Genomic DNA, 57,671 nt, shown 5'->3' on the forward strand with positions numbered 1-57,671 from the left:
TGGCGCAGTCAGATCCTGCTGGATGGTGGTGCTGGTCGTAGCCGTACAGCCGTTAGGACTTGTTACCGTTACCGAATACAGGCCCGGCACCGTAGTAGCGAAGCTGGCGGCCGTGCTGGTAAAGCCATTCGGACCGACCCAACTATAGGTCACCCCGGCAGTACTTGTGCTGGCACTGACGGTGGCGGTGGTTAGGGCACAGGTCAACGGGCCGGTGTTCGTAGCCGTTACGGTTGGTACGGTCAGATCCTGCAGCACCGTTGTGCTGGCCGTAGCCGTACAGCCGTTAGGACTTGTTACCGTTACCGAATACAGACCCGCCAGAGTAGCGCCGAAGCTGGCCGTCGTGCTGACGAAGCCATTCGGACCGGTCCAGCGATAGGTTACGCCCGGCGTGGTTGTGGTCACGCTGACGGTCGTGGTCGTGAGGATACAGGTGAGGGGTCCCGTGTTGCTGGCCACGACACCCGCCGGCGTGGTTGCATCCTGACCAACTGTTGTCGTCGCTGTCGTCGTACAACCATTGGCGGGGTTCGTAACGATCACCGAATAGGTACCGGGTACACTCGTAGCGAAGCTGGCGGCCGTTGAAGCAAAGCCATTCGGACCCGACCAGCTATACACTACGCCCGGCGTGGTGCTGGTTGCACTCACCGTTACGGTTGTTAGCGTACAGGTGAGCGGACCAGTATTGCTGGCTACGACACCCGCCGAAGCCGCGATGTCCTGGCCAACGGTGGTGCTGGCCGTAGCCGTACAGCCGTTCGCTCCGGTTATCGTTACAGTATATAGACCAGCAACAGTCGTGGTGAAACTGGCCGTCGTCGACGTGAAGCCCCCCGGCCCTACCCAATTGTACGTCACGCCCGGTGTGGTTGTGGTCACACTCACGGTAGCGGTGGTGAGGGTACAGGTGAGGGGCCCTGTGTTGCTGGCTACGACACCCGCCGGAGCCGCGATGTCCTGAATAACCGTCGTTGAGGTCACTGCTGAACATCCGTTAGGCGCGGTCAAGGTCAATGAATACAGACCCGGCACGCTCGTTGTAAAGCTCGGAATGGCGCTGGTAAATCCATTCGGGCCCGACCAGCTATACACTACGCCCGGCGTGGAACTGCTGGCGGTTACCGTTACGGTCGTCAGCGTACAGTTTAACGGACCCGTATTGCTAATGGTGATGTTCTGAATGCCGGTATTGTCCTGGCCAACGGTGGTCGTTGCGACAGCGGTGCAGCCATTGGCACTTGTCACCGTTACCGAATACAGACCCGCAGCGGCCGTTGCAAAGCTCTGGGCTGTGCTGGTGAACCCACCGGGTCCGATCCAGCGGTAGGTCACGCCGGGCGTAGTGCTGGTCGCACTCACCGTTACGTTGCTGAGGGTACAGCTAAGCGGACCGGTATTGCTGGCCGTTACACCCGCCGGAACCGCAACATCCTGATTAACAATAGTACTGATTACCGTTGGGACGCAGCCGTTCGGGCCAGCTATCGTAACGACATAGGTACCTGGCACACTGGTCGTAAAGCTTTGAGCGCTGCTCGTAAAGCCGCCCGGACCAGTCCAGCTATAGGTTACACCGGGCGTGGTGCTGGTTGCACTCACCGTTACGGTTGTTAGCGTACAGGTCAGTGGCCCTGTGTTGCTGATGGACACATCCGCCAGCGGGGTTGTGTTCTGAATAAGGTTCGTACTGGCCGTGGTTGCGCAGCCGTTGGCCGAAGTCACCGTTACTGAATACAGACCGGCAACATTCGTGGTAAAGCTCGACGCAATTGACGTAAAGCCGCCGGGGCCTACCCACTGGTACGTAACCCCCGGTGTGGTCGTCGCTACGCTGACGGTAGCCGTGGCCACCGAACAGGTGAGGGGCCCTGTGTTGCTGGCTACGACACCCGCCGGAGCCGTGATGTCCTGACCAACGGTGGTGCTGGCCGTAGCCGTACAGCCGTTGGGCGACGTAACCGTTACGGAGTAGACACCAGCCGCATTTGCCGAGATAGTCGGCGTTATCGCGCCGGTATTCCAGCGATAGCTAACCCCCGGGCTACCAACAGCACTGACTGTAACGCTGGTCAGCGTGCAGTTGAGCGGGCCGGTATTGCTGGCCGTTACGGTCGGTACCGTTGCATCTTGCTGAACGGTCGTGGTAGCGACGGCGGAACAGCCGTTGACGCTTGTCACCGTTACCGAGTACAAACCGGCTACGCTCGTCGTGAAGCTTGGCGTATTTACACCGATATTCCAGCGGTAAGTAACCGGCTCATTTGCCGTCGCACTGATAGTAACACTGGTCAACGTACAGGTCAACGGGCCAGAATTCGTAGCCGTTACGGTCGGCACGGTCAAATCCTGCTGGACAGTCGTGCTGGCCGTAGCCGTACAGCCATTGGCTGAAGTCACCGTTACTGAGTACAGGCCCGGTACGGTAGCAGCGAAGCTGGCGGCCGTGCTGGTGAAGCCGGCCGGACCGACCCACCGATACGTAACCCCTGGGCTGCCAGCAGCACTGACTGTCACGCTGGTCAACGTACAGGTGAGCGGACCGGTATTGCTGGCCGTTACGGCTGGGGCCGTAATGTCCTGGCCAACGGTGGTCGTCGCTACGGCTGAACAGCCATTGGCTGAAGTCACCGTTACTGAGTAAGTACCGGCTACGGTAGCGCCAAAGCTGGCGGCCGTGCTGGTGAAGCCGCCGGGGCCGACCCACCGATACGTAACCCCCGTTGTGGTGGTCGTTACACTCACGGTAGCCGTAGTTAAGGTACAGGTGAGGGGCCCCGTGTTGCTGGCCGCTACGCCCGCTGGAGCGGTGGCATCCTGGCCGACGGTAGTCGTCGCTACGGCCGTACAGCCATTGACTGAAGTCACTGTTACTGAGTAAGTACCGGCTACGGTAGCGCCAAAGCTGGCGGCCGTGCTGGTGAAGCCGCCGGGACCGACCCACCGATACGTAACCCCCGTTGTGGTGGTCGTTACACTCACGGTAGCCGTAGTTAAGGTACAGGTGAGGGGCCCCGTGTTGCTGGCCGCTACGCCCGCTGGGGCCGTGATGTCCTGACTAACCGTCGTGCTGGCCGTGGCCGTACAGCCATTGGCTGAAGTCACTGTTACTGAGTAAGTACCGGCTACGGTAGCGCCAAAGCTGGCGGCCGTGCTGGTGAAGCCGCCGGGGCCGACCCACCGATACGTAACCCCCGTTGTGGTGGTCGTTACACTCACGGTAGCCGTAGTTAAGGTACAGGTGAGGGGCCCCGTGTTGCTGGCCGCTACGCCCGCTGGAGCGGTGGCATCCTGGCCGACGGTAGTCGTCGCTACGGCCGTACAGCCATTGGCTGAAGTCACCGTTACTGAGTAAGTACCGGCTACGGTAGCGCCAAAGCTGGCGGCCGTGCTGGTGAAGCCGGCCGGACCGACCCACCGATACGTAACCCCTGGGCTGCCAGCAGCACTGACCGTCGCGCTGGCCGATGTACAGTTGAGCGGGCCGGTATTGCTGGCCGTTACGGTCGGTACCGTTGCATCTTGCTGAACGGTCGTGGTGGCAACGGCTGTACAGCCGTTGGCTGAAGTTGCCGTTACCGAATACAGACCCGCTACGCTGGTAACGAAGCTGGCACTCGTACCAACGAAGCCTCCCGGTCCTGCGAAGCGATAGCTGACGGCTTCGCTCGCGGTAGCGCTAATGGTGGCCGTAGTGAGCGTACAGGTCAGCGGTCCCGTATTAGCGAGGGATACCGTTGGTGCGAGCAGGTTCTGCTGGAGCGTCGTACTGGCCGTATTGGTACAGCCGTTTGGAGCAGTTATTACAACAACATACACACCCGGCACGGATGTAGTAAAGGTTTGACTCGCGCTGGTAAAGTTGTTGGGGCCGGTCCAGCGATACGTTACTCCACCCGTTGTTGACGTAGCGCTGATGGTAGCGGTGGTGAGGGTACAGGTGAGGGGCCCCGTGTTGCTGGCTACGACGCCCGTCGGTGGTGTTATGTTCTGCGTAACAATAGCGGTGGCTACGGCGGTTGACGAACAGCCGGCATTGCTCGTTACCACTACGGTGTACGTACCGGCAACACTTACCGTTGGATTTTGCAACGTGCTGGTAAAGCCACCGGGGCCCGTCCAGGCGTATGTCGACGGCGTAATGCTGGACGTAGCCTGCAACTGGATAGAGGGCGTGGTACAGCTAACCGTACCGCCCGTAGCCGTCACGACTGGTGGAATGCAGGAGAATCCGGCGTCGACGTTCAGGTTGCTGCCATTAGATGCCAGCGTATAGCTGCCCGTACGGCCGGTGGTTGGGTCAGCGTCGCTATCGAGCGCGTCGTTTCCGCCCTGCCCTGCCGCAACGGAGGTATACCCCGTTGGGCGACTGAAGACAACACTGTAGGAAGTGCCCGGGGTCAGGCCCGTGAAGCTATAGATACCGCTGGCGCTGGTGGTAGTACTGGACACGACCGTATTGGTACCCGTCAGCAGTTGCACCGTTACGCCTGGAATACCTGGTTCACCCGCATCCTGAATTCCGTTGTTGTTATTATCAGCAAACACCCGATCCCCGATAGTGGCGGGCCGGTAAAATCCGGCATCAACCGTCGTATTGTTCTCGTTGGATGTTAATACGTAGCTGCCTGTTCGGCCAGTAACTGGATCGGCATCACTATCAACGGCGTCATTACCACCGGCATTCGCCACCGTCGAGGAGTATCCCGCCGGGCGGCTGAAGACAACACTGTAAGAAACGCCCGGGGTCAGGCCCGTGAAGCTATAGATACCGCTGGCGTTGGTGGTAGTACTGGACACGACCGTATTTGCGCCCATCAGCAACTGCACTGTTACGCCCGCGATGCCGATGTCGCCCGCATCCTGAACGCCATTGGCATTCAGGTCTTCAAACACCAGATTACCGAGTGACGCGAACCCTAATGGACTGACAATCGCGATGTCATGATCATCCTGATCGCCGTTCTGATTGTTGATCGCATCGTCCGTTACGGGCCCGTCGTTGTTGGCAATGTTATCCGGGGCCGAGTCAATATCATCCCCGTTATCAGTGCTGATTTCAGCCGCGTTAGTTAAACTTTGTCCACCCGACGTGGCGGCTACCTGCAGCACAATGCTTATGGTTGTGCTGCTGCCGGGTGTAATGGTACCGGCGAGGGGGAATGTCGGATTGGGGCCAGCCGTCCAGCCGGGGTTAGCGGCCTGGGCAAACACAAATCCGGTGGGAACATAGTCTGTTACGACAATACCGCTGGCGGGTAGTTCGCCCTGGTTGAACACCTCGATCCGGAATGTTACGTTCGAGAGAGGGAGCAACGGTGAGGGCAGCGTCTGTACCGTTTTGCGTAGCGCCAGATCATAAGTAAGCAGGAAGAATCCTGCATCAACCGAAGTCAGACTCTGGCCCGACGTTAAGGTATACGCACCCGTGCGGCCCGTTACCGCATTAGCATCGCTGTCGAGCGCGTCGTTTCCGCCCTGCTTGGCGGGTGACGCCGAGTAATTGGTCGGAAGACTAAAGACGACACTGTAGGAAACACCCGGCGTCAGCCCCGTAAAGCTGTAAATACCGCTGGCGTTGGTGGTGGTGCTGGCAACAACCGTATTGGTGCCCGTCAGCAACTGCACCGTTACGCCCGCCAGCCCTGTTTCACCGGCATCCTGAAGTCCGTTGCGGTTAGCATCGACGAATACCCGATCACCGATAGTGGCGGACCGGTAAAAACCCGCATCAACGGTGGTTAAGCTTGCTCCGGACGCGATGGTATAACTACCCGTGCGGCCCGTCGCCGGATTAACGTCGGAGTCAATGGCATCGTTGCCACCCTGATCAACCAACGTAGCGGTGTATCCATTGGGCGCTGTAAACGCAACAATGTACGGGGTTGTTGGTGTCAGACCCGTAAAGCTGTAGAAGCCGCTGGCGTTGGTGGTCGTTGGTGCTACACCGGCTACTGCATTGCCCGACCCATCGAGGAGTTGTACAGTTACGCCCTGAATACCCGGCTCACCCGCATCCTGGATACCGTTTCGGTTGAGGTCTTCGAACACAAAATCGCCGATGCTGGCGGGCTGGCGAATGAAGCCAATATCGTAGCTGTGGTTGTTCTCGCCGTAGTCGCCGGTTGTTAGTGACACAACGGCCGTTGGCACGCCCCCAATGGTTTGCAGGAACGCATCACTATCGGCCAGATCATCTGAACCGGCATTAGGTACTGTAATGGTTGTTGGCGTAGCAAACTGATTGAGGGCTACCCGAATCTGGTATTCAGCATTCGGCACCAGGCCCGTTACGGTGGTGCTCCTGAAATAGTATTCGCCCGAAGCGTTGGTAGTTGTTGAGGCAACCAGGGTGGCCACGCCCGACACGATGCGGTACAGCTGCACCACCGCTCCGCTCACGTTCGACCCGGCATTACCGTTATCCTGGATGCCGTTGGCAGTCAGAAAATCGCCGTCGCTGAACAGGCGGTTCCCGATCTCGATTGGCGCAACGCTACAATTTAGTTCAAGGTCGCCCAGACCGTTCGCTTTACCAAACGTAGCCACATTTTCGGCCGAATAGATTTGAACACCATCGGCTAAAGTACCGGCTCCTGTTGAGTTGGTTAATCGCTTGATCCCGCCAGTATCAAACACATCTGTGGGATCAAGCGCTATCGTGGCTATCTCATCCCGGCCGGGTAGTAAGGCTAAGCCACCTTCGCTCTGTTCCAAGTGGTTTGCTCCAACCGCCACCCGATCACCCCAGTAGTACTCACCACCGCCGGGTCCCTGTCCGTTGTTAGCCCCGGCCGTAGCTGGCCGTGCGCAAACACTGGCATTGCTTTCGATAGTCCATTGGTTTACGGCCGGATTGCACTTACCCGCCCGCAGAATATCACCGGGTGCAATGGGTCTGTATAATGTGTTATCGTCCGCGATTGGCCCAAGGTTCCGGTTACCATACTGATCACCAAACCGGTCGCGGATGCTGACAATCATATCCCCATTGACATCGAATTCAATACCCGCCAAAATGGGTTGCGGATAGCTATACGACCCGTCGGAGCGGACGAACGTTGTTGGCTGAGACGACACCCAGGGCAGCCAGAAATCAGCCCGATCAACGCCTGACTTATCAGCGTTGGAAGCCCCCTTCCGGTATGTAAGCGGGAACGAAAGGACCTGGGTAAAGGTGCTGCCACTTGGGTTAAACTCAAACACTACCGCCTGCATACCGTTGTTGCTGGGTAAGGTTAAGCTGCTGGTTCCGGCGGTATTACTGTATACTTTCGTGGTGGTAACGTTCTCATTCGTGCAAACGCCACCTACGTAGACCCGGTCCCGGTAATACTTCAACCCAAAGGGCCGGAATACGCTGTTGGTTGGGCAACCATTGGTAGGGTTCGGAATGGCAAAGCTGGTGGTCGTACCGGCCGTGGGCGTTGGGGTTGTCGGATTATTGATGTTGATCTGATATAATCGCCGATCCGACAGATTCACCACGAACAGGCGCGTTCCGTCACTCGAAATCTCTATATCGCCCAGACCCGCTTTACCGACCTGATCGAAGGTGGAAGGATCCCGGTTTACGTCGGCTGCGTTCGCGGATAAGCCACGGGCGGTATTTGACAATACGGTTCCGGCAGCAATCGTCGTAAACGTTGACGTTGTAACGATACCCGTAGTAGACGTAAATCGGCTCAGGTAGATAGCGCCTGCTCCTGAGGGTCCCAGGCCTGAGTGCCGTTTTACCAAGGCCGACGAAAACAGATTACCCGTCTGCCGCTGATAGGCCAGGCCGTATACCGTTCCGACCTGATTGTTGAAGGCAACGTCAAAGATGGCAGGTGATGTTCCGGTACTGCTGTATGGCAGCGCAACCAGTACATCGCGCGTACTGGCCGTACCAGAACCGGTTGAGTTCCCATTTACGTAACAGGGAACCACGAAATAAGGGCTGGCCTGGCAATAATCGTCGGGATGGTTGATTCCTAAACTTGCGGTTGCGGTTGCTGCGTTTGCCACAAATTGAACAGACGTACCGCTATTGGCTCCCTGCGGACCTTCGAAGAACCCATCGGGCAAATTCGTGAACTGAACCCGGAACGGACCAGCAGTCGATATACTGAAATTATAACTGCCTGCATTTACGCCGGTGGAACTGGTGATGGCAGTAGCGACGACCGCGGTGCCGCTATAAACCGAGACCGTTACGCCCCCAACGCCGATTTCTCCTTCATTGGGTGTTGCGGTACTATATTCACGCGTACCATTAGCGTTGAAATCGCGATAGACAGCGCCCGTTATTGTCGTCTGAGCAAAGGCCGTATAGCTGATTACAAGTAAACTCAGCAGTAAGCCCCCTACTTTGACAAGTTGGTGTACGTTACGTCTGCTGAAGAAGGCAGAAAAGCCAGAGGATTTAGCGTAAATATTTCCCATATGTAACCATGATTTCGTGCCCAGAAGGTGTCACTCTCAGACAGCGTTGTTTGCTGTACCGAACGTAACTCCTCCTGCCCAACCGAATTAGATGATCACACTATAGGCAAATGAAATGCCAACCGCTGTGTTGACTAACGGGTGTACTCCCCGACTAACGAGTAAAGCTGAGAACAAACCTGGGGGTAAGCCAGCAATTGGAACCGCCTTAAGCCTTTAGAGAGAAGCGGAAACCGGCGGAATCAACAGACCTAAAATAGTTGATTATCAAACACTTGCCTATATATACCATACTATATAATACCACTCCTGGCCACTAATAACCAATTGATAAACACTTAAAATTTTATGGTTAACTTATTTTATATTATTCGTTACAAAATCAGTAAAAGTTTGACAAAATCAGACGTAAGCTCAACGCAATATAAATGACACATAAGCCATTTGACCTCTTCTGATCCGTTAGAGCCTGCTTTGGCGAAATCTATGCCAAGGTGTATTTCGTCCCAAAAAATAGTACGCAGCAGCTACTGAAGTAAGGACTTGCCCATCCGGGTTTAGACCTGCTTTTTCGGGCGTCCGAAACCGTTAGATAAGGTTGCTTAGTATCGGACAAAGGTTTTTCTCATTTACGTTGCCGCCTACTTGGGATTCTTATTTCAGTTCGTATATTTGAGACCAGTAGCTATACTAAATTGATACCAATTTATTGGTTTACAGTCAGTTATAAAGCGCTCATTTCAACCCGCTCATCAACACCCTATTTCAACAGATTTTTAGCCGTCTCGGTTAGCTCGCTAGCTAATCGGGTAAATTGTTACAGCCGCATCATGAAAGTTTCGCCGTCCGAACCCTTCCAGATTGTCTACTCACTATTGGAGCATGAGTTTTTGGGATACCTTATTGAAGCCTTCGTGGTGCAGCGGAATAGTCGTGGCGAACTCACTCTATTGAATCAGACGCTGTCGTCGCAGAACGTACGGGAGTTTGCTCAGGAACTCGACGAGCGGGATTTTGAACTGGTGAAGCTGATTGATACCATTCAGCAGGATACCATCGTCAAAAAATTCAACACCAAGAAGCTGCCCGCTGTCGACTTCTTCCTGAAGATCTACGACCCGCAAAAAGGCGATAAGCTCGTGCAGGAGGCCATCTGCGGCTACCTCGACAACATGAAAGCGCAGATTATGGCGCTGATGCCGGATAAGCCGTTTTACATCATGGGTAGCGACGGCAATCCGGCCTGGGAATACATCACCTGGATGCCCGAGCCAGCACGGGTGCATTTTCACTTTATCCGCAACCCTGATTCCACGCATTATTTTCCGATCATCCGTTACCCCGTGCGCGACGAAGCGACGGGGCAGACGACCGAAACCGAGCGGGTTGAATTTCAGTTCAAAGACGCATTTCTGATCTGCGATGAACCCGCCTATATGATGGTCGGCCGACGCCTGTATCATTTCAGTAAACAGGTAGACGGCAAAAAGCTCCGGCCGTTTTTCAACAAAAACCATATTATCATTCCCCGCAATATCGAACAGCAGTACTACGAACGCTTTGTCACTCAGCTCATTGCCGCCTACGACGTATACGCCAAGGGCTTTGAAATCAAAGCCGAAGTGCTCGAACCCGTGCCATTGCTAACCGTTTCGGAAATGGTCGTTCCCAGCCGAACCGTATCGGCTTCGTTGTTAAAAGCAGGAACCGATGCCTTCGACGGTATCGACGAAGAAGAGTCCAGCCAACGTATCGCCTTCGACCTATCGTTCAAATACGGGGATTTTACGTTTCGTTTCGACAGTTTCGGGCCTTCGGCAAATGTGAGTCTGGAAAAGAAGAACGACGAGTATATCTTCCATAAAATCCGGCGCGACCAGCGGTTAGAGCGCCAGAAGCTAACATTCCTGCGCGAATCGGGCCTCGATTTGCGTCATGGCCGACTGGCCTTGCCAAAAGCAGAAGCCTTTGCCTGGCTGTCGGACAACAACCAGAAACTAGGGGAAGCCGGTTTTCTGCTGCTGCAACACGCCGATGATACGAAACGGTATTTTCTGGGGTACTCCAGTATCGATGTATCCATTCAGGAAGGTCGCGACTGGTTCGATATCTACGCGAACGTGCGGTTTGGTGAGTTTGAAATTCCCTTTCTGAAGCTGCGGTCGCTTATTCTGAACAGGAAACACGAGTTTACGCTGCCCAATGGTGAAGTCGCTGTTATTCCCGAGGCCTGGTTCGTGAAGTATTCTGAACTATTCGGCTTTGTTGAGCAGCCGGAAGGAACGGATCAGTTGGTTCTTCAGAAACATCACCTGGCGCTCGTACAGGAGCTGGAACGCGACAACCTGGCGACGACGATCATGAGCCGGAAGCTGGAGCGGCTGCGCGACTTCGAGGAGATCGAGCCGTTTCCCATGCCCCAGCGGTTCAATGGTACGCTTCGCCCCTACCAGCAGGCTGGCTACGACTGGATGAATTTCCTGCGCCAGTACCGGTTTGGGGGCTGTCTGGCCGACGATATGGGGCTCGGCAAAACCGTCATGACGCTGGCTATGCTCCAGGGGCAGAAAGAAGCGGGGGCCACTGATCCAAGCCTGCTGGTTATGCCGACCTCGCTGCTGTATAACTGGGAACTGGAGGCCCGAAAATTCACTCCCGACCTCCGCGTTATGGTTTATACGGGTACGTATCGGGAGAAAAACACGGCCCAGTTCGACGGGTTTGATCTGATTCTGACCTCGTATGGCATTGTTCGGATCGATATTGATATTCTCAGCGATTACCGGTTTAACTACGTCATTCTGGATGAGTCGCAGGCCATCAAAAACCCCTCGTCGCACATTACCAAGGCGGTGATGCAGCTGAACACCGCGCACCGGCTCATTCTGACGGGTACCCCGCTGGAAAACAGTACGATGGACCTGTGGACACAGATGTCGTTCATCAATCCCGGCCTGCTGGGCAGCCAGTCTTTTTTTCGCAATGAGTTTTTGATTCCGATCGAGAAAAAGCACGATGAAGTAAAAACCAGCCGACTGTACACACTGATCAAGCCGTTCATGCTCCGGCGAAATAAATCGCAGGTTGCCACCGATCTTCCCGAAAAAGTAGAGAGTGTCCTGTACTGCGAGATGACGCCCGATCAGGAAAAACAGTACGAAGAAGCGAAGTCCTATTACCGCAACCTGATCCTGGAGCGCATCGAAGAAGAAGGCATGGCCAAATCGCAGATGGTGGTATTGCAGGGTCTGACCAAGCTCCGTCAGATTGCCAATCACCCGCGTATGGTGAATGAAGACTACGAAGGCGATTCGGGTAAGCTCGACGACGTTCTGATGCGGCTTGAAAGCGCCATGACCGACCACCATAAGGTTCTGGTGTTTAGTCAGTTCATCAAACACCTTAGCGTTGTTCGTCAGTATCTGAAAGAAAAAAATATCAAGTATGCGTATCTGGATGGCTCAACCACCGATCGGCAGAGCCAGGTCGAGTTGTTTCAGACCGACGAGTCGGTAAAGCTGTTTCTGATTTCGCTGAAAGCCGGCGGATTAGGCCATAACCTGACGGCCGCTGATTACGTGTTTATTCTTGACCCCTGGTGGAACCCCGCAATTGAAGCCCAGGCCGTTGACCGGGCGCACCGGATTGGCCAGCAAAAGACCGTATTCACGTACAAATTCATCGCCAAAAACACGGTTGAAGAAAAAATCCTTTCCTTACAACGCGCCAAACAACAACTGGCAGGCAGCCTGATCACGACCGAAGAAAACTTCATGAAGTCGTTGACCAAAGAAGATATTATGGTCCTGCTGGAATAAAGCGTATCCCAATCAATAGCTTTTTCAGCGCTATTAACGTATCGGTAGTTGTGCTTTCATTGATCTCACTAATCTCGACGTAACAATGAATGCAAAGAGCACACTAGGCATGATTTTAACCCTGGTCGGGTTAATCGGGCTAATTTATGGCGGCATGGATTTTGCCAAAGGGGGCGTAGCGCAGGCTTCGTTCGTGTATCTGATTTTAGGCGGTATATTTTTCTTCGCCGGGGTAGGCCTTATCCGCAGTACAAAAGCGTAGCGAGCAAGCCGGAACGTCCGGTGGCTTCACTACGCAGCTACTGCAAATACACGCCGGTTCGCTGTTGGTCACTCAGCACTACCTCCACATGTTCAGTAAGGGTAGTGCTGAGTTCATAGCCTTTATAGTCAGCCGCAACGGGGTAGCGCGGGTGATTCCGATCGACCAGTACCGCCACCTGCAACTTTTTGACGGGCACCTGCAGGAACGGTTGCAAGCTGAAAACCAGCGTTCTACCCGTATACAGTACGTCATCGACCACAATAACTACTTTGTCGACAAGCGTTACCTCCGCCGGAATGGTCTGGACGGGGGGCTGGGCCGTTTGGGTTTTGTCCAGTTCGAGTTGCAGCAGGTCGATGGTAAACGGAGCAATGGATTCCAGTTCCGAGGCTAAGGCCTGCGCAAGTACGTAGCCTTCGCCCGATATACCGGCCAGCAGAATAGCGGGTTCTTCAAAATTATTCTCGTAAATCTGAAAAGCAATCCGTCGAATCTTCTGGCGAATCTGCTCGGCATTCAGTACAAGCGTTGGCTGGGCAGTGTTCATGCAGCGGTTTAAAAACGATTAATGGCGTAAAGATGAGAAAAGTAGCGGAGCGGACGAAATCCAGGGACAACGATTTACCCGGTCCGGGTTGGCATAGTTTTCGCCTTCGGTAGGTCAATGTCGCAATACGTCCTGTCAATTATGAACATCCTTGCTGGTTTTATCTTTATGCTGTTTATCTGGCTATCGCCCACTAAACCAGTTACAGACGCTGATATTACGCAGACGGTAAAACTATCGCTACAAACGGGTGATGCCGCCCAGTTATCGACCCGGTTTGCCAAAACAATTGAGTTAGTGATCGATGCCGAAAAGGTCGAATTCCAGTCGGTGCAGGCTACGCACGCCGAGCTGATTCTGCGTTCGTTCTTCCGCAAATACCCCCCTCACAGCTTCCAGTTTGTGTACCGTGGAGCCTCCGACCGCCTGCGTTACAACACCGGCACCTACGAATCGAACGGACAGACCTTTGCCGTCTACGTCCTGATGCGACAAATCAGCGACCAGCAGTTCGCGATCAAAGCGTTACACTTCCGAAAAGAATAGTCGCTGCGTGTTCCTCAAACACGTATTCACTGACAAGTTTTACGTCTATCTTTGCACCTTAATTTAGACGGTTGGCCAATGCCAGTGTTATGATTGTTAAAACTAAAAAATACGCGTTAGACCAAAAGACGTACATCAACATCGCCCTCCGGCAGTGGGTGAAAGAAAATTGGAAGTGGGCGTTTGTCCCGCTGGGGCTTATTATCCTGAACGTGATTCTGAACGTAACGGGCGCTTATCAAAACTATTGGATTTACATTGTCATTGTCGTGCTCACGATTCTGTACGTGCTGTTCTGGGCCATCCAGATCACCGGAATTGCCCAGATGGAGCAAAGCAAACCCCTCTTTCAGAAGTACGTATATGAAATTGACAGCCGCCAGATTCTGATGCGCATCAACGCGAAAGAAGGAGGCATTCTGAAATGGACGCAGATCGACAGCGTAATTAAAGAGAAGGACGCCTATATTCTGTTTCTGAACAACGACGACGCCATGAGGAACGTGAAGGCGAACTGGATTGCCCGTACGGTCACGAAAGGGCTTAGCAAAGCGCAGTTCCTCTACCTTCCGTTTACCATCTTCACGAGTGATAACGACCTGCGCTTCACAGATGCGCTGCTGCGACGTAAAGGACTACTGCCCGATGGTGCGGTGGCTGAACCCGTCAAATAAGTCGTCTTTATTCTAGATCGTTTTATGAGCGGGCGACTTAGGTCGCCCGCTTCTGTGTTAACCTAATCATACTTTATGAACCAGACGATCAGGAGCTGGACAGCGCTGCTCCTATTTATCGCCACTTCGGCCCTCGGCCAAACTCAGAAAGCCGTTACGCTCGACGATGTGTGGGGACGTAACCAGGGTACGTTCAGCCCGCGTACTGTCAGTGGTGTAAACTGGATGAAAACCGGTGGCTTCTACACGACGCTGGATGGCGGTAAGATCACCAAGTTTAACATTACAACCGGGCAACCCGTCGAAACACTTTTTGATGAGCGTCAGGCGACTTTATCGGGGACGGGAAAATCGATCACCATCGACGACTACCAACTTTCGGCCGATGAGCGTAAACTTCTGATTACTACGCAGGAAGAGCCCATTTACCGTCGGTCGAGCAAAGCCGAGTTCTACGTATACGATCTGGCTACGAAGCAGCTTAAGCCGCTGAGCACGAAAGGTAAACAGCAATACGCTACGTTCTCGCCCGACGGAAAGCGGGTGGCTTTTGTGCGCGACAACAATCTGTTTGCCATGGATGTAGCGACGGGCAAAGAAACGCAGCTCACTACTGATGGCAAACGTAACGCCATTATCAACGGCGGGGCCGACTGGGTGTACGAAGAAGAATTCAGCATGGCCCGCGCTTTCGAGTGGTCACCCGACAGCCGTCGGCTGGCCTGGATTCGGTTCGACGAAAGCCGCGTTCCCGAGTATGATATGCAGCTCTGGGGCGGTTTGTATCCGGTTGAGTACCGCTTCAAATACCCAAAAGCGGGTGAAGCGAATTCGATCGTAACGGTTTGGGTAGCCGATGTAGCAACCGGCAAAAAGGTACAGGCGCAAACGGGTCGAAGCGTCGAACCGTCGGAAACCGATATGTACCTGCCCCGTATTCAGTGGACAAAGAATCCGAATCTGCTCTCAATACGTCGGCTGAACCGGCTTCAGAATAAACTTGATCTCCTGCACGTCAACGCATCTACCGGACAGGCAACCACCGTGTTGACCGAAACCAGCCCTACCTACGTTGATCTAGAATTTACCGACGATCTGACGTACCTGCAGGATGGTAAATCGTTTATCTGGAGCAGCGAACGTAGTGGTTTCAAACATCTGTATCTGTACGACCTGACGGGCAAGCTTATCCGGCCGATCACCACTGGAAATTTCGAGGTGGCGACTGTTTCGGGCGTTGATGAGAAAACCGGCACGATCTTTTTTACATCGACCGAAGTGTCTCCACTTGAGCGGCACCTATACCGCATCGGCCTCGATGGTCAGAACAAGCAGCGGCTCACCACCCAGTCCGGTACGTACACGGCCAACTTTAGCCCTGATTTTACGTATTACTTACTGTATCACACCTCCGCCAGCTCACCCACGCGCGTAAGCCTGCGCGAAGCCAAGTCGCCGACAGATGTACGGGTGCTGGAGTCGAACGATGCCTTGAAGTCCAGACTGGCGGGCTACGGCATTGCGCAAAAGCAGTTCATACAAACCAAAGCTGCCGACGGGACGCCCCTGAATGGCTGGATGATCAAACCCCTGAACTTCGATAGCACGAAGAAATATCCGGTGTTGATGTTCGTGTACGGTGGCCCTGGTTCGCAGACGGTGAAAAACGACTGGGATGCCCGCGATTTCTTCTGGTATCAGACGTTGGCGCAGAAGGGCTATCTCATTGTATCGGTCGACGGACGGGGCACGGGCGCACGAGGCACCGCGTTCCGCACGGCTACGTATGCCCAGCTGGGCAAACTCGAAACCGAAGATCAGATTGCAGCCGCCCGGGACCTGAAAACGTTACCCTACGTCGACCCCAATCGGGTGGGCATCTGGGGATGGAGCTACGGGGGGTACATGACCGCCCTCTGCATGACGCTGGGTGCCGACGTATTCAAAGCGGGTATTTCGGTAGCACCCGTCACCAACTGGCGGTTCTATGATACCATTTACACGGAACGCTACCTCAAACGTCCGCAGGAAAATGCAGCCGGTTACGACGATAACTCGCCCGTTACGCACGCGGCTAAGCTGCGTGGTCCATTTCTGCTCATCCACGGAACGGGTGACGACAATGTGCATTTCCAGAATTCGGTAGCCTTCGAGAATGCGCTGATTGCAGCGAACAAGCAGTTCCAGTCTTTCTATTACCCCAACCGGAACCATGGTATTTACGGAGGCAACACCCGGCTTCACCTCTACACGATGCTATCCGAGTTTATTGAGAAGAATTTATAGGAAAGGAGTAACGGGAAGAGGGGGACGAGTGGGAGTAAAGGGAAGCTACAACTGCAAGCCCTTTACTCCCACTCGTCCCCCTCTTCCCGTTACTCCCTTTTATTTCGCCTGATTCGTAAAATCAACAACGGTTACTTCACCGAGCCAGGGACCGACAACCTTGCCGAATTCTTTGTGGGCCGGGTGCGGCAAATACGCATCGCGGTCTTTCTCACTGTCAAAGGTCAGGATAAAGGCGTGGGTGAGGCCTTTGTTCAGGTTTTCGGGGCTGTTGTTGGTTCCCCACTGAAACCCTTTGATTTCCTTGATCTTCGACGGTAGCGCTTCAAAAGCGGCTACGATCTCTTTTACCTTCTCCGGAGTTGTTTCGGGCTTGAACTTAAAAAGAACAATATGCTGAAGCGCATTCGATTTCATAGGCTTACGGGGTGGTTTGGCAACTGCGCTAACCGACAACAGAAAAGCAACGGCCAGCAAGGTTAGGGTTTGTTTCATAGCTCTATAGTTTTTGGCAAAGAAACTAAAAAAGACCTGTAAGGCGCTCAAACCCGACAGGTCTTTTTCTGTGATCAAGGCTGTTTGCAGCCCGTAACTAAAGCACTAGGCCAGCTTTGCTTTCAGATTTTCGTCCAGTGCTTCGAGGAAATCCTCGGTGTTGAGGTAATGCTCACCCGCTACCAGCTTGGTCCCTGCCGGATAAGCCGACAAGGCCAGGTCTTTGGTCATTTTACCGCTCTCAACCGTTTCAACGCAAACCGCTTCGAGTGCATTGGCGAAATCGATCAGGGGCTGGTTGTCATCGAGTTTACCTCGGAAGGCCAGACCGCGGGTCCAGGCGTAGATCGACGCGATTGGGTTCGTTGAGGTTTTGTTACCTTTCTGATATTCGCGGTAGTGACGCGTTACGGTTCCGTGAGCCGCTTCAGCTTCCATTGTTTTGCCATCGGGCGTAACCAGTACCGAGGTCATCAGACCCAGCGAGCCAAAGCCCTGCGCTACGGTATCCGACTGTACATCGCCATCGTAGTTTTTGCAGGCCCATACGAAGTTACCTTCCCATTTCAGCGCTGACGCCACCATGTCATCGATCAGACGGTGCTCGTAATGCACTTTACCGGCGTATTCGGCATCGTAGATTTCCTGGAAGATGTCTTTGAACCGACCGTCGTATTTTTTCAGGATGGTGTTTTTGGTCGATAGGTACAGCGGCCAGCCTTTGTCGAGCGCTACGTTGAAACAGGCCCGCGCAAAGCCGCGAATCGACTCGTCAACGTTGTACATACCCATCGCAACGCCACCCGCTTTGAACTGGTACACGTCGAAATCCATAACGGTACCGTCTTCGCCTTCAAACTTCATGGTCAGTTTACCGGGACCAGGCACGACGAAATCGGTAGCGCGGTACTGATCGCCAAACGCGTGACGACCGATGATGATAGGAGCTGTCCAGTTGGTAACCAGGCGCGGTACGTTGCTCATCACAATCGGCTCGCGGAATACCGTACCGTCCAGAATATTACGAATGGTGCCATTCGGCGATTTCCACATCTGCTTCAGGCCAAACTCTTCAACCCGCTGCTCGTCGGGGGTGATGGTAGCGCATTTGATACCGACACCGTATTGTTTGATGGCATTAGCCGCGTCGATCGTTACCTGATCGTTGGTTTCGTCGCGGTATTCGATGCCAAGGTCATAGTATTTAATATCAACGTCAACGTAGGGCAGAATCAGTTTGTCTTTGATAAACTTCCAGATGATACGGGTCATTTCGTCGCCATCCAGTTCGACCACCGGATTCGCCACCTTAATTTTTTCCATTTGACTTAGCTATAAACGATTGAAAACGATACAGAAACTTGGCCGCCCGGCGACCCGGCGCAAAAGTAATGAATCTAAAATAAATGAACGACCCAGTTGCCGCTTATCCAGTCAACGACGCCCCAACCGTATTCCAGTGGAACCGTTGCCTAATTCTTTTAGAGGAAATTAGTCTATAGATAAACTTAGATAGTAAGTATTAAAGCTGGTGCGTTCGTCGCCGGTCTGGTCTGGTACTACTCAACTAATAAAGCAAGGTTATGGGACTTACATTGATGATTATCCTATTCGTCGTTGGCATAGTGGCCGTTATCATGATGGTTTCCCGACTCTCCGGTAAGAAGGGAAATAAGCCTACCGATCCGGAAGCGGGCAGTAGACCCGGCCTGAGCCAACAGGACCTGTACAATCGAAGTTAGAGTGTATTGTTCACGCCAGGTGGCTAATGGCCCGGTGCTGTTGGGGTACCTTACGTTTACAGCCACGAAATTTTTAGCTGGTACGGAGATCGCCTGAACAGAAACTTTTTTCAGTTCAGCAGAAGAAAATACCGCTTCACTAGGGATAGCACTGGCAACCAGCCTGGTATCGCTGATTTTTGGCCTAATAACCAAAAACTAGTGATCCTCTCATGAATTCGGTAAAAAAAATTCTCAAACGCCTGGGTCAGGGATTAGGCGTGGTCGTGCTGCTGATTGGCGGCTTCTGCGCATACATAGCCCTAAGCCCAGTGCGTTCATACGATCCGCCCGTAGCCCCCAACATTAAAGTAGAGTTGACCGAAGCCCGTATTAAGCGGGGTGAAATCATTTCGCAGTTGCAGTGCATGAGCTGCCATGCCGATAACGACAACCGGGTCACGGGCAAACGGCTTGATGAGCTACCCGCCATGTTCGGTACGGTGTATTCACGTAACATCACGCAGGATAAAGATAAAGGTATCGGCAACTGGACCGATGGCGAGATTATTTACTTTCTGCGTACGGGGATTCGGAAAGATGGTTCGATTGCGTTCATGCCTCAATACAACCTTATGGCCGATGAAGACATCAAATCAGTAGTCGCCTGGCTGCGTTCTGACCGGTTTCCGGTGCAGGCGTCAAAACAGGAAGCGCCCCCCTCCGAGTACAGCTTTGTGGCGAAACTCCTGCCCTGGACCGTTCTCAAGCCCAACAAATACCCGACTCAGCCCATTCTGCTGCCCGATAGCACTAAACCGGCCGTTATGGGTAAATACATCGCCACCACCGTGGGTGACTGTTACGGATGCCACTCCGCCAACTACCTCGATCTGGACAGTGAACACCCAGAGCGGACGAACGGCTACTTTGCAGGCGGCAGCAAATTTACGGGCGAGGACGGCAAGTCGATCCTATCGGCCAATCTGACCTTCGACGAGGAAACGGGCATTGGTAAAAAATACACCAAGGAACAGTTCATACGCGCCGTAAAACTGGGCGTTCGTCCCGATGGCTCTGTACTACGTTACCCGATGGCTCCACGCCCGGCCTTGTCAGACAAAGAGGTAGGCGCTATCTATGAATACTTAAAGACGGTTCCTAAGCAGCAGAACAACATCGCGCAAAAAACGGCCGAAGTACAGCTTGCCGAAAAGTAAGCACCGCTTACCGGAAACGGCTTAGCCTCGTCGTGTACACAGATAAATCAAAGACCAGACAGCACTCCGGAAGAATATAAAGACGATATTCTTCCGGAGTGCTGTCTGGTCTACTTACTCGAATAAGGTACTATTATGAGCTAATCAATTGTGTTTAGGTTCTGGTAGATCAAAGTAGGCTCCTTTTGTAGTATCAAGTATTTTCTTTATTAGGGCAAAATTCTCTGCTGTCGGCTCGAGGTCAATATACTTATCAATGATTGCTCTATTTTTGAAAATGACAAATGTATTCTCTACACTCGGATCTATTTTATTTAAATTGACTTCGCTTTCCGTCTCATTAAAAGATGAGGCAAATGTTAAAGCTACGTTTTTTAAATTTAATTGTGTCCCCAGTTTTTCTAGTTCGATCTGCCGTACGCCTTTTTCGTAAGCAATGGCATTACCATAAATAAAATACGCTTTTAAATAGTTACGTCTCAGCACACTTTGTTGCTCTAAAAAAGTAAGCCATTTTTTTATCTTAGGCCAATCCGGATTGTTTCCAACGAAATACAATATGCCGTGATAACGCCCATATTTACATACAGGGCACGCCCGAGTACCTTTGTCCGGTCCAAAAGCATGAAAAGGAGTGAAAGAAGGTTGATCTTCACCAATTTTAAGGCCTGATTGTTTAGTTGTGATAGTTTGTGGATAATTCGGAATATTGAGTCCTAATATAATGTTATGCTCAGCTATTTGTAAATCATTACGTACCAAGACTCTTAGAATACCACTACCTCCCCGGTTCTCCAGTTTTCTACGTTTAGCAAAATTCAGTAATTCATCATCATCGAAGACGAACTCATCAATATAATAAGGGGCTTGAATACTCGGCTCTTTAATGCTTAAATGGATATGAGCGGGTTCATCTCGGGTTGGATATACACCTGGTCGTACGGTATAAATTGAATATTTACCCTTTTTGTCAGTTTTTACCCAACCCCGAATATATCCGTGTGTTTGCCCAAGTTGGTTAGGAGACATTGTACGCGCTTCACCTGGCTTATGCAAATATTTTCCATCGACGTTAGTATGGTAATAGTAAAGCACTACGTCGGGTACAGGCGTTTTGCCATCTAGTTGAAAAATTGTACCCGTAATAAATAGTTTTTGGCCCTTCTGATTCCAACCCGGACTTGTATCCACCGGAGCGATCTGTTCGGTCATACCCTGATACATATAGTCTCTGTTTTCGAACGCTCCGCCAATGTCTGTACTTGTCACCACTGGCATCCGGCTAAGATTGGCGTTAGAAACTTGCCCATCGCAACGTACTAACACAGACGATAGGACAAGAAGTAAACTGCTTCGGAAACTTGTCATTGCACCCATAAGTACTTTTTCTGACAAACCTCCTAAGCAAATTATTGATAGTCAATGTAGCATGTGGTAAGCTGAGGTTATAATGCGGTAAGGCGATGAGCTTCCTGAAATTTTTGTTTGAAGTCAGTCGCATAATTTCTACTTACCCTAAGTTTAATGTTGTTTTTCAAGGTTAGGTCGTAATCGCCGTTTAACCTTGACGTATAATAGGTAACCATATTGATGTTTACAATCGTTGACTTGTGTATTCGTATAAATTGTTGATTACCCAAATTTTTTGAAAGCGACTTTAAGGTTTCGTTATATAAATATTTTCTTTCGACCGTATGAATCTGTACATAGGGAGGTAGGGCGGAGAAGTAAACGATTTCCTGAGCGGCTAAAGCAATCTTTTTATTACCATCTGATACTAGAAGAATATCAAGTAACTCCGCTGGACAAGCTTTTGGCTTAGCTTCTAATCTATTTGCCTTGAGACCAGATTGCTTGAAGAAGTTTTGATAGGCTATAACGGGTATTGAATATATAATTAACAAAAGATATATGTATTCAGAAATCGTATAACGTAACGTTTGCTGAAAGGCAAATGTATGATAATAAAACAGTTTAGAAATAAGCCAAACTGCAAGTGGAAAAGTGAACAAGTGAATAATACAAGGCGATATAATTAATAAGCATTCTAAACCCCAATGTTGTATTTTAAATCGTTTAACTATGGCATATTGCGTTAGAATTAATGGAACAAACGCCCACCAAAAGGTACTAAACATAAACGATTCACTAAAATAAAAACCTGAACTGTTTATAATTGCACGCAAAAAATCTTGTACTATTATGAGCAATATAAATGCAGTTGCTATCAGCCAGACACCTATCTTTTTGTTTATAATGTTGAATAATAAATGATCCGTGCTAATACGTTTTTGTATCATAGTTTCATGCTTTACGGGTTGGCGTGCAGTCTGATGTCTTTGCAGGAATTTGTATGCTTCTCAAATACTAGTTGAATTTTGACTACTCTCTTAAAATCTTTCTGTATAGTGTACATCCAATATATTTTCATACAACGTTTTTACGTCGCCCATGTAAATTACAAATATTCTTTTTTATAGCTGTATGTTAGCAAAAAGTAAATAGTTGCCTATTACTACTACATGGTTATTTAGCATACGTTTGTACTTCACTCTGTTTGTCTTCAGCGGAGTAACTACATATCATTTTCGTGCAGAACCAGGTTATCAATCTTCTTCGAGCTTATAAGCCTTACACCAAAAATAACTCTCCATCAGCAACGTATTTCACACCCAATCTTTTCGTATCTTGATTGACTAACCTGAACAAGTCATTCATAATCATGCGAAAAGTTTATCTGCTACTGGCGCTGCTCCTGCCTTTACTCAGTGTGGGGCAATCCAAAAAAGCGTCGAAGTCCACTCGTACTACGTCGGACCGAATCGAAAAACTCAAAGCCGAGGCTGCGGCTGCCGTTGAGGGCCGCAAAGATCAGGCTCAGCAAATCAACGACATGCTTTTTAGCTTTTCGGAACTGGGATTCCAGGAGCAGGAAACGTTCAACTATCTTACGACCCTGCTCGAAAAAGAAGGATTCACCATTCAGAAAGGAATTTCGGGTATGCCCACGGCCTGGATTGCTACGTGGGGATCAGGCAAGCCGGTAATTGCTATTGGCTCCGATGTCGACTGCATTCCGAAAGCGAGTCAGAAACCCGGCGTAGCCTACAAAGACCCCATTGTGGAAGGCGCGCCCGGTCACGGTGAAGGCCACAACTCCGGACAAGCGCTGAACATCGTATCGGCGCTGGCGGTGAAGCAGATTATGGAACGCGAAAAACTTTCGGGAACGCTCATGCTTTGGCCGGGTGTAGCCGAGGAGCTGGTTGGTGCCAAGGCGTTCTACATCCGCGATGGGTATTTCAAAAACGTAGATGCCTGCATTTTCACCCACGTTGGCGATAACCTGGTTACGTCCTATGGGGACGCAGGTAACAACGGCCTGGTGTCCGTCAAATTTAATTTCGAAGGCGCAGCGGCCCACGCGGCTGGCGCTCCCTGGCGCGGTAAAAGCGCCCTCGATGCCGTTGAGCTCATGAACATCGGCTGGAACTACCGGCGCGAACACCTTGAGCTTACCCAGCGCTCCCACTACGTTATTTCCGACGGTGGCGACCAACCCAACGTAGTACCCTCAAAAGCATCGGTCTGGTATTATTTCCGCGAACGCAGCTACCCGAAAATTAAAAAGTTGTTTGAAACCGGCGTAAAAATGGCTGAAGGTGCAGCCCTGATGACCGATACGAAATTCACGTACGAAATTCTGGGATCAGCCTGGCCGGGGCATTTTAACAAACCAATCGCCGAGGCCATGTACCAGAACATTCAGAAAGTAGGGCTGCCCACCTGGTCACCCGAAGATCAGATGCTGGCCAAAGCCACACAGAAAGAATTACAATCGCGGAAAACGGGCGGTCTGGCCATGAAACTAGACAGCATTGGCCTGCCCGCGTCAACGGCCCCAACGGTCATGATGGGTGGACAGACACTGGTGCCCCTAACAGGCGGCTCAGACGACATTGCCGATATTTCCTGGTCGCTGCCCACCATCGTGTTACGTTACCCCAGCAACATCCCCGACCTACCGGGGCACCACTGGGCAAACGCCATCTCGATGGCCACGCCCATTGCGCACAAAGGCATTGTGGCCGGTGCTAAAGCTGAGGCTATGACCTTGCTGGACATGCTCATGAAACCGGAGATCATCAAGGAAGCGTGGGCGTATTACAACGACGAGCAAACCAAAGAGCAGAAATACACCCCGCTGATCTCGCCAAAAGAGTTTCCGGCTGTTTATCTGAACCAGAAGATTATGGCCGATTTCAAACCAAAACTAGAGAAGTTCTACTACGATCCAGCCAAGTACAAAACGTACCTGGAGCAGTTGGGGATCAAATACCCAACCTTACGCGACGATCAACGAGCCGATTTAGAGAAAGCCAAACCCTCAAAAGGTAAATAATGAGCAGGGCCGCCCATCAACACCGATGGGCGGCCCTGCTCATTATCTGTATTGTGTCTTGTTTTATTTGCTTCTGTTCCTGTGGGCGTGATTTACCTCACGGACCATATTCATCAGGCGTTTCCAGCACCGACCAATCGCTTTTTTATCCTGCTCAACAGCTGGTTTAGCCGCTTCTGGTTTAGCGGTAGCTTCTACTTTCGTACTGTTACGTGCCAACGTCGGATTCCTGGTTAACTTACCATTGCCCGAGCCGATACGTCCTTCAGACGTTGGTTCTACCTGCTTCGTTCCGAGATCACTTATTGACAGCGCCCCTACCGGTGCCGTTACAGCCAGCATGGTCACCATGCCGATAGCTATCCACCCTGTTCTCCTCATTCTCTTGATTCGTTATAGCTGGTTTTATCGGAACAGCGCCTACTATGTAGACGTATACATATACAGGCATGAACCATCATTCTCAAAAATAACGAAGAATAGTGCAATTATTACACGTATATAGCTAATAATTTTTTAAAGCATACAGAATATAATAGGCTGATATATATACACGGCAACGAAATGTGTGTGCCCTTTACCATTAAACCGAATTATATTCCAGCAATAGTACGTTGGTTTATCGATTACAGCTTATCTATTTGGTATTGTTATAGTTTAGCGGCAATCAGATTTTAGCAGCCACAGCCTCACAATCGCGGGCTAACAATCGTTGCCCGCCGGAAACTGTTATCTTTGCCCAATTGTTTGTGATAGACTATGTTCGAGAATCTTCAGGATAAACTTAATAAGGCCATGAAAACCCTTAAAGGGCAGGGCCGCATTACCGAAATTAACGTTGCTGCAACCATTAAAGAGGTTCGCCGGGCGCTGACTGACGCTGACGTAAACTACAAAGTTGCCAAAGATATTACGGACCGTATCCGCGACAAGGCCCTCGATCGGAAGGTCTTAATATCGGTTGAGCCCGGTCAGTTGTTTGTCAAGATTGTCCAGGAAGAACTGACAGACCTGATGGGTGGCGAAGCGCAGAGCATTAACATCAAAGGTGATCCGGCGGTGGTGTTAATCGCGGGTCTGCAAGGGTCTGGTAAAACTACTTTTACGGGCAAACTGGCGTCTTACCTGAAAAAGCAGGGACGTAACGTGCTGCTCGTTGCCGCCGACATTTACCGCCCCGCTGCTATCGACCAGTTGAAAGTGTTGGGCGAGCAGGTAGGCGTTGAGGTATACGCTGAACCCGAAAATAAAAACGCAGTACAAATTGCGCAGAATGGAATTGCACAGGCACGCAAAACGGGCAAAAAGGTTGTTATCGTGGATACCGCCGGTCGTCTGGCCGTCGATGAAGCCATGATGCAGGAGATTGAAGCCATTAAGCGGGCGATCAGTCCGACCGAAACGCTGTTTGTCGTTGACTCTATGACCGGGCAGGATGCGGTAAATACGGCCAAGACGTTCAACGACCGGCTTAATTTCGATGGTGTGGTACTCACCAAACTCGACGGTGACGCCCGAGGTGGAGCTGCCCTTTCGATCAAAACGGTCGTGAACAAGCCAATCAAGTTCATCAGCACGGGTGAGAAGATGGAAGCGCTGGACGTGTTCTATCCGGACCGTATGGCCAGCCGGATTCTGGGCATGGGCGACGTAATTTCGCTGGTTGAGCGCGCACAGCAGGCCTTTGACGAAGAAGAAGCGAAGCGCATCAACGCCAAAATGCGTAAGAATCAGTTCGACTTCGACGATTTCCTGTCGCAGTTGCAGCAGATCAAGAAGATGGGTAACGTCAAAGACCTGCTGGGTATGATTCCGGGTATGGGCAAGATGATCAAAGACCTCGACATTGATAATGATTCGTTCAAGCCCATCGAAGCCATCATCAGTTCGATGACCCCGAAAGAACGGCAGCGCCCCGATATTATTGACGGGAGCCGTAAGAAGCGCATCGCCAACGGCAGTGGCACGAGCATTCAGCAGGTAAACAATCTGCTGAAGCAGTTCGATGAAATGCGTAAGATGATGAAAAAAATGAACACGATGCAGGCTTCGGGTAAGCTCAACAAGATGATGCGCTAAGCCGAGCCATCAGCATTACATTATAAAAAAAGGGTCGCTTCGAAAGTGTCCCTTTTTTTATAAACCCAGATAGTAACGACGACGAGCGGGTTCGAAGCGCTCAATGGCGTACCGTAACGCGGTTCTGGGCATCTGCCGGATGTGATCGTGTAGGAACTCGTCCAGCGCGTCTGAATTTCGTTTTCCAATCTCCCGCAGCATCCAGCCAACGGCTTTATGAATCAAATCGTGCTTGTGCGGCAGCAGAATCTCAGCAATGCCGAAGGTGTCGGCAAACTCATTTTTACGGATAAACGCCAGCGTCGATACGACAGAGATACGCTGACTCCACAGGTGCTCTTCCCGGGCCAGATCATATAACACAGATCGATCCCGCGAAAGCAGATACAGCCCAACAAGCTGTGGACAGGATACATCGACCAGATCCCAGTTATTGACGTACTGCCGGTTGGCCAGGTACTGTTCAAAAATTGCAGTTTGTTGCGCTGTTCCCGCTTTTTTTGTTTGATACGCCCAGATCTGCAAAGCAGTCATGCGGCATTCATGGTACGGATCATGAAGCAGCCGCTCGGTTTCTTCGATGGAGAGGTTTAAAAACTGCTTCGCAACAGCATGTTGCTGCGGCATAGATAAGCCCAGAAACTGGTCACCTTCGCCATACTGTCCGGGCTTTGTTTTGAAAAACCGAGCGGCAAAGGCAGCTCGTTCGGGCTGTGCTAACGCTAGTAGCGCGTTCTTAACGTCAGTTGCGGTGGTCATATCAAAAAAGCGGGGACTTCATCTCGAAAGTCCCCGCATATCGTTCAGCCAAGCTCTGCTTAGTCATTCAGTTTTGAGCGGATAAACTCATGCTCCGCCAGAAGAGGCAGTGAGTAAAGCACAGTTTTGTTACGTTCAAACGCCGGTCGGTCCAGTTCAGTTGATGAAAAATGGCCTTTAACGAACGCATCAACCATCCGCTCGATCATTTCAGCGTCATTGGGCCGTTCTTCTTCATCTAACAGCAACACATCGCCCTCTGGTTCGTCGTAGGAGAACGGACGTAACGTCGAACCAGACTCCGGCCGAATGATGGTAGAGCCGTTGTAGCTTGTTGGGGTCTGCTTTTCGTCGGCTTTAACGGTTACACCCGTAAGTTTAGCGTCGGACTCATCGCTTTCCGGGCCAACCGGAATGAGTACGGCCTCCGACTCTTCCGGCTCAGCACTATCCTCTACCGTGTCGGTTAGCTCACCGATTTCGGCAGTAGGTTCATCGGTCGGATCAGCCGGATCAGGAGCGATCTCGACTGTATTTCTAAGCTGATCCATCAATTTACTGGTCCCACCGAAGCCAGCCGCAATAATGGTCACCCGCAGGCTCTCTCCCAGCGTTTCGTCCGTGATAGCCCCGAATTTAAACATGCGGGCTTCAGCCTGGATTTTTTTGGCGACGTGCTCCGAAATAGCCATCTGCTCTTTCAGCCGCATGGCGTGTTCCTTACTCGATGAAATTGTGAGCAGAATCCGCTTGGCACCCCGGATGTCGTGGTCATTGAGCAACGGAGAATTCAGGGCGGCTTCAATGGCCCGTAGCGCGCGATCTTCACCGGCAACTTCCGCCGAACCCATTACGGACTGGCCGGCCTGTTCAAGCACCTTTTTAACGTCGGCAAAGTCAGCGTTGATGTCCCCCTGCGTCGTGATAATTTCAGCGATACTCTTCACCGCATTGGCCAATACGTCATCGCCGTGCGCATACGCTTCGGTCCAGGTCAGTTCGCTATACAGTTCAGCCAGCTTATCATTCAGAACAACCAGTACCGTATCGCAGCTTTTCTTGAGTTTCTCGATACCTTCCCGGGCTTGCTCTTTCTTATCGGTTCCTTCGTACCAATAGGGTGCAGTTACCACCGCAACGGTCAATAACCCCATCTCCCGGGCGACTTCGGCCACTACGGGTGCTGCCCCCGTACCGGTACCGCCCCCCATCCCGGCCGTAATAAACACCATTTTGGTGGGCGGTGCCAGCAGATTACGGATTTCCTCGATGCTGGCGCGAGCCGCGTCTTCACCGGCCTTGGCTTCGGTTCCAGCCCCCAGCCCATCGCCTAGCTGTAACTTGGTTGGCACCGGATTGCTCATCAGCGCCTGCCGGTCGGTGTTGCAGACCGCGAAGTTCACGTCCCGCATGCCCAGGTTGTACATGTGCTTAACAGCGTTGCCGCCCATGCCGCCCACGCCCACAACCTTTATTATGGTCGGATTGTCATCCGGTGTTTCGAATCTATATCCCTGACTAAGCATTGTGTCGGTCTGTGGTGTCTTTTCGTTATACAAAAACTGCCTGATAGCAAATAACCGACCTTTAGTCGGTTTCCCCAGCGGGTCGTTAATACGTATCGGTTTCGCTGCCGCGAATGGGCCGGGTCATCTTCCGGAACCAGCCTAGCAGCCCTGTTTCTTCCGGTTCTTTCTCAGGCACTGGCTTTTCCTTCTCCCGACTAACCGGTGGTACATAGGCCGGTCGTGCAGGCGTTGGGGCTGGCTCTTCAGTATAGCTACGGTTCGGATCACTAATAAACGAGATTCGGTTATCAATCGTTTTGTAACCAGCCCAAACCAGGCCCACTGCCGTCGCATAAGCCGGATCACCAACCAGGTCGGCGCGTCCATTTGGCTCCAGGTGTTCAGGATATCCTACCCGCACCTCTTCGACGCCGGTTACGCGCCCGAAGATCTGTTCTACACCCGGAATCAGGGCCGTTCCGCCGGTCAGCACAATGCCGCCCAGCAATTTGCCTTCGTATCCAGACCGAATAATTTCGGCCTGCACCAGGGCAGCAATCTCGCGAAGCCGATCTTCGATGATTACCGCTACGTTCTTCAGCAGCACATCTTTTGGTCGGCGGTTACTCAGTCCGGGTACGGCAACCACTTCATTAATGTTGTATTCGTTGGGGTTAGCGTTTCCAAACTTCTTTTTCAGCTGCTCGGCTTGGTTCGGCAGAATTTTACACCCCGCCTGTATGTCGGAAGTTAGGCTATTGCCCGCCCACGGAAACACCGCCACATGCCGGAGTACATTCCGGTAGTAAATTGCTATTTCAGTGGTACCACCGCCAATATCAACCAGGGCTACCCCGGCATATTTCTCTTCGTCTGTAAGTACCGCTAAGCCCGACGCCAGCGCCGACAGCATCATGGTGTCCTGCGCCAGATTATTCCGGTTGATGCATTTCCGAATGTTACGAGCCGCGGTTGCCTGCGCCGTGATGAGCTGAAAATCAGCGCCCAGCTTCACGCCAATCCGACCGACGGGCTGGTTAACGTTTGTTTCACCGTCGACCATGAAATCCATGGGCAATACGTGAACAATTTCTTTATCGGCCGAAATAGATGGATTCCGGTACATGTCGCTCAGCAGGTGGTCGATGTCCTCCATCTGGATTTCATCACCTGACGACGAGCGTGTAATGCTGCCGCTTGATTTAACGGACGTAACATGCGACCCGCTAAAGCTGACATTTACCAGATGAATATTCAGGTTCGACTGATTGGACGCTTCCGTAACTGCTCGCTTAATGGCATTGACTGTATTATTCACGTTCACGACGGAGCCTTTCGCTACGCCATCCGACAGACTGGTTTCACCCACGCCCAATACTTCGAGCGTTTCCTGTTCCTTGTTGTTACGAATTAACCGACCAGCCACTGCACATACTTTTGTGCTGCCGATGTCCAGGCCCACCACTATTTTCTCGTCCATACCCGTTGTCATTCGCAGACTATTTGATTTCGATACTGAACGCTCACCCGGCTGTAGCGATCCCAGCCTTTGACGGGTAAAACGTCTGTATAGACTAATTTCAATTTTTTAAACTTGGCTTCCAAATCCGTCGGAGGCCCAAACTCAATCTGGTGGTTGCCGAGCTGCGGCCACATGGTCACTTCGCCCCGTTCATCCACCGACAACTCGGTAATCTGCGCCCGCCAAAACGGATCGGAATGAATATACTTCAACAAATCCAGTAAGGGCTGGTTTCGTTCATTGGCCAGCGAGCGATTATGCCCGAAGTACGTTCCGGTCAGGATGGGTACTCGCGCGGAGTAGTTCATCGAAATCGGAAAAAACCGCCCTTCCTCGCTTATATACTGGCCCTGTACCGACCGGGTTCCGTCGCCAGAAACCATCAGGCGGGCTATTGGCCGGGGCTGCTCAACCTTGACGAGCAGATCACCCGTCAAGTCACGCGACACCTGACAATTTTTTACCAACCCATGCTGCTTCAGTCTCGTCTCCAACTGCTTGAAACTTACGTCGGCGTAATCCTTTCCGATGATTGGGTCGGCCCCGCCGTTCGTTAAGTAACCCATTACATCCCGGCGAGTCAGAAACTGGTGACCATCAACCTGATCGAGCCTGACTACTACCGTCCGAACGTGCTTCTGCCCCTGTCGAACCTCCGTAAATGCAATCAGACCGAGTAGACTAAAAAGCCCTCCGGCCACAAACAGCCACTTTTTGGTTGAATTAAAGGTAGAAAACATCTGTAAATAAGCTAAGTTGTCGGACAGATATATTTATCTATTGGTCTTCTAGTATAGTTTTTAGCGTGGGTAAAAGTTGATCAATGTCACCCGCGCCAATCGTTACCAACAGGGAAGGGGCCAATTGCTGCACCAGGGCGGGTATTTCTGCTTTGGTACACTGGTACTTGGTTTCCGATCGAATATCGCGAAAAATCAGTTCAGCGCTAACGCCTTCAATCGGCAATTCACGTGCGGGGTAAATATCCAGCAGTAAGACGTTGTCGGCCAGCGATAAGCTTTCGGCAAAACCCTCCGCAAAATCGCGCGTGCGGCTGTACAAATGCGGCTGGAAAATGGCCGTTACGTCACGACCGGGATACAGCGCTTTAACCGACGATAAAAAAGCCTGTACTTCGGCCGGATGGTGGGCATAGTCGTCGATTAGTACCGCTTTTTCGGTTTTCAGTACGTACTCGAACCGGCGCCGAACGCCCTGATAGCTGCCCAATGCGGAGCGAATGGCTTCCGGCGATACGCCCAGTTCCAGGGCTACGGCAGCAGCCGCTACCGCGTTCTCTACGTTGTGAAATCCAGGAACGATCAGTTCAATACCCGTAATAACCCCTTGCGGGTACACCAGGTCGAACACAAACGTAGCGTTTTCGACGCGTAGGTTCTGGCTATAATAATCACCTCCCTGAAGCGAATACTGCCGAACGTCAGCGGTTGTTTTGTCGGCCAGCGACAACCCGCTTTTCATAAACAGCACGCCGGGTTTGCCAGTGTGATCGGGCCTGATCTGGCTGACAAACAAGCCAAATGACTCAAGCACCGCATCGTGCGCTCCGTAAATATCCAGGTGATCGGCATCCGTAGAGGTGACAATGGCCAATTGCGGATAGAGGGTCAGAAATGACCGGTCGAACTCATCAGCTTCTACTACGCACACAACCGATTTTAAGTCCTCAGCGGGTTCGTTTAAGAGGAAATTAGTGCCGTAATTATTGGTAATCCCTCCCAGAAAAGCCGCGCAGTTAACCCCGGCGTCGCGCAGGATATGGGCGACCATCGATGAGGTGGTTGTTTTACCGTGCGTACCGGCTACGGCCACTGTTTTCATCTGACCGGCCAGCAAACCCAGCACCTGCGACCGCTTCTGCAACGTAAAACCGTTCTCGGTCAGGTATATATATTCGGCGTGTGTTTTAGGAACGGCAGGCGTGTAAATCACCAACGTTTCGGCCGGATTCTCGCGGAAGACAGCGGGTATCTGTTCGACATCTTCCGTAAAATGGACGGCCATACCTTCGGCTTCCAGCGCGTTCGTCAGGGCAGTAGGCGTTTTATCGTACCCCGCCACAGTATAGCCGTTCACGCCAAACCAACGGGCTAGGGCACTCATACCGATGCCACCAATACCTAGGAAATAAATGTATTTGAACTGATCTAAAGTCATTAGCTGCTATGTATGGTCATTACTAGTCATTTGCGGTCATGTATGATCATTACTCTAAAACTTATTTGTAATGACTATACATAAGGTTTGTATGATGACGATCAATGACGTTTGGTTAATTGGATTATCTCCTCCGCAATTTCACGGGCGGCATTGGGTTTCGCTAACGTTTTTATCTGGGTGCTCAACTGCACCCGCTGCGGCATATCGGCCAGCAGGTTTAAAGCCGCTGAGACGAGTTGCTCCCGGGCGTCCTGATCACGTACTAACAAAGCTGCGTTACGTTCGACCAGTGCCATCGCGTTTTTAGTCTGATGATCTTCGGAAGCCGCCGGAAAAGGAACCAGTATTGCCGGCCGGCCAACCAAACATAACTCAGATACCGATAATGCCCCCGCCCTCGACACAACTGCATCGGCAACGGCATAGGCTTTATCCATATCGTAGATGAAGTCATAGGCCTTCACCAAAGACGAGTTCAGGAGGGCCACTGCGGAACGGGCCCGTTCGATAAAGGCCGGGCCCGTTTGCCAGATCACTTGTATACCGGCTTCAACGAATCGTTTTATGCCGACCTCCATACTTTCATTAATGGTTCGGGCACCCTGACTCCCCCCAATAATCAGCAGTGTCGGTCGGTTATCTTCCAGTTCAAACAATACCCGACCGGCTTCAGTCTGCTGGTCAGCGAATTGAATATCGGTACGTACCGGATTGCCCGTCAGCCTGATTTTACCCGCCGGAAAAAATGCGTCCATGTTTGGGTAAGCGACACAGATCCGTTCAGCCCATCGCGACAGCACTTTATTGGTCAACCCGGCGTATGAGTTCTGTTCCTGAATCAAGATAGGAACGCCTTTCCGGGAGGCCGCCAGTAATAATGGACCGCTGGCGTAGCCACCAACGCCCACTGCTACGTCTGGTTTGAAGTCGCGAACGATTTCCTGCGCACGCAGCAGGCTTCTGCCCAGTTTAAGCGGAAACGCCAGATTAGCCAGCGTAAGCTCCCGTTTTATACCCACCACGGGTAAACCCACGATGCTGTAACCGGCCCGTGGCACCTTCTCCATCTCCATTTTTCCTTCGGCGCCAACGAACAGAATTTCGGTCGTCGGATCAATTGCCTTCAGTTCATTGGCGATGGCAATGGCTGGGTAGATATGGCCCCCCGTTCCTCCTCCACTGATGATAATCTTCATGTACGATCTACGTGTTACCTTTTCGTTTCTTATTTCTTAACCCGTGCTTTAAACTACGGTCTAAAGAATAAGAAACGCCCATCATATTTTGCTTTCATCAGCTTCTTCCCGGCTGACACTCAACACAATACCTACGGCTAAGCCGGTAAATATGAGTGATGTGCCCCCCATACTTAGCAAGGGTAACGGCTGACCAGTTACGGGGGCCAGGCCAATCGCTACGCAGATGCTGGCAAAGGCCTGAAATACAATGCTGAAGGTTAGCCCCGCCGACAGCAGCCCCCCAAACGGTCGGGTGGCTTTCTGAAGGGTTTTCATCCCTCGCCACAGAAACCAGATGTAGGCCAGCACGACCGGAATACCCCCAAGCAGGAGTCCGTATTCCTCGACAATAATGGCGTAGATAAAGTCGGAGAACGGGTTAGGCAACGTATTACGCTGGTGACTATTGCCGGGCCCCTGCCCGGTCAGCCCCCCGTTGGCCAGGGCGATATACGACTGCTCAACCTGATAAACAATCGTATCTGAGTCCATGAAATTTTTGATCCGGTTGGTAGCGGTACCAAACCGCTGCCCAAGAAGCAGCGCCAGTCCACCAAACACCACGCAGACGCCAATCATGTAGGCCAGATAACGCACCGGCACCCGACCGATATACATGAGCAGGAAACACGTAGCGCCCAGCAGCAACGCCGTTGACGTATTCGACAGAATAATCAGCGAGCAGATTACGCCAATCCAAAGAATGAGATTAAACAGTACGCTCGGATCGTTCATGAACCGCTGCCGCTTAGCGAGCATAGCCGCCAGGTTCGAGATCAGGGCGAGTTTGGCTAAATCGGACGGTTGAAACGTTTGGTTAATGATCGGAATGGTTACCCAGCGCGAAGCGTCATTAAGCGTTGATCCTTTGAAGAATGCCCAGAGTAACAAGGGAATGGACAACCAAAGGCCAAACTTGGAGAGCCGGGCGTAGTAGATATAATTTACCCGGTGCGCAAAATACGTACAGGCCAAACCGATCAGCAACAGTGACCCGTGTTTCAGCAGAAAGACCTCCGTGTTGCCGTCCAGCTCACGAAACGCCTTGGTACCAGTCGCACTGTATACAACCAGTACGCTCATAATCGACAGGTAAAGAACAATCCACCAAATCTGGCGATCGCCCTTCAGGTGCGTACGAATCCAATCCCGGAGAGCCATAAAACGAATCTATAATGTGTGGTTTATGCTATATGCGTACTGGCTAACTCACGAACGGCCGCTTTGAACTGATTGCCCCGGTCCTCGTAGTTTTTGAATAGATCGAAACTGGCGCAGGCTGGCGACAAAAGGACAATGTCACCGGGTTGACCGAGCGCTAACCCGTTGGCCACGGCGTCGCGAACATCCTGTGTTTCGTATAATACGGGTACCTTATCCCCAAAGTAGTCCACTAACTTATGGTTATCGACGCCCAGGCAAATCAAGGCCTTTACTTTCTGCCGAACCAGTTCATCCAGCTGACTATAGTCATTGCCCTTATCCTGACCGCCCGCAATCCAGATCGCGGGTGTTTCCAGGCTCGATAACGCATAGAATACCGAGTCGACATTAGTGGCCTTTGAGTCGTTTATAAACTGAATACCGTTGATTGTTCCGGCCGGTTCGAGCCGGTGAGCCGCGTTCTGGAATGTCTTAAGCCCTTCCGTAATCGCTTCGTCCGACACCCCTACCGCTTGAGCGGTCAGCACGGCGACCAGCATATTAATTGCATTATGCGGACCACGCAGCACTGTATCGCTCATGGACAGCTGAAACGTACGACCTTTATACGTAGCGGTTAAAGTACCGTCGATCAGGCACCCGCCCGACTCAGATGGGTTAACCGATGAGCCAAGCGAAACGGGTAGTCGGTTTACGGTTGGATTCCGTTTGTTCAGTTCGTCCTGAATGGGCTGGCTTTCCTGAAAATAGATGAAATCGTCGGTTGGGCGGGCGTTTTGCAGTATCCGAAACTTAGAATCAACGTAGTTCTGAAAATTGTACCCGTACCGATCCAGGTGATCGGGGGTAATATTGAGCAGCACCCTTACGTCCAGATGGGTAGCGTGCATATCATCCAGCTGAAAACTGCTCAATTCCAGTACGTAGTAGTCATACGGATCGGTAATTACCTGTTCCGCAAAACTATCGCCTATGTTGCCGGCTAATCCCACGTTCAGGCCAGCCGTTTTTAATAAGTGATACGTAAGAAGGGTGGTTGTCGTTTTTCCGTTACTTCCCGTAATACCGATAAGTTTTGCGGTTGTGTAGCGGGCGGCAAACTCAATTTCAGAGATAACCGGGGTACCCTGTGCGTTAAGCTTCTGTACCAATGGTACAGTGGAGGGGATACCGGGGCTTTTTATAACTTCCTGAGCTACCAGGATTCGCTCTTCGGTATGCTGTCCTTCTTCAAACGGAATCCCGGCGGTCTGAAGCGTTGTCCGATAGCTTTCTTTCAAGGCTCCCCGATCGGACAAAAACACGTCGAAGCCTTTCGCCTGCGCCAAGAGAGCCGCTCCTACTCCACTTTCCCCACCACCGAGGATAACTACTAATGCTGCCATACGTAATCGCTACTAGTGGCAAAATAACGCATAAAACAAAAGCCTCCCGAAGTTGCGGAAGGCTTTTACGCTGAATTTATTTAAATAAGCTATTCTTTAGACCCCAACGAACTCGACAGGCGCACACGGTTAGCCGCCTTTACGATCAGAAAAATAACCCAGGCAACAATCAGAAACTGGACGATGTTGTTAAGAAAATTGCCGTACCGGATGGCTACTTCGGGTTCGGTACCTACCGCTTCTTTTAGCACTACTTTCCACTGCGTTAAATCGACTCCACCCAGGAGTAAGCCGATAACCGGGTTGAGAATATCTTCAACCAGCGAATTAACAATCTTCGTGAAGGCTGCGCCAATAATGATACCAACGGCCAGATCAAGGACATTACCCTGTGCGATAAAGGCACGAAATTCTTTAATCATGTTCGGATTATAGTTAGGTTAAACAGTTTCTTGGGGAAGAAATCGCCAGTAAGCTAATGGAAATCAATCAGCTATCAAAATAACAGAAAGTAACCGCCCGTTTATTTCTTTCGGAATGTGCTTACGTTGTACACCAGACCGATTGCCAGCGTCTGTTGCAGTTGCAGAGCGTCCGAAAAATCTTCGTCATACAACGCGATGACCGCCAGCGTTGTGGTCAGATACCGGTTGATCTTCGCTGTTAGCGTTAGGTCCAGCCGATGGTCGATGGCATCCAGTGTTTGGTAATTGGCATATAGCTGGTACTTGGCATTGATACTGATGTTTTCGCTCAGATTCCGCGTCAGAGCCGCCTGTAGCTGTAGCGCCAGCCATTCGGTTCGGATGCTTCTTCCGGGTGCTACACCGTAAGCAACAGCCGTAGGGTCACGAACCGGTATTTTATCCGCTCCCTCCCGAAAGCGAACGCTTTGATCCGAAAGAAACGTTAACCGGGGCGCAAACGGACTGACGCGAAGGGCAAACCAGTCGCTAGGCTTATACGCAACACCCCAAGCGAAAGTCAGTTGCCCCGGCGACAGAAAATTAGACACTTTAAAGCGCGTCTCATTAGGAGCCAAGTTCGTGTAGCGGTAACCGGGCGCAAAGAACGTACTGAATGTACCGGAGGCAAACAGATCTAAGTTCGACGAGATTTTACAGCCCGCTACCGAGTTCAGCAAGAGCTGGTCAGCGGATTTGCGCGACGTACCGTTCTGGTTAACGAAACCGAGTTGTAGGTCAGCTGTATTATCCCACGACCAGCGCGCCTTTTCGTAGAGCGCCCGGGCGGCAATTACCGCGCCTATCGCAATTGAGTTGGTGCCACCGCCTGCCCAGTTGCTAAACGATGCCTGGTTGAAATTAACCCCACCGCTGAACGACCGCTGCCAGTACGACGTATCGGGTTTTATAGCAACGGTATCTTTAAAATTGGTAACGATAGTCGAGTCTTGTGCGAAGGCAGCCGTTATGCACAGCCAGCTTACACATACGTACGCGATTATTCTCATAAGACAATGAATAGTGATTGGTCGTGTAGAACTCAGTTCGTTTTAAAAATTTCCACCGTCCTGGTTTGCAGAGTTTGCAGCGGAAACACGGTCGTTGTCTCACCGGTACGTAACGTAAGAGCCGTCGTATCAATCTTGATGATCTCTCCTTTTACGCCGTCGATCTGAATAACCTGCCCTTCCTTGTATTTATTCCGGGAGTAAAAAGACGAAAGTATATTCGCCATCACATCACGCGAGGCTAAACCGTAGCCGATGGCAAACGCAAAAATGACCCCGCCGATGATGAGATTAAAGCTGGATTCAAGCAGTTCAGTATTGATACCAGCCTGACCCAGGGCACTAATGACGGTAACGATCAGGAAAAAGAAGAAAACAATCATGCCCAGCAACCGACCCGAGGCAATGTTGAACGACTGACATACACTCACAACGGCGGCCCGCAGCGCATCGGCGACCAGCACGCCAACCTGAAGCATAATCGCTGCGGCAACCAGCCTGGGAATAAAATTAACCAGCGACGATACCATCTCGGTGATGGCCGATACGCCCAGGGTCTCGGCCGCGGCTTTGATGAAAACGAGCAGAATAAAGTAGTAGAGTACTTTCGCGACAATTTCACTAAGCTTGATTTCGGTTTTTAGCTGTTTAATGATTCCAATATCATTCAGCCGGTCGCCTATTTTGTCGAAACCGATCTGGCCTAGTAGCCGTCGGGTAATCAGGGCGGTAAGGCGGGCAACGGCGATGCCGATCAAAAGGATCAGCAACGCACCCAGTAAGCGTGGTACAAACTCAACAAACTGATCAATCAGGGCCTGAAACGTATTCTGTAGTACTTCTGTCAGATTCGGTAGTGGTTTCATGGATTGGGTTTCAACGAATCAGCGCTATCGGATGGCAGGGTAGCAAGCGCTGATACTACGCCGAACAAGTCGCCGACGTATAGTTCTACGATGGTTAATGCATTTTTGATCAGGTCAATATCCGACATGATCTGCTTTTTAAGGCGGGGTGGACATGCATCGTCCGGCTCCAGTTCCTTAAATGGATTAGTTGTCATGGCGAATCAACGAAATAGGTCACGTAGCGAAAGGGCGGCTTTAATAGCGAGCAATACCCAGAACACCGCTCCTTCGAGGTAAATCTTACGCAGCTTATCGCGCGACCGTTTCAGGCGCATCTTCACTGCATTTTCCGTAAGCCCGTTCAGATCGGCAATCTCCCGGATGCTGATGTCATCCTGATACTTCATCAGCAGCAGCATCCGTTCTTCAGCCGCAAGTCGCTGCATCGCTTTTTGCAGGTGCTGTACTTCTAATTCTGTCACCTCCGCGTAGCCATCATCGTCGCTCACTACGTTCAGTCGATCCCAGCCCTCATCGACATAGACTTCTCGTCGGTAGGCGGATGCCCGCGTCTGGTCCAGGCAGTAGTTGTAAGTCAGCGTATAAAGCCAGGTAGAGAATTTGGCCTGCGCCCGGAAGCTGCCCAGCTTCGTCACCAACTTTAAAAACACGTCGTGCGTATAATCTTCAGCCTGAACGGGATCTTTCGAGAACGATAGACACTTCCGGTACACTTTGTCGCAGTAGCGTTCGTATAAAGACTCAAAGTACTGGTTACGCTGCGTTTCGACGTACAGGCGGACCAGCTCTTCGTCCGAAAATTGTTTCATTTAGAAGCAGGGTATTGGCTGTTAAGACCTAAAGAAATGGAAAAGTAACGGCTTTGGCGTATAAAATTGGAGAGTGCGCCCAATTCCAACAAAAAACTCGGCGTCTGGCCGAGTTTCACATATAAGCATACAATACGTAATGAGATGGCGACCCAGTGGTCGGCTGGCTACTGTTCGTGCGGGTAAAGATTAGTCGATACGTTGTTCAGCATAGTATTGACGCAGCCGATCGCGCGACCGTTTCAGGCGCATCTTCACCGCGCTTTCCGTGATTGAATGCCGTATGGCCAATTCCCGGATGCTGAGATCTTCCTGGTATTTCTGTTGCAGCAGATCCTGATCATCAGGCGCCAGTCGCAGCATGGCCTGCTGAAGCTGCCAGGCTTCAAGTTCCTCACGCACACCATCATCGGCATTCAGGTTCAGCGTTTCCCAGCCTTCATCCATCAGTGTCTCCTGACGATAGCGGGGAGTCCGAATCTGATCGGTACAGTAATTATAGGTAATCGAATATAACCAGGTAGAGAATTTAGCCTGCTGCTTAAAGCCTTTCAATTTTAGCATTAAGCGCAGAAAAATGTCCTGCGTAAGATCCTGCGCCTGCGAAGAATCTTTTGTAAACGATAAACACTTCCGGTGTACCTTATGGCAATACCGCTCGTACAATTGTTCAAAATAATCGTTCTCCTGAGTTTCTAAGTAATTACTGACTAATTCTTCGTCACTGTACGTTTGCATTGGTTACGGTATTATAGTTGATGAGCTAGTTTTGCTAATTCAGTAACATCTACGTATAAATACCCATAGCTGGTTTTCCGGCCAACAAAAAACCCGGCCTGATTGGCCGGGTTTTTACTGAGCGGTAGGTTAATATTAGTTTTATCCAATAGAAACACGCTTAAACGATGAAACAGTAAGACCCTTGCTGGTTTTGTCTAAAAGCTGAGCGATCGTTAAGGAGCTGTCTTTTACAAACTCCTGGTTCAGCAGGGTATTTTCTTTATAGAATTTATTCAGTTTACCCATCGCGATTTTTTCCAACATCGCTTCGGGCTTACCTTCCTGACGAGCCTGCTCTTTACCGATTTCGATTTCGCGTTCTACGATCGTCGCATCAACGCCGTCTTTATCGAGAGCAACGGGTTTCATAGCGGCAATTTGCATCGCTACGTCTTTACCTACTTCCGTTACGTCCGTCCCGTTCGTATTCACCAGACCAACCAGTACGCCCAGCTTGCCATTCGAGTGAATGTACGAAACTACTTTATCAGCGGAGACAGTCTCGAACGACGCTACGTCGATTTTCTCGCCGATTTTACCCATCAGGTCCGTAATGTGATCCTGCAAAGCCCGACCATCGGCCTGTGGAGTTGCCAGCAACGTTGCTTTATCGGCAGCGTTCGTGGCAACAGCCGTGCTCATAACCGCCATTGCCAGATTCTGGAAGTCGGCTACTTTCGATACGGGCTCGGTTTCGCAGGCCAGAGCGATTACTTTACCGCTTTTGCCATCTTCGCTTACGTGCGCCAGAACGACACCTTCGGCCGTAGCGTTGTCAGCGCGCTTATCCGCTATTTTTTGACCCTGCTTCCGCAGGATTTCTTTTGCCTTCTCAAAATCGCCGTCAGCTTCGGTGAGGGCTTTTTTGCAGTCCATCATACCGGCTCCGGTCTCTTGCCGAAGCTTATTTACATCAGCAGCGGTAATTGCCATTGTTCTAACAGGTTTCAGTTGTTAATTTTTTGCGTTCGGTTACCATCGCGTTTTCACGTACTGGTAACGTCAGAATCAATTTATTACAGAATAGCCCATAGCGGCTGGCTACGGGCTATTCTGTTTGGTAGTTGTATTATTCGCCTGCCTGGCGGTTAAACAAACGAACAGCCAAACAGAGAAACAGACAATTAGTCTTCCTTCTCCTCTTCAGCAACAGCGGCTGGCGATGCGGTCGCTTCTGCACCTTCCTGCAGTTTGCTTTCGTCTTCGGCGCGGGCTTTAACCAAGTCTTCGTTACGTTTCGCTTCTTCCTCTTCCTGGATACGCTGATCGTCTTTATCCTGCTTACGCTCCATCAGACCTTCTTCAATGGCCCGGCCGATAGCCAGCGTAATCAGTGAAATTGACTTATACGCGTCATCGTTAGCCGGGATAGCGAAATCAACTTCTTCCGGGTTCGAGTTCGTATCGCACATAGCGAATACAGGGATACCCAGACGATGTGCTTCGGCAACGGCAATGTGCTCACGCTTTACGTCAACGATAAACAACGCAGCCGGCAGGCGAGTCAGGTCGGCGATACCACCGAGTACGCGTTCCAGCTTTTCTTTATCACGGCTACGGGTTAAACGCTCCCGCTTGGCAATGCTCTTGACGGTCTCCTCGTCTTTCAGCATTTTTTCCAGCGTTTGCATTTTTTTCAGCGATTTACGAATCGTCGCGAAGTTCGTTAACATACCGCCCTGCCAGCGATCGGTTACGTACGGCATTTTCAGGCGACGCGCTTCTTCCGAAACGATCTCCTGGGCCTGTTTCTTCGTGGCGACGAACATAACTTTCCGACCTGAGCGAACAATTCCTTTAATGGCATTGCAGGCTTCGTCGAGTGCCGCTACTGTTTTATTGAGGTCAATAATGTGGATGCCGTTCTTCTCCATGAAGATATACGGAGCCATCCGAGGGTCCCACTTACGCGTTAGGTGGCCAAAGTGCACACCAGCGTCGAGGAGGTCTTTATATTCGATTTGTGCCATTTCCGAAAAATGAACAATGTAAAATGAATAATAACTAATACGCAGCACCGGGCATCGGCATCATCTAAGCCCGATCTGGACGATAAAATCGGTTTTTGTTGTCTGGTCGTTAATTGAGAACAGCCAGCCCACCAAACAATCTTAGCGTTTCGAGAACTGGAACCGCCGACGTGCTTTGGCACGACCGTACTTTTTCCGTTCTACCATGCGCGAATCCCGCGTCAGGAATCCTTCTTTTTTCAGTGCCGGACGGAACTCAGCGTTCAGTTCAACCAATGCACGGGCAATCGCCATGCGGGTTGCTTCTGCCTGACCCGATACACCACCACCACGAACGTTTACTTTTACGTCGTAACCACCTACGCCATTGATGGTCGCAAAAGGTTGATTGAGGATAATTTGCAGGACTTCGGTTGGGAAATATTGTTTGTAATCTTTCCCGTTCACCGTGATGGCCCCGCTGCCAGCCGACATATAAATGCGGGAGATAGCAGTTTTACGGCGGCCAATAGTGTTAATACGATCCATTCGTCTGTGACTTAGAATTTAACGACTGTGGGTTGTTGAGCCTCGTGAGGGTGCTGTTCACCGACATACACATGCAGGTTGGTAAACAACCGCCGACCGAGCCGGTTCTTTGGCAACATACCTTTCACGGCATGTTCGATGATGCGCTCGGGGTGCTTTTCGAGCAACAACCGGGGCGTAGCAAAGCGCTGACCGCCGGGGTAACCCGTATGGCGGACGTAAACTTTGTCGGTCATCTTCGAGCCAGTCAGGCGTACCTTCTCGGCATTGATGACGATCACGTTATCCCCGCAGTCAACGTGCGGTGTGAAGCTGGTTTTGTGTTTGCCGCGGATCAGGCGTGCGATTTGGCTGGCCAGCCGACCGAGCACTTCGCCCTGAGCGTCAACCACAATCCAGTCCTTCTGCACCGTTTCCTTGTTGGCAGAGATGGTTTTGTAACTGAGCGTATTCACTGTTATGGAGACTAATTGTTTGATTTCTAATTACTTGCTTCTAAAAAAAGCACTCCCGCTTCAAAACGGGAGTGCAAATATAGGCGTTATACCGCTGAAATACAAGGGAGTGCCGACTTTTCGTTACTAGCGCAATTTCAACGTAGCCAGGGCAATTACGGCCAGCATAATCCCGACAATCCAGAAACGCGTGACCAGCTTGGCTTCGTGGTAGCCTTTTTTCTGAAAATGGTGGTGCAGAGGTGCCATCAGGAAAATTCGTCTTCCCTCGCCGTATTTCTGTTTGGTATACTTGAAGTAGCTGACCTGAATAATTACGGACGCATTTTCGGCGATAAAAATGCCGCACACCACCGGAATCAGAAATTCCTTCCGGATGGCCAGAAACAGTACGGCAATAACGCCACCCAGCATCAGGCTGCCGGTATCCCCCATAAACACCTGAGCGGGATACGAATTGTACCACAGGAAGCCGACGCAGGCCCCCACAAAAGCCGCGCAGAAAATCACGAGTTCGCCCGAGTTGGGGATGTACATGATGGTCAGGTACTGCGACGCAATTTTGTTGCTCGACAGCCACGCCAGTATGCCCAGCGTTAATCCGATGATCACCGACGTACCAGCGGCCAATCCATCGATTCCATCAGTAATGTTTGCTCCGTTCGATATGGCCGTAATCAGAAAAATACATACCAGCACGTACACAATCCAGGTGTAGCTGTCGGGCAGCAGGCCGAAGAGGAGCGTACTGTAATCAAAATCAATGTTTTTCACGAACGGCACGGTTGTCAGTGTCGACTTGATATCGGTATACACATCCGGAACCGCCGACGTATTGAGCAGTCGGGGAGCATACTTCCGAATTTTAACGTATTCGTTGAAATACAGCGTTAAACCGACAATTAAGCCCAGCCCAATCTGGCCAACTACCTTAAACTTACCCTGTAATCCTTCTTTATTCTTCCGGAAGACTTTGATATAATCGTCCAGGAAACCAATAAGCCCCGTCCAGACGGTTGACACCAGCGCTAGTACGATGTACACATTCGAGAGCTTTGCGAACAGGAGCGCGGGAATAAGCAGCGAAGCCAAGATAATAAACCCGCCCATGGTTGGCGTTCCCCGTTTCTGCATCTGCCCTTCCAGCCCCAGGTCGCGGATCGATTCGCCAATTTGAAGGGTACGTAGTGTATCGATGATACGTCGACCAAAAATGGCGGCAATCATCAGGGAGGTAACAACGGCCCCAAGCGCCCGGAAGGAGATGTATTGGAAGACCCCCGCGCCCGGAATATTATAGCGTTCGTCAAGAAACTGGAATAGGTAATAGAGCATTTAGTAGAGAGCGAAAGAGTGAAAGAGTGAAAGAATGAATAGTATGTCGCTCTTTCACCCTTTCGCTCTTTGTTGGTCAAAGTTACTGATTTCCGCGTTCTGCAAAAGCGTTGCGCAATACCAGCCGGTCGTCAAAATCATACTTGACGCCTTTTATCTCCTGATACGTTTCGTGGCCTTTACCGGCTACCAGAATAATGTCGTGCGGATGCGCCAGCGATACGGCCCGTCCAATGGCTTCATGTCGATCGGCAATCGTTAGCGTTTTCTTGAAATCGACGGGGGGGACACCCGCCTGCATCTGCTCCAGAATCGCCATCGGATCTTCATTACGTGGATTGTCCGACGTCAGAATTACCCGGCTACTGAAGCGGCAGGCAATCTCGGCCATAATCGGTCGTTTGGCCGCATCCCGATTGCCTCCGCAACCCACGATCGTGATTACCTGGGGCATACGGCCCTGCTCGTTTGCCTGTAGCAAGCCACTAATAGTTTCCAGCACATTCTGAAGTGCGTCCGGGGTGTGGGCGTAGTCAACAATTCCCACGATTTTATCGTCGGAAACAACTTGCTCGAAACGACCGGGCGGAGGAGTTATGCCCGAGAGCAGGGTTAGCACTTCGGTGGGGTCTTCGCCCAGCAGGACCGCTGCGCCGTATACGCTCAGCAGGTTGTAGGCATTGAACCGCCCGATCAGTTTGAACCATACTTCGCGCTCGTCAACGAGCATGTTCAGTCCAAACAGACTGTCGGCAATAATCTTACCTTTGAACGTAGCCAGCGTTTGCAGTGAGTACGTTTCCTTACGGGCCGCCGTATTCTGGAGCATCACCAGCCCACGTTTATCGTCGACATTCGTGAGCGCGAACGCTGAAGCCGGTAGCTGATCGAAAAAGCCTTTTTTAGCCCGAATGTAATTATCGAACGTACCGTGAAAATCGAGGTGATCGTGGGTAATGTTCGTAAAAATTCCTCCCGCAAACACAAGCCCAGCGATACGTTCCTGCACAACGGCATGTGAACTTACTTCCATAAACACGTGCGTACAGCCGTGAGCCAGCATCTGAGTCAACAGCTGGTTAATTGTAATGGCATCGGGGGTGGTATGCGTAGCGGGTATAATCTGATCATCAATCTGGTTCTGAACCGTCGACAGCAGGCCACATCGGTATCCTAATGAGCGAAACAGGTTGAAAAGTAACGTAGCAACGGAGGTTTTGCCATTGGTGCCCGTTACGCCAGCGAGCTTCAGCTTCTGCGAAGGTTGTCCATAAAAATTAGCGGCAACAAGACCCATTGTCCGGGCCGAGTCCTGCACACGAACGAACGTAACCGCATTGGCTGACTGGTACTGAGCAAGCTCCGCCGGAAACTCTTCGCACAAAATAGCGGCAGCCCCCTGCCGAATGGCCGTTTCGATAAAGGCATGTCCATCGGTGACCGTACCGTGTATGGCGATAAACAAACTACCGGGACCAACCTTTCGCGAATCCATGGTTAGATGCGTGATGTCGGCATCCATACTGCCAGACGTAGCCAGCAAGGAAATTTTATAGAGAAGGTCTTTTAGCTGCATACGGGTTGAACGAGCGCGTAACGGGCTTTATAACTACAAAAAAACAGTGTAGGCTTGGTTCTGCCTAATTTTTATGCAGCAGCGCTCTGTTCTCCTCCCCTGATTACGTCTATTACCTGACCCAATCCAGCGCCTGAAGTACACAACTCTCATCCCGGTATTATACAACTTATACCCAAATTTCGACGCTTCGTTAGCTCGTTTCTACCTTCCATCCAATTCCTTGTGGACGAACGCATTATGTAGGCATACATTTGCATTGTCAATCACAAACAATAACAAAAACTATTGAACACCATGAAAGTATTATTCAAATCCTTCCTCCTGGCCCTAACGCTTCTGGCAGCCTTTAGTGCAATTGTTTACATGACTGCCAGTGCAGCGCAGGGCCACCCAACGAACCCAACTAGTCCAGTTGAAATGCGCTCGGCGGTATTTCCATCGTCATCGGCGAGTGTGCTGAACGTAATCGTTGAGAAGTCGTCGTCGAAGCCAGTTGTTATCCGCCTGGTCGATAAGAAAGGCAACATCTTAGGCAGCCAGATTACAGGTAAGAAATCGGGGAATTACCGGGTAAAGTTCAACATCGAACAGTTAACCGATGGCGAATACGAAGTTGAGTTGGTGAACGGCGAGACCATTAGCCGCCACTCATTCTCGGTATCGACGCCAACCCGCGTCAGCGTGAACCGGACCATTGCTCTGCAATAAGCAGTACGTCAGTAGGTCACAAAAAGCAACACCCCGCGCGGGGTGTTGCTTTTTGTTTTAATACATAGAATTGAATGCAGGCAACGACATTTGCTGGCAGGCATTACTCACTACTCCAGCCGCAGGGCAATTTGTCGGCTCGCGTCAATGTTGCTTTCTGGAGCCAGCGACTGTTCTTTTACTTTCCCGCGTCCTTCTACCTGTACCCGTAGGCCTCGATTTTCGAGCAGAAACAGCGCATCGCGCAACGCCAAGCCCCGCACATCCGGCACCTGATTCTGCCGGGTTGGGCGGCTCTTCCAGCGACCAGCTGTCGATGCTTCGACCCAGCCTTCGGTGGCGGGTTCGCTATCCATATTCAACGTAGTACTGATCGTATGCAGATCATCAGAATAACCCGCCAGCAGTCCGGCTGCTGGACGCTTCTGACGGCTGCCTCCCCGGATCGGCGCGTGCATCCGGATATCATACGCCACAATGCGGTCCGCGACTTCCTTGAACACCGGAGCTGCCACGGCACCGGCATACAGCAAATCAATATTGTTCCCCTGCGGAGTATCGACAACGGTAATCATGCTGTATTTCGGGTTATCGGCCGGGAAATACCCGATGAAGGAGGTATAATATTTACCGACCTGATACCGGCCGTTTATAATCTTCTGCGCCGTGCCGGTCTTGCCCGCAATGGCGTAGTGGGGATTGTTAATGTGTTTCGCCGTACCCTGTGCCACCACGCCACGTAACAACTCTTGGGCTTTGCGAGCGGTTTCTATGGAGCAGATGCGTTCCGGCGCTACGTAAGGTGCCCGGTCTTCAATGATTTCATCGGCTAGTTTGATCCGCTTCACAATCATAGGCCGTACCCATTTGCCGTCGTTGGCAACAGCGTTATAAAAGGTCAGCATTTGCAGGGGGGTAATCTGCATTTCGTACCCGTACGACATGGATGTCAGCGAGACCTTACTCCATCCTTTCATGTCTGGATTCCGTACGACCGGAACGGCCTCGCCTTTCATGTGGATGCCGGTTGGCTGGGTAAGCCGGAACTTGCGCAGGTAGTGACAGTATAAATCCGGACGCTTATAAAAATAGCTGCGCATGAGCAGGTGAGTCCCGACGTTTGATGACTTTTCAAACACTTGCCGCGCCGTGATTGTCCCTTTCCCGTTCCGGCTGGCATCATGAATATTTAAGCCATTGTAGCGCGTTGAGCCGTTGCCCGTAGCAACGAGCTGGTTCAGAGAAATGGCTTTCTCTTCCAGCAATGCCATCATCGTCGCCAGCTTGAAGGTGGACCCAGGGTCAGTACGTCCGGCCAGTGCGTGGTTGAAGTTTTCAACGTAGCCACCGCCCCGCCGGGTCAGGTTGGCCATCGCCCGAATTTCGCCGGTTGCTACCTCCATAACGATGACGCAACCTTTGGCTGCGTTGTATTTTTCGAGCGCGGAGTGCAGAGCCGACTCGGCCATGTCCTGAAAATTAACGTCGATCGTTGTGTACAGATCCATGCCGGGCTCCGGCTTCATACCTGGCCCATCGTCGACGGGTTTACGCACCCCACCCGACAATACCTCCACCAGCCCCACGGCATTTTTCCCCGCCAGCGCCGGTTGAAAGCTCGCTTCCAGGCCAATCAAGCCACGACCCGTTTTAGCGTCCAGGTTGCCAATTGTCCGCTCAGCCATGCGACCGAAGGGGTGGTAACGCTCGTAATACGGGCGCAGCACACCACCACGGGCAGCTACCTTTGCCGACGAGCGGAAGAAAGGCCACTTCAGCATGTACTGCCGCTCCTGGAACGTAACGCGCCGACGGTTCAGCAAAACGTACCGCCGTTTACGTCCACGGGCGTCGCGCACCAGATCCGCGTAGTCCTGAGCCGAACGGTCTTTGTAGATGCGAGATAAAAGTAAACCGAGCGAATCGACCTTCCGGGCGAAATACTCGGGCTTGGCCACGGTCGGGTCGAGGCCGACTACGTAGGTAGGCAGGGAGGTCGCCAGCAAGCGCCCGTCGGCCGCGTAGATATTTCCCCGCATGGCCCGGATGGTATCCCGTTGAATCAGCGTAGACGCTACCCGCTCGCGCCAGAACCGGCCTTTGAAGGTTTGAAAATACTGCACATACACCAGCCGCATCACAACGCAAACCGCCAGGAAAATAACGACGTAGAAGACGTTATTCGCCCGGGAAATAATATCCTGCTTAATGTTCATCGGACTTGACAACTAGTTTATGGGGTGGGGTCTGGCTATCGGTTAAGCCCAGGGACGTAACGCGTTTGCTAAGTTCGGATTGTTTACCGCTTCGGTCGTATTCGGCCTGCAGCACCGTAGCCTGCGAGCGTAGTTCGTCAACCTGAATTTTGGTCCGCTGAATCCGGCGGACAAGCCGCTCGGCATTATGGTTCAGGCCGATGTATAAAATGAGCAGAAAAGTTACCCAAAGGATGCGGTCGATGTGTCGGATCGGCCAGGCATTATCTTCGCCGAAGAGCCGGTCAAGACCGATAAAGTCGTTCAGCCAGGATGCCAGCTTCAGCTTTCGTCGCTGCTTCTTTTGCTTAGCCACCCGCTCGGGTTCTCTAAACGTATTCTTGGCCATAGTGAGTCGTGTGTGGGGCAGGGATGATGCCGTTACAAAGTAACAAAAACATCGTTTCCGGTTCTGCGGGCCACCCGATCATTTGTGCGTTGCGCATAAAAAATCCCGAAAGCTTAGCCTCCGGGATTAGTACGTTTGTCTGAAAATCCCTTTACTCCTTCCAGCGCCATTCGTTGGCAATCTGCAAGGGTGTTCGCAGGCCCTGCGCGACCAGGTAATCGCGGGTTTGGGTATCGGTAGGATTGTTATTCGGATATTCACTGTTTATTTTTGGTAGATTAATTGTCTTCGTCATGCATACAGACCTTACGTCTCCCTTGTCGCCTTTACAGGTTGAACTACTTAAAGCCTTTGCGATGCCTACGGTCGACGAAAACGATTTGGTAGAAATCCGAAAAATGCTGTCTCAATATTTTGCTCGTAAGGCGTCTATGCAGGCTCAGCAGCTGATGGAAGAGCGGAGAATGGCAGCGACTGATATTGACGCCATCGCCCATCAGCACAATCGGGTTTCCAAACCTTAGTCATGAAGATTGTCGTTGACACCAACGTGCTACTGAATGCCATTCTCCCTACATCAGGCAATTTCTGGTTGTTTGAAGGCATCATCAGTGGTACGTTCACACTCTGCGTTTCTAACGAAATTCTAACGGAGTACTCTGAAGTTTTTAGCCGGTTCTACGACTCAACGGTTGCCGAAAGCTTTCTGACGGCTCTTACTTACAGCCCGTTTGTCGAGAAAACAGACACTTATTTCCACTGGATTGCGATTGAAGCAGACCCGGACGATAACAAGTTCGTAGACTGCGCAGTTGCCGCTAATGCTCAGTGCATTATCACCAATGATCGCCATTTCGACGTCCTTCAGAAACTGGAATTTCCCAAAGTGTCGGTTCTCTCTCCTTATGCATTTCGCCAGATAGCAGGGGCCTGAGTAGCCCCCGCCATTTCATTTATTCTTTCCAGCGCCACTCGTTGGCAATCTGCAAGGGTGTTCGCAGGCCCTGCGCTACCAGGAAATCGCGGGTTTGGCTATCAGTCTGGCGACGGGTTGGAATTTCGTCGGCATCGGCGAGAGCGTACAGCAGCATGGTTGAATAGCGGACCGTATTTTTCAGATGATCGGCGTTAACCAGATTCAGTCGGTCGCAGTTGGCGTGGTAACAGTCAAGCACCTCTTTAGTCAGGTGACCGTTCATGCCGACTACCGGAACGCCCTCCAGCATAAACGGCTGATGATCGGAGTGCAGACCGGCCTGGTTCTGCATCTGGTTCGCAAAGGCCGGTTCAACCTGCTTTATGGTTTCGCCGACCAGATTCAGGAACGTCAGCATGTCCGAACGGCCAAAAGCGTTCAGGCCCGTTGGGTCGTTGGTCATGTCGAGGTTCATCATGTACCGAACCTTATCCAGCTGACCGGATTTTCTCAGGTTTTCGACCATCGCCCGCGAGCCGAGCAGCCCCTGCTCCTCGCCCATAAACAAGACAAATTCGATGGTACGTTTCGGCTTCAGCTTCAATTTCTTGAACGTACGGGCAATGTCCATAACGGCAAACGAGCCGATGCCGTTATCAATTGCACCAGTCGCCAGATCCCAGGAATCCAGGTGGCCGCCGATAATGATTTTCTCATCGGGATATTTCGAGCCTTTCAACGTAGCAATTACGTTTCGCGCCCGAATCTTGCGGCTTTTGTTGGTCATGTCGATCAGGGCGTGAATCCGCCCCTGCTCTTCCTGCATCCAGGCTCGCAGCGCCTGTCCGCTTTCGAGCGAAATACAGACCGACGGAATCGGAATCAGCTTACCCGTTACCGAGGCTGTACCCGTAAGCAGGACGTTGCCTGGTACGAGGTTCACCATAATCACGCCGGTTGCGCCGTGTTGAATGGCCAACGCAGTTTTCTCGGAGCGGTGGAGGTTACGCGCCCCTTTGGTGGGAGCCGCCAGGCCAATGTTCACCAGCGCTACTTTACCCTTCAGCTTGTCTTTCACGGCGGCAAAGTCACCTTCAAGCCCGTTGCCAACGTCCACGATTTCTCCGCGCACATGAGCTTCGACGGGTGAATGCGCCAGCGACACTACCGAAACTTCGCGGAAGTTATCACTCCGATCGGGTACCACCGATAACGTAACGGTGTCGCGCGTCCAGGCTTCTACCTCGAACGGTTCGTAGCGTACGTCACTAAATCCATACGAAGAAAGCAGGTCGAACGCATACGTTTCGGCCTTCGTTCCGTTTGGGCTGCCCGTTAGTCGGTGACCAACCTGCTGCGACGCATCGGCCAGGGTTTCGTACGCACGACTACGCTGCTGCACTTCGTCGTTGATGCGTCTGAATGCCTTTTCAAGCGAAAGTTTGTCGGGGTGAAAAGCGGTTAATAAACCGGCGGTGCCAAGCGTGAAGAGTACGAGCCGGAACCGAGGTACGTAAAACGTTCGGTGCATAGAAAGGGGTGAAAATCTCAGCGAAAGATACAAAAAAGACCCGTTATTCTGAAGTCAACCGATTAGACACCAAGAAGCGGAACATCGTTTGGATTCCGCTCAACTTTTTATGGTTCAGAATGCTGAGACAACTCTTCAGATGCAGGTGTTTGGTGGCGCATAGGCTTTAGAAATACCGTTTGCCGACCCGCAAGCCAGTCTGGATCGATGCCGGTTACGTTGAATACACGATCCCAGCAGCGCTCAAAGCAGTGAGCAGCGTCAGTGAACGTAACAGACACGTCCAGCGCCCGTTTGTAAAAAGTCAGTGGTCGCCGACGCACTACGTCCTGATGAACCACAAACTGCGCACCGAGCACAAACGTATATAACTCCGGCCCGTCGGTACCAAATAACGCCTGATGAAAGCTCCGAAGATCTAACCCGCGACCATCTTGGTTCTTACTCCACGGTCGAAACAGCCGTTCGCCCTGGTCATCGTCGGTATCGATCAGGTGCCCCAGCCACCTAAAAGGCGATGCCCCTTCGGGTGCTTCGGCCAGGCGTTGCAGGGTCTTCTTGAAATCATAGGCATGATCGAACGGTTTGCCCTGGCAAAATACCGTCCACTCGGATAAATCGTTGTAGCGGCTGACGATATGATGCAGATACGTATGCGCTTCGCGGCCAATATTTGGCAACAGAATGGCATCAGCGCCAGCTGAACCGTCAGCGCCTTTATCGTATACCGTCACCCGAAGCCGGGCGGGACGTTTACGCAGCCAGCTAAGATCTTCCTGATACCGGGCAACAACAAGTTCAAGCATATTTCTGGTTGACAGGATCGGACGTATCGGCAACGATACGTTGTTTCCGTATGGTTCGCGTTGCTTCACGCCGATTTACGGGGGCAAAGGCTTATTTTTACAAACTTACTTGATAAACGAACCGAGAACGGCGAACTGCCATGAACAGAACGTGTTTACTCTTTATTATTACGCTTACGCTCCCCAGTATGACAGAAGCACAACCCCTAAAAGCTCCGAAAGCCGCCATCAAACCCAAAGAGTTAGCGATCCACGGCGACAAGCGAATCGACAATTATTACTACCTCAACGATCGCGAAAACCCCGAGGTGATCAATTACCTAAAAGCCGAAAACGCGTACCTCGAACAGGTGCTGGCTCCCGTTAAGGATTTGCAGGAGAAGCTGTTTGACGAAATGAAAGGCCGGATCAAGCAGCAGGATGAGTCAGTTCCGTACAAAGAAGGCAATTATTACTACTACACCCGCTACGTAACGGGTGGTGAGTATCCGATCTACTGCCGTAAGGAAGGCTCACTTCAGGGTACGGAGGAATTAATGTTCGATGGGAACGCCCTGGCAAAAGGTCATAATTATTACCAATTGGGCGGCTACGAGGTATCCGACAATGAGGAACTGGCGCTTTTCTGCGAAGATACCGTGAGCCGACGCCTGTTCACGCTACGTATTAAGAATCTGAAAACCGGGCAAATCTATCCCGAACTGATCCCCGACACCGAAGCGGGCAGCTTTGCCTGGGCGACGGACAATAAGACCTTTTTTTACATCAAGAAAGACCCCCAGACCCTACTCGGCTATCAGGTATTTCGGCACGTACTGGGTACCGATCCAAAACAGGACGTACTGGTTTACGAAGAAGAGGACAACCAGTTCTATATGGGTTTGGGCCGGTCGAAGTCGAAGAAGTACATCACTATTGGCGTTGATCATAACGGCGTAGCGACCGAATACCGGCTGCTGAACGCCAGCCAGCCAACGGGTGCGTTCACGGTGTTTCTGCCGCGCGAGAAAGGTCATGAGTACGACATCGTGCATTACAAAGACAAGTTTTACGTGCGCACCAACTGGAAGGCCGAAAACTTCCGGCTCATGGAGGTACCCGAAGGTAAAACAGCAGACCGTACCGCCTGGAAAGAAGTGATTCCCCACCGGCCCGATGTTTATCTGGACAATCTGGATGTATTTGCCAACCACCTTGTTCTGGGCGAGCGGAAAGCGGGTCTGACCAATATTCGGATTATTAACCAAAAGACTAAAACCGATGAGTATCTGGACTTTGGCGAACCGGCCTACGTAGCGGGTATCGGCTATAACCCGGATTTCAACACGAACACCCTGCGGTATGGGTATGCTTCCCTCACTACGCCCGGCTCTACCTTCGATTACAATATGGATACGAAGGAGAAAACGCTGATGAAACAGCAGGAAGTGCTGGGCGGCTTCGACAAGAATAATTACGTATCGGAGCGTTTCTATGCCACCGCCCGCGATGGTGTTCAGGTACCGGTTTCGCTGGTCTACCGCAAAGGAACGCCCAAAGATGGCTCGGCTCCGCTGTTGCAGTATTCGTATGGTTCGTACGGTTATTCGACCGATCCGGGCTTTAGCTCTACCCGGCTCAGCCTACTCGACCGGGGTTTCATCTTCGCCATTGCCCACATCCGGGGTGGTCAGGAAATGGGCCGACGGTGGTACGAGGATGGCAAGATGCTCAAGAAGAAAAATACCTTCAACGACTTCGTGGACGTATCGGAGTATCTCATCAAAAACAAGTACACCAGCGCGGATAAGCTGTTCGCAATGGGCGGCAGTGCGGGCGGTTTACTGATGGGTGCCGTTATCAACCAGGCTCCGCAGCTGTACCGGGGCGTAGTAGCCGCCGTTCCGTTTGTAGACGTAGTGACGACCATGCTGGACGAAAGCATTCCGCTGACAACGGGTGAGTTTGAAGAGTGGGGAAACCCAAAAAACAAGACATATTACGACTATATGAAGTCGTACTCGCCTTACGATAACGTAACGAAGAAAGCGTATCCGAACCTGCTGGTTACGACGGGTCTGCACGATTCGCAGGTTCAGTACTGGGAGCCCGCCAAGTGGGTCGCCAAACTGCGGACCATGAAAACAGATAATCCCGGCGAGGAAACGCAGTTGTTGCTGCACACCAATATGGAAGCTGGTCACGGTGGGGCATCGGGACGTTTTCAGGCTTTAAAAGAGATTGCGCTGGAATATGCTTTTATGCTGAATCTGGTAGGCACGCGGAAGTAGCGCTCCCCTTGGAGTATGTTGACGGATGCAGATCAGGTCGATAATCCCGTAAGGGGTGGCATAGTACCGAAAAAAACAGGTTTGTGGCCTGTTACCTGATAGAATCGATCCATCACCAGCAGAAACTAGCTTTGTCAGGTGTATGTCGGTGAGCGATTTGATTTGCCTGGAAGTAAAACTAATTTTTGAATAAAAAAGTAGCTCTGGCCCAACCCTTAACTCGTTGGTCTTGAGTAGGGATTGCAGCATTAACCATACAACAATCACCTTACACCGAAGTTAACCATGACAGAAGGCCAATACATTTTAGCCCTGACGGTTCTCAAAAACCTGGAGAGTGAGTTTAGAAAATCCTACGAGACGCTGTCGGTCGCCGGTGCTAAACAGATTGCCGAGCTGGACCTGGTTCGGGCTGATGCTTATCAGAACGCGGTGAAGATTCTGGAAGAAGCAAAAAATAACGCAGCATTTAATTAGCTGCTCAGGCAGGTCCGTTCGTTAGACGGGGATACGTAAGCCCCACCTTCAATGGCAACAGACCTGTAGCTGACGCTCGCACATTCGCAATGAACCGCATGCAGATCGTGCCCTGGCGTCCATAATTTGGGCGCACCAGGGCACGATCTGCATGCGGTTTGAAGCACCCACAGGCTTATGGCCACGATGCCGGTCGGCACAGCGATGATGACGTAACCCAACATCAGGATTAGACTGGCAATTAACTTTCCCAATGTCGTGCCAGGCATAATGTCTCCGTAGCCCACGGTGGTAATGGGCCAGTAAATACTGACCGGTGTGCTTTCGAATCCATTGGTACGTCGCGTCCCTACGTACATCATAGCCCCCAGCATGAGTACCAGGGTGAAAATGGCTACGAAGATGACCGCAATCTTTGCCAGGCTTTCCTGTAAGGGGTTCGATAGAATACGGAACTGGCATCGCGAAGGCAAGCCAGTATCTAACAGCGTTCATACCAAGTACTGCTGGATACTGGCTCCGATTTTGCTATCTAGTTCAGATACAATCCGCAACTCACGTGACTTTGTTGTAAATAGGCAGGAACGGCTATTTCTGAACAGGCAACTGCGTGCTAACGGCAATGCGGTTCCAGGAATTAATCACCACTATTAAACTGATGATTTCGCCGATCGTCTGATCATCAAAAAAAGATCGCGCCTGGCTGTACGTTTCGTCCGATACACCATACTGATGAATGAGGGTAACCTCTTCTGTCAGCGCTAGTATAGCCTTCTCTTCGGGGGTAAATAGGCTGGTCTCTTTCCAGGCACTCAGCAGAAAGATACGTTGCGGCAGTTCACCAGCCTGCAAGGCTTCCTTCGTATGCATATTGAGGCAGAAAGCGCAAGAGTTAAGTTGCGAGGCCCTGATTGTGATCAGGTGCTTCTGGATGGAGGTGAGCGTTGAACTGGTGATGGCACCGGATAGATGATACATCGCTTTCCATACCCCGGGCAGTGTTTTTTCAATGTTTACGCGCTGTTGCATAGTCTTGTTTTTTGATGCAGCAAAGGTCGAAACAACGCGCAGCACATTTACTTAAACTGGTTTAAGAAGCACTCCGACCACGCAGTTCACTAAGGTATTCCGGCGTAAAGCCTAGGAAAGAAGCAAGCAGGTATTGCGGAATACGCTGCACAAACTCAGGATACCGACGGACGAATTGGTGGTAAAGCGCTTCTCGCGAGTAGCCATACAGTATCCTGATACGGAACTGAGCAGCGGCATGCGCCCGCTGATGCACTAGTCGAAAATAACGTTCCAGCTGCGGATAAGCCTGAAGCAGTTCTTCCTGCGCGCTGTGAGTCAGGCTGAGTATTTCGGAAGGTTCCACCGCCTGGATATAAAAGCCGGACGGGCTTTGGGCGGAGAACGAGGTATAATCGGCTAACCACCACCGCTCTAGAGCAAACTGTACGGTTTGCTCTACGCCTTTTTCATTGACAAAAAACATTCTCAGACAGCCCTGTACTACAAAGTAGTTGCTCCGGCATATGGTGCCTTCTGTGAGCAGATTCTGTTTTTTGTGCAGTACTACTGGCACAAAAAACCGCTCAATGCCTTCGTAGTTGGGCAAAGCGTTTTGAAGTAGCTTTTCGATATGGGCCTTTAAAATTGCAGACATAGGTAGTTCATAAGAAGCAAACTCAGTAAATCGAATCAAGTTAGCAAATCACATATTGACCTCCTTTGTTAAACCCGCTCTTTACGATAACCAATTATTTTTTAAGAGATACTGCTTCTCCAGCCCGTTCAGGTCTGTGTAGGTCGGCCTGTTCGAAGACAAAACGTAGCCTGCGCTTACAATTCCAAATAATACCACTTCTTGGCCAGGTCCAGATTACAGAGCGGCTGGATTGTTTAATCGGTTATTTAGTTGGCGTAACGGTACAAAATGCCCATTTCAGTGCTTGTAGCATCGTAGGTTGTATGCCAGTCAGATGATTCAGACCGGGTAAAATCGTGGATTGGATCTGTAGAGACGAGTAGTTCTTACTTTGTAAAGCCGATGCAAATTCTTGGGCGTCGTCAAGAAGGTTCTCATCTGTTTGACCCACTGACAACCAGACTTTCGTTGATAAGTCAGTATGCGAATGTGCATAATCCGGCAAGAGCTTTCGTACGATTACATTGTCATCAGCGAACAAGGATGGACTTCCAATCAGTATTTTCTGAAACAGATTGGGCTTAGATAGAAGAGCATACGAAGCGAATAATCCGCCATACGAGTACCCATACAGTACGCGATTTGGTTTTACGGGGTATCGTTTTTCAATAA

General features: G+C 51.3%; 50 protein-coding genes (1 of these 50 cut by a window edge). 14 read left to right on the forward strand and 36 right to left on the reverse strand.

All coding sequences use genetic code 11. The annotated features are described in order from the left end of the window. On the reverse strand, positions 1–8,430 hold an 8,430-nt coding region (locus ACYVBJ_RS20880), incomplete at its 3' end, for an SdrD B-like domain-containing protein (protein ID WP_460984246.1). Positions 8,431–9,260: 830 nt separating this feature from the next. On the opposite strand from ACYVBJ_RS20880, the gene ACYVBJ_RS20885 reads away from it, so the two are divergent. Then, positions 9,261–12,248, forward strand: a complete 2,988-nt coding sequence (locus ACYVBJ_RS20885) for a DEAD/DEAH box helicase (protein WP_460984247.1) — start codon at positions 9,261–9,263, stop codon at positions 12,246–12,248. A gap of 85 nt (positions 12,249–12,333) precedes the next feature. Then, positions 12,334–12,510, forward strand: coding sequence for a hypothetical protein (locus tag ACYVBJ_RS20890; RefSeq protein ID WP_460977432.1), 177 nt, complete (start codon positions 12,334–12,336; stop codon positions 12,508–12,510). Positions 12,511–12,547: 37 nt separating this feature from the next. Here the strand turns inward: ACYVBJ_RS20890 and ACYVBJ_RS20895 are convergent, their stop codons facing one another. Then, positions 12,548–13,060, reverse strand: a complete 513-nt coding sequence (locus ACYVBJ_RS20895; protein ID WP_460984248.1) for a phosphoribosyltransferase family protein — start codon at positions 13,058–13,060, stop codon at positions 12,548–12,550. 141 nt (positions 13,061–13,201) lie between these two features. On the opposite strand from ACYVBJ_RS20895, the gene ACYVBJ_RS20900 reads away from it, so the two are divergent. The 3 genes from ACYVBJ_RS20900 to ACYVBJ_RS20910 all read left to right on the forward strand — a co-directional run bounded on the left by ACYVBJ_RS20900 (position 13,202) and on the right by ACYVBJ_RS20910 (position 16,566). Then, positions 13,202–13,606 (forward strand): DUF4783 domain-containing protein, encoded by a 405-nt coding sequence (locus tag ACYVBJ_RS20900; RefSeq protein WP_460984249.1) that lies wholly within the window; start codon positions 13,202–13,204, stop codon positions 13,604–13,606. A gap of 89 nt (positions 13,607–13,695) precedes the next feature. Then, the gene (locus tag ACYVBJ_RS20905) at positions 13,696–14,280 is read left to right on the forward strand and encodes a YcxB family protein (RefSeq protein ID WP_460984250.1); all 585 of its coding nucleotides are present in this window, start codon (positions 13,696–13,698) and stop codon (positions 14,278–14,280) included. A gap of 75 nt (positions 14,281–14,355) precedes the next feature. Further along, a complete protein-coding gene (locus ACYVBJ_RS20910) occupies positions 14,356–16,566 on the forward strand; it encodes a S9 family peptidase (protein WP_460984251.1) in 2,211 nt (736 codons plus the stop codon). A 99-nt stretch (positions 16,567–16,665) separates the two neighbouring features. On the opposite strand, the gene ACYVBJ_RS20915 is transcribed toward ACYVBJ_RS20910, so the two are convergent. Together ACYVBJ_RS20915 and ACYVBJ_RS20920 are read right to left on the reverse strand one after the other, a co-directional pair. Further along, entirely contained in the window at positions 16,666–17,061 is a 396-nt protein-coding gene (locus tag ACYVBJ_RS20915) for a Dabb family protein (RefSeq protein WP_460984252.1), read from the reverse strand. 105 nt (positions 17,062–17,166) lie between these two features. Then, a complete protein-coding gene (locus tag ACYVBJ_RS20920) occupies positions 17,167–18,384 on the reverse strand; it encodes an NADP-dependent isocitrate dehydrogenase (RefSeq protein WP_460984253.1) in 1,218 nt (405 codons plus the stop codon). A 260-nt stretch (positions 18,385–18,644) separates the two neighbouring features. Here ACYVBJ_RS20920 and ACYVBJ_RS20925 point away from each other — a divergent pair, with 260 nt between their 5' ends. Continuing rightward, the gene (locus tag ACYVBJ_RS20925) at positions 18,645–18,803 is read left to right on the forward strand and encodes a hypothetical protein (protein ID WP_460984254.1); all 159 of its coding nucleotides are present in this window, start codon (positions 18,645–18,647) and stop codon (positions 18,801–18,803) included. Between the two features lie 212 nt (positions 18,804–19,015). Further along, complete coding sequence (locus tag ACYVBJ_RS20930; RefSeq protein ID WP_460984255.1) at positions 19,016–20,002, forward strand: c-type cytochrome; 987 nt, start codon at positions 19,016–19,018, stop codon at positions 20,000–20,002. Positions 20,003–20,146: 144 nt separating this feature from the next. Here the strand turns inward: ACYVBJ_RS20930 and ACYVBJ_RS20935 are convergent, their stop codons facing one another. Together ACYVBJ_RS20935 and ACYVBJ_RS20940 are read right to left on the reverse strand one after the other, a co-directional pair. Further along, positions 20,147–21,214 carry a dioxygenase family protein gene (locus tag ACYVBJ_RS20935; RefSeq protein WP_460984256.1) on the reverse strand — a complete coding sequence of 356 codons (1,068 nt, stop codon included), beginning with the start codon at positions 21,212–21,214 and terminating at the stop codon, positions 20,147–20,149. Positions 21,215–21,447: 233 nt separating this feature from the next. Further along, positions 21,448–22,302, reverse strand: a complete 855-nt coding sequence (locus tag ACYVBJ_RS20940; RefSeq protein ID WP_460984257.1) for a LytR/AlgR family response regulator transcription factor — start codon at positions 22,300–22,302, stop codon at positions 21,448–21,450. Between the two features lie 422 nt (positions 22,303–22,724). On the opposite strand from ACYVBJ_RS20940, the gene ACYVBJ_RS20945 reads away from it, so the two are divergent. Then, entirely contained in the window at positions 22,725–24,404 is a 1,680-nt protein-coding gene (locus ACYVBJ_RS20945; RefSeq protein WP_460984258.1) for a peptidase dimerization domain-containing protein, read from the forward strand. Positions 24,405–24,467: 63 nt separating this feature from the next. On the opposite strand, the gene ACYVBJ_RS20950 is transcribed toward ACYVBJ_RS20945, so the two are convergent. Beyond that, a complete protein-coding gene (locus ACYVBJ_RS20950; protein WP_460984259.1) occupies positions 24,468–24,785 on the reverse strand; it encodes a hypothetical protein in 318 nt (105 codons plus the stop codon). Between the two features lie 378 nt (positions 24,786–25,163). Here ACYVBJ_RS20950 and ffh point away from each other — a divergent pair, with 378 nt between their 5' ends. Continuing rightward, on the forward strand, positions 25,164–26,483 hold the full coding sequence (gene ffh / locus ACYVBJ_RS20955; RefSeq protein ID WP_460984260.1) for a signal recognition particle protein: 1,320 nt from the start codon (positions 25,164–25,166) through the stop codon (positions 26,481–26,483). Between the two features lie 57 nt (positions 26,484–26,540). Here ffh and ACYVBJ_RS20960 read toward each other — a convergent pair whose 3' ends face one another. The 20 genes from ACYVBJ_RS20960 to ACYVBJ_RS21055 all read right to left on the reverse strand — a co-directional run bounded on the left by ACYVBJ_RS20960 (position 26,541) and on the right by ACYVBJ_RS21055 (position 46,036). After that, positions 26,541–27,242: a DNA alkylation repair protein gene (locus ACYVBJ_RS20960; RefSeq protein WP_460984261.1), complete on the reverse strand. Its 702-nt coding sequence runs from the start codon at positions 27,240–27,242 to the stop codon at positions 26,541–26,543. Between the two features lie 59 nt (positions 27,243–27,301). Next, positions 27,302–28,768, reverse strand: coding sequence for a cell division protein FtsZ (ftsZ, locus tag ACYVBJ_RS20965; RefSeq protein WP_460984262.1), 1,467 nt, complete (start codon positions 28,766–28,768; stop codon positions 27,302–27,304). An 85-nt stretch (positions 28,769–28,853) separates the two neighbouring features. After that, entirely contained in the window at positions 28,854–30,230 is a 1,377-nt protein-coding gene (gene ftsA / locus ACYVBJ_RS20970) for a cell division protein FtsA (protein ID WP_460984263.1), read from the reverse strand. Positions 30,231–30,238: 8 nt separating this feature from the next. Beyond that, positions 30,239–31,012, reverse strand: a complete 774-nt coding sequence (locus ACYVBJ_RS20975; RefSeq protein WP_460984264.1) for a cell division protein FtsQ/DivIB — start codon at positions 31,010–31,012, stop codon at positions 30,239–30,241. A gap of 37 nt (positions 31,013–31,049) precedes the next feature. Then, complete coding sequence (murC, locus tag ACYVBJ_RS20980) at positions 31,050–32,450, reverse strand: UDP-N-acetylmuramate--L-alanine ligase (protein ID WP_460984265.1); 1,401 nt, start codon at positions 32,448–32,450, stop codon at positions 31,050–31,052. Between the two features lie 101 nt (positions 32,451–32,551). Continuing rightward, on the reverse strand, positions 32,552–33,649 hold the full coding sequence (gene murG / locus ACYVBJ_RS20985; protein WP_460984266.1) for an undecaprenyldiphospho-muramoylpentapeptide beta-N-acetylglucosaminyltransferase: 1,098 nt from the start codon (positions 33,647–33,649) through the stop codon (positions 32,552–32,554). A gap of 81 nt (positions 33,650–33,730) precedes the next feature. Beyond that, positions 33,731–34,852, reverse strand: a complete 1,122-nt coding sequence (locus ACYVBJ_RS20990) for an FtsW/RodA/SpoVE family cell cycle protein (RefSeq protein WP_460984267.1) — start codon at positions 34,850–34,852, stop codon at positions 33,731–33,733. A 23-nt stretch (positions 34,853–34,875) separates the two neighbouring features. Next, positions 34,876–36,240: a UDP-N-acetylmuramoyl-L-alanine--D-glutamate ligase gene (gene murD, locus ACYVBJ_RS20995; RefSeq protein WP_460984268.1), complete on the reverse strand. Its 1,365-nt coding sequence runs from the start codon at positions 36,238–36,240 to the stop codon at positions 34,876–34,878. Between the two features lie 89 nt (positions 36,241–36,329). After that, entirely contained in the window at positions 36,330–36,662 is a 333-nt protein-coding gene (gene mscL, locus ACYVBJ_RS21000; protein ID WP_460984269.1) for a large conductance mechanosensitive channel protein MscL, read from the reverse strand. 101 nt (positions 36,663–36,763) lie between these two features. Next, complete coding sequence (locus ACYVBJ_RS21005) at positions 36,764–37,714, reverse strand: DUF3078 domain-containing protein (RefSeq protein WP_460984270.1); 951 nt, start codon at positions 37,712–37,714, stop codon at positions 36,764–36,766. Between the two features lie 32 nt (positions 37,715–37,746). Then, positions 37,747–38,580 (reverse strand): mechanosensitive ion channel family protein, encoded by an 834-nt coding sequence (locus tag ACYVBJ_RS21010; protein WP_460984271.1) that lies wholly within the window; start codon positions 38,578–38,580, stop codon positions 37,747–37,749. Beyond that, positions 38,577–38,777: a hypothetical protein gene (locus ACYVBJ_RS21015; protein WP_460984272.1), complete on the reverse strand. Its 201-nt coding sequence runs from the start codon at positions 38,775–38,777 to the stop codon at positions 38,577–38,579. The genes ACYVBJ_RS21010 and ACYVBJ_RS21015 overlap by 4 nt, the downstream gene beginning before the upstream one ends. Before the next feature lie 6 nt (positions 38,778–38,783). Next, a complete protein-coding gene (locus ACYVBJ_RS21020) occupies positions 38,784–39,392 on the reverse strand; it encodes an RNA polymerase sigma factor (protein ID WP_460984273.1) in 609 nt (202 codons plus the stop codon). A 189-nt stretch (positions 39,393–39,581) separates the two neighbouring features. Further along, positions 39,582–40,130, reverse strand: coding sequence for an RNA polymerase sigma factor (locus tag ACYVBJ_RS21025; protein ID WP_460984274.1), 549 nt, complete (start codon positions 40,128–40,130; stop codon positions 39,582–39,584). Positions 40,131–40,271: 141 nt separating this feature from the next. Next, positions 40,272–41,105 (reverse strand): translation elongation factor Ts, encoded by an 834-nt coding sequence (gene tsf, locus ACYVBJ_RS21030; RefSeq protein ID WP_460984275.1) that lies wholly within the window; start codon positions 41,103–41,105, stop codon positions 40,272–40,274. 191 nt (positions 41,106–41,296) lie between these two features. Further along, the gene (rpsB, locus tag ACYVBJ_RS21035) at positions 41,297–42,142 is read right to left on the reverse strand and encodes a 30S ribosomal protein S2 (protein ID WP_460984276.1); all 846 of its coding nucleotides are present in this window, start codon (positions 42,140–42,142) and stop codon (positions 41,297–41,299) included. A gap of 141 nt (positions 42,143–42,283) precedes the next feature. After that, positions 42,284–42,670 (reverse strand): 30S ribosomal protein S9, encoded by a 387-nt coding sequence (gene rpsI, locus ACYVBJ_RS21040; RefSeq protein ID WP_460977400.1) that lies wholly within the window; start codon positions 42,668–42,670, stop codon positions 42,284–42,286. Between the two features lie 11 nt (positions 42,671–42,681). Beyond that, the gene (gene rplM / locus ACYVBJ_RS21045; RefSeq protein WP_460984277.1) at positions 42,682–43,125 is read right to left on the reverse strand and encodes a 50S ribosomal protein L13; all 444 of its coding nucleotides are present in this window, start codon (positions 43,123–43,125) and stop codon (positions 42,682–42,684) included. A gap of 126 nt (positions 43,126–43,251) precedes the next feature. Continuing rightward, entirely contained in the window at positions 43,252–44,460 is a 1,209-nt protein-coding gene (gene mraY, locus ACYVBJ_RS21050) for a phospho-N-acetylmuramoyl-pentapeptide-transferase (RefSeq protein ID WP_460984278.1), read from the reverse strand. 82 nt (positions 44,461–44,542) lie between these two features. Beyond that, positions 44,543–46,036, reverse strand: coding sequence for a UDP-N-acetylmuramoyl-L-alanyl-D-glutamate--2,6-diaminopimelate ligase (locus ACYVBJ_RS21055; RefSeq protein ID WP_460984279.1), 1,494 nt, complete (start codon positions 46,034–46,036; stop codon positions 44,543–44,545). A gap of 297 nt (positions 46,037–46,333) precedes the next feature. Here ACYVBJ_RS21055 and ACYVBJ_RS21060 point away from each other — a divergent pair, with 297 nt between their 5' ends. After that, entirely contained in the window at positions 46,334–46,747 is a 414-nt protein-coding gene (locus tag ACYVBJ_RS21060) for a hypothetical protein (protein WP_460984280.1), read from the forward strand. 110 nt (positions 46,748–46,857) lie between these two features. On the opposite strand, the gene ACYVBJ_RS21065 is transcribed toward ACYVBJ_RS21060, so the two are convergent. The 3 genes from ACYVBJ_RS21065 to ACYVBJ_RS21075 all read right to left on the reverse strand — a co-directional run bounded on the left by ACYVBJ_RS21065 (position 46,858) and on the right by ACYVBJ_RS21075 (position 49,646). Continuing rightward, on the reverse strand, positions 46,858–48,963 hold the full coding sequence (locus ACYVBJ_RS21065) for a penicillin-binding protein (protein WP_460984281.1): 2,106 nt from the start codon (positions 48,961–48,963) through the stop codon (positions 46,858–46,860). Further along, on the reverse strand, positions 48,953–49,351 hold the full coding sequence (locus tag ACYVBJ_RS21070; protein ID WP_460984282.1) for an FtsL-like putative cell division protein: 399 nt from the start codon (positions 49,349–49,351) through the stop codon (positions 48,953–48,955). Before ACYVBJ_RS21070 ends, ACYVBJ_RS21065 begins: the two co-directional genes overlap by 11 nt. A gap of 151 nt (positions 49,352–49,502) precedes the next feature. Beyond that, positions 49,503–49,646, reverse strand: coding sequence for a hypothetical protein (locus ACYVBJ_RS21075; RefSeq protein WP_460977517.1), 144 nt, complete (start codon positions 49,644–49,646; stop codon positions 49,503–49,505). Between ACYVBJ_RS21075 and ACYVBJ_RS21080 the strand changes: the two genes are divergently transcribed. After that, positions 49,645–49,875: a hypothetical protein gene (locus tag ACYVBJ_RS21080; protein WP_460977393.1), complete on the forward strand. Its 231-nt coding sequence runs from the start codon at positions 49,645–49,647 to the stop codon at positions 49,873–49,875. The genes ACYVBJ_RS21075 and ACYVBJ_RS21080 overlap by 2 nt on opposite strands. Positions 49,876–49,877: 2 nt before the next feature. Next, entirely contained in the window at positions 49,878–50,285 is a 408-nt protein-coding gene (locus tag ACYVBJ_RS21085) for a putative toxin-antitoxin system toxin component, PIN family (RefSeq protein ID WP_460977392.1), read from the forward strand. A gap of 19 nt (positions 50,286–50,304) precedes the next feature. Here the strand turns inward: ACYVBJ_RS21085 and ACYVBJ_RS21090 are convergent, their stop codons facing one another. Together ACYVBJ_RS21090 and ACYVBJ_RS21095 are read right to left on the reverse strand one after the other, a co-directional pair. Continuing rightward, positions 50,305–51,798, reverse strand: coding sequence for a M20/M25/M40 family metallo-hydrolase (locus ACYVBJ_RS21090; protein WP_460984283.1), 1,494 nt, complete (start codon positions 51,796–51,798; stop codon positions 50,305–50,307). Between the two features lie 107 nt (positions 51,799–51,905). Then, a complete protein-coding gene (locus ACYVBJ_RS21095; RefSeq protein ID WP_460984284.1) occupies positions 51,906–52,604 on the reverse strand; it encodes a DUF3431 domain-containing protein in 699 nt (232 codons plus the stop codon). A 188-nt stretch (positions 52,605–52,792) separates the two neighbouring features. Between ACYVBJ_RS21095 and ACYVBJ_RS21100 the strand changes: the two genes are divergently transcribed. Together ACYVBJ_RS21100 and ACYVBJ_RS21105 are read left to right on the forward strand one after the other, a co-directional pair. Continuing rightward, positions 52,793–54,874, forward strand: a complete 2,082-nt coding sequence (locus ACYVBJ_RS21100; RefSeq protein ID WP_460984285.1) for a S9 family peptidase — start codon at positions 52,793–52,795, stop codon at positions 54,872–54,874. 285 nt (positions 54,875–55,159) lie between these two features. Beyond that, positions 55,160–55,351 (forward strand): hypothetical protein, encoded by a 192-nt coding sequence (locus tag ACYVBJ_RS21105; protein WP_460977388.1) that lies wholly within the window; start codon positions 55,160–55,162, stop codon positions 55,349–55,351. Here the strand turns inward: ACYVBJ_RS21105 and ACYVBJ_RS21110 are convergent. The 4 genes from ACYVBJ_RS21110 to ACYVBJ_RS21125 all read right to left on the reverse strand — a co-directional run. Next, complete coding sequence (locus tag ACYVBJ_RS21110) at positions 55,348–55,824, reverse strand: potassium channel family protein (RefSeq protein WP_460984286.1); 477 nt, start codon at positions 55,822–55,824, stop codon at positions 55,348–55,350. The two genes, ACYVBJ_RS21105 and ACYVBJ_RS21110, sit on opposite strands and share 4 nt — an antisense overlap. Positions 55,825–55,939: 115 nt before the next feature. Further along, positions 55,940–56,380 (reverse strand): carboxymuconolactone decarboxylase family protein, encoded by a 441-nt coding sequence (locus ACYVBJ_RS21115; RefSeq protein WP_460984287.1) that lies wholly within the window; start codon positions 56,378–56,380, stop codon positions 55,940–55,942. 61 nt (positions 56,381–56,441) lie between these two features. Next, complete coding sequence (locus ACYVBJ_RS21120; RefSeq protein WP_460984288.1) at positions 56,442–57,017, reverse strand: Crp/Fnr family transcriptional regulator; 576 nt, start codon at positions 57,015–57,017, stop codon at positions 56,442–56,444. A gap of 244 nt (positions 57,018–57,261) precedes the next feature. Next, on the reverse strand, positions 57,262–57,671 hold the 3' portion of the coding sequence (locus ACYVBJ_RS21125; protein ID WP_460984289.1) for an alpha/beta hydrolase. 466 nt of this gene lie beyond the right edge of the window; 410 of the gene's 876 nt are visible here — the last part of the coding sequence; the start codon falls outside the window, past its right edge; it ends in the stop codon at positions 57,262–57,264.

The organism is Spirosoma fluminis (assembly GCF_054778895.1).

Excerpts from the sequence above, each read along its gene's own strand:
- ACYVBJ_RS20935 (WP_460984256.1), bottom strand. The coding sequence starts at position 21,214 with ATGACCGAACAGATCGCTCCGGTGGATACAAGTCCGGGTTGGAATCAG.
- murD (WP_460984268.1), bottom strand. The coding sequence starts at position 36,240 with ATGGCAGCATTAGTAGTTATCCTCGGTGGTGGGGAAAGTGGAGTAGGA.
- murC (WP_460984265.1), bottom strand. The coding sequence starts at position 32,450 with ATGACTTTAGATCAGTTCAAATACATTTATTTCCTAGGTATTGGTGGC.
- ACYVBJ_RS21115 (WP_460984287.1), bottom strand. The coding sequence starts at position 56,380 with ATGCAACAGCGCGTAAACATTGAAAAAACACTGCCCGGGGTATGGAAA.
- ACYVBJ_RS21025 (WP_460984274.1), bottom strand. The coding sequence starts at position 40,130 with ATGCAAACGTACAGTGACGAAGAATTAGTCAGTAATTACTTAGAAACT.
- ACYVBJ_RS20940 (WP_460984257.1), bottom strand. The coding sequence starts at position 22,302 with ATGATACAAAAACGTATTAGCACGGATCATTTATTATTCAACATTATA.
- ACYVBJ_RS20975 (WP_460984264.1), bottom strand. The coding sequence starts at position 31,012 with ATGTTTTCTACCTTTAATTCAACCAAAAAGTGGCTGTTTGTGGCCGGA.
- mraY (WP_460984278.1), bottom strand. The coding sequence starts at position 44,460 with ATGCTCTATTACCTATTCCAGTTTCTTGACGAACGCTATAATATTCCG.
- ACYVBJ_RS21065 (WP_460984281.1), bottom strand. The coding sequence starts at position 48,963 with ATGAACATTAAGCAGGATATTATTTCCCGGGCGAATAACGTCTTCTAC.
- ACYVBJ_RS21020 (WP_460984273.1), bottom strand. The coding sequence starts at position 39,392 with ATGAAACAATTTTCGGACGAAGAGCTGGTCCGCCTGTACGTCGAAACG.
- ACYVBJ_RS21055 (WP_460984279.1), bottom strand. The coding sequence starts at position 46,036 with ATGCAGCTAAAAGACCTTCTCTATAAAATTTCCTTGCTGGCTACGTCT.
- ACYVBJ_RS21105 (WP_460977388.1), top strand. The coding sequence starts at position 55,160 with ATGACAGAAGGCCAATACATTTTAGCCCTGACGGTTCTCAAAAACCTG.
- rpsI (WP_460977400.1), bottom strand. The coding sequence starts at position 42,670 with ATGGATCGTATTAACACTATTGGCCGCCGTAAAACTGCTATCTCCCGC.
- ACYVBJ_RS20920 (WP_460984253.1), bottom strand. The coding sequence starts at position 18,384 with ATGGAAAAAATTAAGGTGGCGAATCCGGTGGTCGAACTGGATGGCGAC.
- ACYVBJ_RS21120 (WP_460984288.1), bottom strand. The coding sequence starts at position 57,017 with ATGTCTGCAATTTTAAAGGCCCATATCGAAAAGCTACTTCAAAACGCT.
- ACYVBJ_RS21090 (WP_460984283.1), bottom strand. The coding sequence starts at position 51,798 with ATGCACCGAACGTTTTACGTACCTCGGTTCCGGCTCGTACTCTTCACG.
- ACYVBJ_RS20910 (WP_460984251.1), top strand. The coding sequence starts at position 14,356 with ATGAACCAGACGATCAGGAGCTGGACAGCGCTGCTCCTATTTATCGCC.
- ACYVBJ_RS20950 (WP_460984259.1), bottom strand. The coding sequence starts at position 24,785 with ATGAGGAGAACAGGGTGGATAGCTATCGGCATGGTGACCATGCTGGCT.
- ACYVBJ_RS21060 (WP_460984280.1), top strand. The coding sequence starts at position 46,334 with ATGAAAGTATTATTCAAATCCTTCCTCCTGGCCCTAACGCTTCTGGCA.
- ACYVBJ_RS21075 (WP_460977517.1), bottom strand. The coding sequence starts at position 49,646 with ATGACGAAGACAATTAATCTACCAAAAATAAACAGTGAATATCCGAAT.
- ffh (WP_460984260.1), top strand. The coding sequence starts at position 25,164 with ATGTTCGAGAATCTTCAGGATAAACTTAATAAGGCCATGAAAACCCTT.
- ACYVBJ_RS20930 (WP_460984255.1), top strand. The coding sequence starts at position 19,016 with ATGAATTCGGTAAAAAAAATTCTCAAACGCCTGGGTCAGGGATTAGGC.
- ACYVBJ_RS20895 (WP_460984248.1), bottom strand. The coding sequence starts at position 13,060 with ATGAACACTGCCCAGCCAACGCTTGTACTGAATGCCGAGCAGATTCGC.
- ftsZ (WP_460984262.1), bottom strand. The coding sequence starts at position 28,768 with ATGCTTAGTCAGGGATATAGATTCGAAACACCGGATGACAATCCGACC.
- ACYVBJ_RS20885 (WP_460984247.1), top strand. The coding sequence starts at position 9,261 with ATGAAAGTTTCGCCGTCCGAACCCTTCCAGATTGTCTACTCACTATTG.
- ACYVBJ_RS21010 (WP_460984271.1), bottom strand. The coding sequence starts at position 38,580 with ATGAAACCACTACCGAATCTGACAGAAGTACTACAGAATACGTTTCAG.
- ACYVBJ_RS21070 (WP_460984282.1), bottom strand. The coding sequence starts at position 49,351 with ATGGCCAAGAATACGTTTAGAGAACCCGAGCGGGTGGCTAAGCAAAAG.
- rpsB (WP_460984276.1), bottom strand. The coding sequence starts at position 42,142 with ATGGCACAAATCGAATATAAAGACCTCCTCGACGCTGGTGTGCACTTT.
- ACYVBJ_RS21100 (WP_460984285.1), top strand. The coding sequence starts at position 52,793 with ATGACAGAAGCACAACCCCTAAAAGCTCCGAAAGCCGCCATCAAACCC.
- ACYVBJ_RS21080 (WP_460977393.1), top strand. The coding sequence starts at position 49,645 with ATGCATACAGACCTTACGTCTCCCTTGTCGCCTTTACAGGTTGAACTA.
- ACYVBJ_RS20990 (WP_460984267.1), bottom strand. The coding sequence starts at position 34,852 with ATGGCTCTCCGGGATTGGATTCGTACGCACCTGAAGGGCGATCGCCAG.
- ACYVBJ_RS21095 (WP_460984284.1), bottom strand. The coding sequence starts at position 52,604 with ATGCTTGAACTTGTTGTTGCCCGGTATCAGGAAGATCTTAGCTGGCTG.
- ACYVBJ_RS21005 (WP_460984270.1), bottom strand. The coding sequence starts at position 37,714 with ATGAGAATAATCGCGTACGTATGTGTAAGCTGGCTGTGCATAACGGCT.
- ACYVBJ_RS20925 (WP_460984254.1), top strand. The coding sequence starts at position 18,645 with ATGGGACTTACATTGATGATTATCCTATTCGTCGTTGGCATAGTGGCC.
- ACYVBJ_RS20915 (WP_460984252.1), bottom strand. The coding sequence starts at position 17,061 with ATGAAACAAACCCTAACCTTGCTGGCCGTTGCTTTTCTGTTGTCGGTT.
- ACYVBJ_RS20960 (WP_460984261.1), bottom strand. The coding sequence starts at position 27,242 with ATGACCACCGCAACTGACGTTAAGAACGCGCTACTAGCGTTAGCACAG.
- murG (WP_460984266.1), bottom strand. The coding sequence starts at position 33,649 with ATGAAGATTATCATCAGTGGAGGAGGAACGGGGGGCCATATCTACCCA.
- tsf (WP_460984275.1), bottom strand. The coding sequence starts at position 41,105 with ATGGCAATTACCGCTGCTGATGTAAATAAGCTTCGGCAAGAGACCGGA.
- ACYVBJ_RS21085 (WP_460977392.1), top strand. The coding sequence starts at position 49,878 with ATGAAGATTGTCGTTGACACCAACGTGCTACTGAATGCCATTCTCCCT.
- ACYVBJ_RS20890 (WP_460977432.1), top strand. The coding sequence starts at position 12,334 with ATGAATGCAAAGAGCACACTAGGCATGATTTTAACCCTGGTCGGGTTA.
- ftsA (WP_460984263.1), bottom strand. The coding sequence starts at position 30,230 with ATGGACGAGAAAATAGTGGTGGGCCTGGACATCGGCAGCACAAAAGTA.
- ACYVBJ_RS21015 (WP_460984272.1), bottom strand. The coding sequence starts at position 38,777 with ATGACAACTAATCCATTTAAGGAACTGGAGCCGGACGATGCATGTCCA.
- ACYVBJ_RS20905 (WP_460984250.1), top strand. The coding sequence starts at position 13,696 with ATGATTGTTAAAACTAAAAAATACGCGTTAGACCAAAAGACGTACATC.
- ACYVBJ_RS20900 (WP_460984249.1), top strand. The coding sequence starts at position 13,202 with ATGAACATCCTTGCTGGTTTTATCTTTATGCTGTTTATCTGGCTATCG.
- mscL (WP_460984269.1), bottom strand. The coding sequence starts at position 36,662 with ATGATTAAAGAATTTCGTGCCTTTATCGCACAGGGTAATGTCCTTGAT.
- ACYVBJ_RS20945 (WP_460984258.1), top strand. The coding sequence starts at position 22,725 with ATGCGAAAAGTTTATCTGCTACTGGCGCTGCTCCTGCCTTTACTCAGT.